Genomic DNA, 56,679 nt, shown 5'->3' on the forward strand with positions numbered 1-56,679 from the left:
TGTTTTTGTTGTTGTATGTTTGGTAAATCTTTGGTCTTGTAATGAGCGGGCTGCGTGGGCTGTTCTATTTTAATAACTACCGCTTTATAATTCCCCCCCACGGCAATATAGCCTCGGCACATGCGCGAACTCTTGGTGATCGGTATCGGTGCGGGTGATCCCGACCAGGTGACGGTTCAGGCGATCAAGGCTATGAACAGGGCCGATACGTTCTTCATCATCGGAAAGGGTGACGAGAAGCAGGCTCTGGTCGACTTGCGAACCGGCATCCTCGACGAGCACGTTCACCTCGACTACAAGGTGGTCGAGATCACGGACCCGCCGCGGGACCGAACCCCGACCGATTACGAGGGGGTTGTCGAGGACTGGCACGAGCGTCGGGCCGCGAAATTCGAAGCGGAATTCGCGGCCGAACCTGGCGTCGGAGCGATTCTCGTCTGGGGTGACCCCTCCCTCTACGACAGCACTCTGCGGATCGTCGAGCGGGTGCTCGCTCGCGGGAGAGCGACGTTCGACTACTCCGTCATCCCGGGAATCACCAGCGTGCAGTCGTTGGCCGCACAGCACCGAATCGTCCTCAACCGAATCGGCGAACCCATCCACATCACGACCGGCCGCAAACTGGCCGAGGGATTACCCGACGGCGTGGACAACGCCGTCGTCATGCTCGACGCGCATTGCACCTTCACTCAGGTGGCCGAAGACCATGCCGAAATCTGGTGGGGGGCATACCTCGGAACCGCGGACGAGGAGTTGATTTCCGGCAACCTGCGCGACGTCGAAGATCGGATCGTCGCGCGCCGGGCGGAGCTGCGCGAGAAGCACGGTTGGATCATGGACACGTACCTCGTTCGGCGCTGACACCGACCGCGGATTTGCGGCCTCGATCCTGCGCTCTTGATCCCGAACGACGGTCTGCGCACCTATGATCTGCGCATGACATCGTTCGGGCAGGACCGACTGCAGTCGATTCTGCCCGCTCCGCGTGGCCGTGAAAAATCAGCTGTGAAGTCGGCTTTCGATCTTCTCGTTCAGTGGTATCGGCGTCCTGATCAATTCGACAGTTTCAATCGATACCTCGCCACGAAGGGCCTGGAGCTAGCCGTCCGATTGCTGGTCATCGGTTCCCTGACGACGGTCATCGTTGCGATGACTCTGCTGCGCTTCAGCGACGCGGGCGTGCACAACCACGTCACCAGCGTCGTCAACGCCGTCATCATCGGAGTCACGGTCGCGGTGATCGTGCTCTTCTGCCTTCTGCCCGAAATCACGCGTCGGTGGTCGTACTTTTTTGTCGCCTACTGCGAGGTCGGCGTATTTGTCGGTGTGTTCTTGAACAGTGACCCCTTCATCGGGTTGATCCAGTGCGTGCTCTTGATACTGATCGGTGGGTACATCGCGTATTTTCACAACGCGAGACTCCAGGCGATTCACATCGCCCTGTCCATCGTGGTTCTGGCAGTGGTCGGACGAAAGGTCGCGGTCTACGCGGATCCTGCGTTGGCCACCGCACTGTGTCTGATCATCGCCACCGGGATCGTGGTCATCCCGTTCGCCTGCCAGTTCGTCCTCTCACTTCTCGGCTCCGACGCGGACAGTTCGGATGTGGATCCGTTGACCGGCCTTCTGAATCGGCGCGGGCTGCAGCGAGCTGTTGTCGAAATGGGGGCAACGGGGCATGCGTCGAGCAAGTCGTCGTATGTCGTTGCGATCGTCGATGTCGATTCGTTCAAGAGCGTCAACGACTCGCGGGGGCACGAAGAAGGCGATCTCGTACTTCGTGAGATTGCTGATCGACTGCGGTGGTGCGGCGGTGAGAAGGCGCTCTTCGCCAGATTCGGTGGGGACGAGTTCGTCTTGGTGGACACGATCGACGTCGGTGCAGCGCCCGCATTCGAGGACAATCTGCGAAGGCACCTGCGAATCGACGATCGTGATCCGGCGGTGACGACCAGCGTCGGAGTCGCGATCACCTCTGCCGAATGGTCTTCGATCATTTCCGACGAGGAGTTGACGGAACTGTTTCGAGTAGCAGACGCCTCGATGTACCGCGCGAAGGCCGCCGGCGGCGATCGAGTTGTGATGTGGGACGGCAAACAGTGAGAATTGTCTGATTGCGGGGAGTTGACTGGATTACCCTGACCCTATGGAATCTGCCGAGGGTGTGGAGCGTTCGGACGCCGTCGCGTCTCAACGGCCGCTCTCCGGTCCCGCATTCCGGCTGATCTCTTCTCAACTTGTCGATTGGTATCGGCGTCCGGACCAATTCGACACCTTCAATCGCTATCTCGCGGACAAAGGGTTGACCGTCGCCTCGCGGTTTCTTGTCGTCTGCTCGTTGGTGCTGGTCACGGTGATCATGTTCTTGACTCGCTTCAGTCCACAGGGACCGACCACTCCGCACGCGCGCACCGCGAACGCAGTCATCATCGTCATAACCGTGATGATGGCCGTCGCCCTCTCGACGAGGCGCAACCTCTCCCGTTCCTGGTCATACGCCTTTGTGCTCTATTCGGAAGTGGGAATAGCGGCCGCAATGGCGTTGTATTCCAATCCACTTGCGGCACTGGCCCATGCCGTGATGTTCTCGGTGATCGGTGGATACATCGCGTTCTTCCACAATGCTCGAATACAGAGCCTGCACATGCTGTGGGTATTCGTCGTAGTCATCGGCATTGTGACGCGCATTTCCGTTGTCGAGAACTATTCGGATGTTCCGGTTCTGGTCGCTTTGACAGTTCTCGTCGGCGCCGCGATCTACGTGATCCCCTTTGCCTGTCAGTTCATCTTCTCCATTCTCGGCACCGATGCGTTGAATTCGCAGTTGGACCCACTCACCGGACTACTCAACAGGAGGGGACTGGCCGACGAGGTGCGACTGCTACTGGAGCGGTCGTACGCGAATTCGGCGCTTGTCGTTGTCGCCGCTGTCGACATCGATCGATTCAAGACCATCAACGACGAGTACGGGCACACAGTCGGGGACGCTGTGATCGAGAAGGTCGGATCGAGACTGGTCGAATGCGCCGGCCCGGCGGCCTTGATCGCACGGATCGGCGGCGACGAGTTCATCATCGTCGATTCGGGCGATCAACGCTCGGTCGATCGACTCGAACAAGAACTTCAGCGATCAACGGTCGCTGCTCCCGACCATTCCGAGGTCGCCCTGAGCGTCGGAATCGCGAAGGTCGCAGGTCCTTTCGAATCGCCGGACGATGCACTCATCGCCTATCCCACTTTGCTGCGACGTGCAGATCGCGCGATGTACGCAGCGAAGGCGCGCGGTGGACACTCGGTGGTTCTGCTGACCGAAACGGACTGAGCACACGGTGAGTGTCCGTGGTCGGCGTTAGTCTGATGCCATGCCTGAACTACCCGAGGTGGAAGCGCTGGCAGGGTTCCTTCGTCAGCACGCGGTCGGCGCAGTAGTGGGACGCGTCGATATCGCTGCATTGAGTGTGCTCAAGACCTTCGATCCGCCGATCACGGCTTTGCAAGGGCGTGACGTCACGGGCGCCGCCCGCTTCGGGAAGCATCTGGCTCTGGATTGCGACGGGTTGTGGTTGGTCACGCATCTCTCCCGTGCCGGTTGGATGCGGTGGCTCGATAATCCGTCGCCAACGCCGCCGAAGCCGGGGAAGGGGCCGTTGGCGCTGCGCGTTCATTTCTTCACACCTGAAGGGTTGACGCCGGCGTTCGATCTCACCGAAGCCGGCACCAAGAAGCGCCTCGCCGTGTGGGTGGTGAACGATCCGCAGGAGGTTCCGGGCATCGCCCGGTTGGGGCCGGACGCGATGGCTGTGACAGAAGCTGAGTTCGCAGAGATTCTGGGCGGGACGTCGGCGCGGATCAAGAACTCGATAGTCGATCAGTCGCTGATCGCCGGCATCGGGAACGCCTACTCGGACGAGATCCTCCACACCGCGAAACTATCGCCATTCGCGACCTCGTCGCGGCTGACGCCGGAGCAGATTTCGACGCTGTATGCCGTGATGCGGTCCACGCTGGCCGACGCGATCGAGCGTTCGGAAGGTCAGGACGCGGCGCGGCTCAAAGGTGAGAAACGCTCGGGGATGCGAGTACATGCTCGCACCGGACTTCCCTGTCCGGTGTGCGGTGACGTCGTACGCGAGGTGTCGTTCGCGGAGCGTTCTTTTCAATACTGTGCGACGTGCCAGACAGGCGGTAAGCCGTTGGCGGACAGGCGAATGTCGAAACTGCTCAAGTAGCGAACTGCGCCGCGAGTAGTTCGACGAATTCGCGGGCGAGCGCCGACGAATGGGTGGGTTCGGTAATTGCGTGGACGATCCGATGCGGCGCATCGGTGATCGGAATACAGACCAGTTCGGGATGTAGGGCGCTCATGGACTGGGGGAGCAAACCGACACCCAGGCCGTTGGCGGTCAGTGAACAGATCAGGTCCACCGAGTTGGCTTCGAGCGTTTTTCCGCGTGGGACCTGTGATTCGGCGAAGGCTTGGTCGGTTTGGACACGGGCCTCGCTGCCGGAGGCGAAGTCCACGAGAGTGTGATCCCGTAGGTCTTCGAGTCTGATCGACGAGGCCTGGGCAAAGGGATGGTCGGGAGCAACAAACGCTGCGGTGGGTTCACTCCACAACGGTGCGGCGGCAAAGCTCTTGGGTAAGCGGCCTGCGGCCAATCCGACGATGCCGACGTCGATGGCGCCGGACCGGACTCCTTCGATAACTACTTCACTGCCGTACGGTCGCGCGGTGATGTTGATTGCAGGGTGGCGGCGTGTCAGATCTGCCAGCGCACGGCCGACGTCGACGCGCCCCGCCGAGGTGATGGTGCCGACCGTCAGCCGCACTTGCTCGTTGCTCCGTGCCGAGACATCACTGACCAGTCTCGACACGGCGCCGAGCACCTCACGGGAGCGGGCGACAAAAACCTCCCCGGCAGCAGTCAGGCCGACGTTTCGACTGTTGCGGTTGAACAATTCGACTCCCAGTTCCTTTTCGAGGTCTCTGATCTGGGCACTCAACGCGGACTGTGAAACGTGCAACCGCGCGGCAGCACGGCTGAAGTGTCTGTCTTCCGCGACTGCCAGGGCGTAGCGGATGTGACGTAGTTCCATCGCACCAATCTATCGCTTCTGGAGATAGATCATGCATATCTATCTATTGGACGCACGTCGGTGTTGCCGGTCATGCTTGACGACATGATTTCAAGCGACGCGCGTCCGAGGCTCGGACTACCGATAGTGCTGCTGATGGCTGCAGCGACGGGTCTGTGCGCGGGCGGTAACTACTTCAATCAGCCACTCCTCGATTCCATCTCGGACCACTTGAACGTCTCGGCCTCCGCAGCGGCCGCGACGGTGACCATCGCACAGGTCGCGTATGCACTCGGATTGATACTTCTGGTTCCGGTAGGCGACATGGTCGACCGACGCAAGCTGACGGTAGGGCTCATGCTGCTGGCGGCTACCGGTCAAGCGGTCAGCGGATTTGCGCCCAACTTTGCCACGCTTGCCGTGGGAATCGCAGTGGCAGGGGTCTTTTCGGTTGCTGCACAGGTGCTGATTCCGTTTGCCGCCTCACTGGCCGAACCTGAGCGGTCCGGCCGGGTGGTCGGAACGATCATGAGTGGACTGCTGATCGGAATCCTGTTGGCGCGCAGTGTTGCCGGCGTGCTCTCCGGACTGGGAGGTTGGTCGACGGTCTACAAGGTTGCGGCGGTTCTGATGGTGGTGATGGCCGTGGCATTGTGGCGATCTCTGCCTTCCGATTCCGCCGATCGACCGAAGGCAAGCTACGGCGCAACGCTCGTGTCGGTAGGGAAGTTGGCTGCGACCTTGCCGCGCCTGAGAACTCGATCGGCCATGGGCGGGCTGGCTTTTGCTGCCGTCAGCACAGTCTTCACGACAATGGCCTTTCTTCTCTCCGGCGAATTCGGCTACAGCGATACTCAAATCGGCCTGGTCGGACTACTCGGTGTGGCGGGAGCGTTGATGGCGACCGTGGCGGGCAGACTGGCCGATCGGGGACTGGGTCAGGTGGCGACGGGCGGAGCTATCGCGATTCTGTTGGTCTCGTGGCTTCCGTTTGCCTCCGGTGCCACGCATATAGTGTGGTTTCTTGTTGCCATCGTTCTTGCCGACCTCGCGCTGCAGGGAGTGCACGTCAGCAACCAGAACGTGATCTACGCCCTTGTCCCCGAAGCGCGTTCGCGTGTGAACTCGGTGTACATGACCACCTACTTCGTGGGTGCCGCCGTGGGCTCGGCTGTGGGGTCGATGGTGTGGAAGTCGTACGGCTGGAACGGAGTATGCATCGCCGGGTTGGTCTTCTCGGTTGCAACGGCGTTGGTGTGGATGCACGATCGCCGGCTGGAAAAGACTGAACTGCGAATCCCGGAATCCCTTGTCTCGGTGGGATAGGCACCCGCACCTTCTCGGATCCCCGCACCTGTCAGATTTCGGCGCCTGTCAGATTTCGGTACCGTCCACCAGGATCTTGCCGACGCGTTCGGGATAGAACGACACGTGGTTGTCGATCCCGGACGCTTCGGCGGTGGTGAACGGATAGAACCACGCCAGATCCTCGATCGGTGCGAGTTCGGTTGTGCCGGTGAAGGACAGATACGACGCAGTGCCCTTGTACGGGCAGGCCGTGGTGGTCGGGGACGGCACAAAGTACTCGCTGCGAACGTCGATTCTCGGAATGTAGTACCGCGTGGGCAGTCCGGTTTCGAACAGCAGTCTGGGTCGCGTCGTCTCGGCGACCAGTACGTCGCCGACAAAAACTTGGACGTGTCGGGACGAGGGGAGTGCGTCGATACGTACGTATGGATCGCGGGCGTGGACAAAGACCTGTTGATCCTCCTCGTACCAGGCGTCCATGCGATCCCAATAGAACGCGGCGTACTCACTCAGGTCCAGGGAACCGTCGAACTGTTCAGGGTAGGACCAGACGGCGTCCTCGGCCCGGCGATCCCCGATCTCGATCGTCCAATAGGTGGCGTCGCCTTTCCAGGGGCAATGGGTGGTCGTCGACGTCGGGACGAGGAATTCGGTGCGAACGTCCGCGCGAGGGATGTAGTACATCGGCAGGCGGCCGCGTTCGAAAAGGTACACCGAACGAGTGGTGTCCGCGACGGCGTGACCAGCGAAGAATGCTCGAATGCGGCGGGGGTTCGGCTCCAGTGCGATCCGCCCGTTGGAAGCTGTGATCTGTGTGTCTTCTGCGTGAGTCAGTGCTGTGGACATTCGCGAATGCTCCTGAGATCGGCAGGGTGGTCCTTCCCATCCTGCGCCCGGCAGCAGCTATTTGACAGGTTGGAGTCGAAATACGCGGATCTGGCGCCCGAATGCTCGATCGGCGTAGGTTTCGTACGGTGGCCACGTGGTGGTCGCGAGCTTCCACAACTTCTTACGCGTGGCGCCCTCCGCCAGACTCGCACCGACCGGTATTTCGACGCCCTTCACTGTCACGATTGCGGTGGGATTTGCCATCAAATTGAGTGTCCACGCTGGATGCGTATCCTGCCCCCAGTTGGATCCGACGACGACAAACGCATCGCCGTCGGGTGCGTACAGGAGTGGTGTGGTGCGAGAACGGCCGGTCTTGCGGCCAGTGGTGGTGAGCAGTAGCTGGGTCACCGTGTTCTCGCCGACGAGTGAGAGCTTGCCGCCCGACACTCTCTGCACTGCTCGATCGAGCGGAACCAGATCCTTGCCGAGATCCGAGAACCATTGTGTATGGCCGACATTGCGCATCAATGACCGGTAGATATTGCGCATAGGACCCCTCGGTTTCTCGGCACTGTTTCGAGGCTGGTGCACCTCGACTCGAAAGAGTCTGCCACGTCAGGTCACAGATACCTGAGTCCCAAGGTCCCGAAAGGAATGAAGCGGTCAGCCGAATTCGGTTATGGTGGAGTGGAATTGGGGCATACCTCCGAAACCGTTCGTGTGCGCGCGTTGGATGGCCATTGGAAGGTCAAGCCTCCGAGGTCAAGCCTCCGTGGTCAAGCCCCCGAGGTCAAGCCTCCGAGGTCAAGTCTCTGTGGTCAAGACATCGGGCTCTAGCCATTCGACGCCGAGCAGTTCGGACAGCGACCGCAGACCGGATCGATCACCGCCTTTCAGACCTGTGACCGAATTGAGATTGCGCAACATGACCGTGGCGACGTCCTCTTCCTTGGTGCCCACGCCGAAGGGTATGACCCATGGACACGTCTGGTAGTCGCGGTGTGACCGACCGAATGTCTGTTCTGCCGCGATCCCTGAGTATCGCGGTTGATGAAAGATTCCCGTCCGTGGCAACGAGGACGCGTGAGTGCCGTCGGGGAGTGCTTCGTTGGCGTGGAGCGAGATCGAGGTCGTGACATTGAAGACGATGACCGGTGCATCCCCGCGTTGAAACCGCAGACGTTGACCCTCCTTGTCCGGCACCGCGCCGAACAGTTTTGCCACCGAGATCCCGGCGTCTTCGATCATCTCGACCAGTGGATCGCCTGCCGTGGAGACGAATTCGACGGCCACCAACACCTGCTTGCCTGCCTTGACCTGCGCCTGCGCCCACTGGGCCGTCGATTCGGCGCGGATCATGCCCGCCTTCTGTCGATAGCGCAGAACAAGCGCACGGCCCCGCGCGATGTTGCGGCTCTTGCGGGCCAATCCCATTTCGTAGGCGTACTCGGCCCACTCGGTCTCGTACTCGGCGCGCTGGGCATGCGTGAGGTCGATCGGCATACCGTCGAGCGGAACGGGTCCCCACGGAGTCGGTCGATGAATCATCAAGGGCGGTTTGCTGTTCGACATCCATCCACGCACGGTCTCGAGCGCCTGGGATTGCAGGGTCGCTGATTCCTTCGCCTCTGCGCTCCACGTCCACTTCCCGTAGGACTTGTCCAGCGGAAGGCCGGACTCGACAAGCCTGGCACCCAGGTCGGACCAGTACTCCGAAGGTTCTGAATGCAGCTGCGCAAAAAGCGGCGCCAGGTAACGCTGATCTGCCGGCGTATGTCCCGGTGTTGCTGTCACGGACAGGACGAACGGCGCTTGCTCGTGTGAATTGGAAAAGCGCGCAACCTTCTCGAAGGCAGCTGTGCGCTGTGTGTCGTTGCTGTACAGCTGGGCCTCGTCCGCGATCACCACGCCGAAGGTGTACTTGGGACGGCCGTTTCGCGCGATCAGCTTCTTCAATTGGTCAGGCGACATGATCAGCCAGCGGAATCCGCCGTCGCCCACCGAGGCGATGGAATAGCGCCAATGCGGAATGGTGATCTGTGCGGGTCGATCGACGAGGACGAGGATGTTGGTTTCGCCGCGTTCCTCGGCAATCGTCTTGGCCGACATCACTGCGATCAGCGTCTTACCCAGGCCGGCATTGTCTGCCAACAGAAATCCGCGTTTGCCGGCCCGAGCAGCGTCGACGACGGCCGCAGCCCCCGAAACCTGCTCGGGCCGAGGAATTTTGGGTGCAGCAACCGGGCGTTCGCCGGTGCTGTCATTGATGTCGTCCTCGACCCACTGCTGATACGAGAAGGGGAGTGCCTTGAACGGAGCGAGTTCTACAGGCAACTCCGTGCCGACCCACGCGTAGCTCTTCCATTTCTTGACGAACTGCGCACCAGGCGCCGGCGTCCGAAAGGGTACGTCGAGAAGCCAGACTCGTTCGCCCGGAGCGGATGTCGGAACGTCGGGCATCACAGCGCGTGATCGTTTCTTTGCGACAGTCTTCTTTGCGGCGGTCTTTTTGGTTGCACTCTTCTTGGGAGCAGCCTTCTTCGGTGCAGCCTTCTTTGCGGCAGCCTTGCGTGCCGTGGTTGCTTTGCGTGGTGGCATCAGGCGGTTTCTGCTGTGAGGAATTCACGCAGCGTGAGCGCAGGCCGGCCGACAAGGTCCTCCACGGTGCTCGTGATCATCGCCAATTCACCCTGCGCGATTGCGGTGTACGTCGACACCCAAGCATCGAGCTCCCAAGCGGGTGCGTTGTACGACGCCCGCGACTCGTAGGCTTCCTCGAGCGTTTCCTCGACGTACGTGGTCCGCTTGCCGGTGACCTGGGTGATGATGCTCGCGGCCTCGGAGAGCGTCAGTGCCTCGCGTCCGGTCAGGTTGTACGTCTGTCCGACATGAGAATCCAGATCCTGCAGAACCGACACAGCGACGGCAGCAATGTCGGACCGCGCTACTGCGCCGACAAGACCGTCACCTGCGGGGCCGCGGATCACACCGTCTTCACCGGCGAGAGCGGGTAGGAAATCGAGGTAGAAGCTGTCGCGCAGGAAGGTGAATGCGAGTCCGGAAGCGCGGATATGTTCCTCGGTGACCCAGTGATCGCGAGCGAGCGTGAACGTCGCGTCCGGAGCGGCACCGAGGAAAGACGTGTAGACGATGTGCCTGACCCCGGCCTCCGCTGCGGCGTCGATGAAGGTGCGGTGCTGATCCAGACGATCTGCGCTTTCGGCCGCCGAGACCATGAAGAGGGTGTCGATTCCGGCCAGAGCCGCGAGAGCGCTCTCCTGATCCCCGTACGTAGTCTCGGCCGAATCGGCACCGGGGAGCTGCGGTAATCGGTTGACCGAACGCGCGATCAGCCGCTGCGGGACACCGGCGTCGGCCAACGACCGGGCCACCAGTCCGCCGATATGACCGGTAGCGCCGGTGACGGCGATCCTCGCAGACCGTGAATCTACGGACATGGTGCCCCTCCTTCGGTCGGTGTGCATCCCATCTTGCCGGAACCCACTCCCACGTCAGGTCACGACGCGACGATTACACCGCGAGCCACCGACAGAGCGTCGGACAAAGCTGTTCTGGTGTTGTCGTCGAGGGGCAGCAGGGGCCGGCGGGGAAGGCCGGCGTCGACGCCGAGAAATTCCATCCCGGCTTTGACCGTCGACGGCAGTCCGCGACTGACGAGGACCTTCAGTAGTGGCTCGATTTGTTCGAACACAGCGGCGGCACCCGACCGATCACCGGATTCGAGTAGACGCCAGAAGTGCACCACCTGTTCGGGGGCCAGACACGGGGCTGCCGTGCACCATCCGCTTGCACCGGCAGAGAAAGATTGCAGTGCAAGAGGATTGCTGCCGTTGAAGAAGGGAATCGTGCCACCGCTCAGTTCGTTGATGCGGTTCATGCGGGTGATGTCGCCGGTGGATTCCTTGATCATCGTGATGCCGTCGACGGTGGAGACGAGGTCGACGAGAAACTCCGGCGACATGTCGATCCCTGTGGTCGCGGGATTGTTGTAGATCATCGTGGGAATGTCGACGGAATCGGCGACCGCACTGACGTGTTCACGAATCTCCTGCTCACCCAGATGCCAGTACGACGTGGGGAGGATCATCATCGCGTCGGCGCCGGCGTGTGCCGCGATCGATGCTCGGCGGAGTGCTCCCGCCGTCGTCAGATCCGACACTCCGACGACGGTGGGGACTCGTCGGTCGACGTAGTCGACAGTTTCCCGGGCGACCGACTCCCATTCGGCGTCGTCGAGATAGGCGCTCTCGCCGGTGCTGCCGAGTGGCGCTATCGCGTCGACACCACTGCTGATCATGCTGTCGAGGAGCGTGTGTAGCGGCTTGGGATCGAATGCTCCGGTGTCCCGGTCGAACGGGGTGATGGGGTAGGCGACGATTCCCTTGATTGTGCTGCTCATGGGGTTCTCTGTTCTGTTGGTGGGAAACGAAATTCAGTTGGTCAGTGCGTCGGGATGATTGCGGAGAGCCCGACGGGCGTAGTACGCGAAGTTCGCCTCGCTGCGCCGAGGGGTCAGTGTCCAATCGTGAGCCTCCTTCGCCAGGCGAGGCGGTAGCGGCTTGATGTCGCCGGCAGCCATTGCCAGCAACTGCAGCCGCGCGGCCCGCTCGATCAGATGCCCGAGGGAGCATGCTTCTTCGACCGTGTTGCCGACGACGAGTTGGCCGTGGTGGGCGAGCAGAATTGCCCGCTTGTCGCCGAGCGCAGCCGAAATGATCTCGCCCTCTTCGTTTCCCACGGGAACTCCGGGCCAGTCGGCGAGAAATGCGCAGTCGTCGTAGAGGGGCGCGATGTCCATTTGGGAGACGACGAGGGGAATCTCGAGCATCGACAACGCCGTCGCGTGCAGTGGGTGTGTGTGGACGACGCAGTTGACGTCGGGTCGGGCGCGGTAGATCCAACTGTGGAACCTGTTGGCGGGGTTCGGCATGCCCTCCCCGTCGAGGACTTCGAGGTCCTCGTTGACGAGCAGGAGGTTGTCCTCGGTGATCTCGTCGAACCCGAGGCCGAGTCGCTGGGTGACAAACGTGCCAGGCTGCTCACCGCGGGCGGAGATCTGGCCGGCGAGACCGGAATCGTGGCCGGCGTCCGACAGTGCGCGGCAGGTCAGTGCGATCTTCTGTCGAAGTGTCCAACTGCCTGTGGTTACTTCGGTGAGCATTTTCGTCTCGGCGGTGGCCATGAGTTCTTGCTTGCTCGCATGCATTGTATCGGTCATGGGGTGTGCCTTTCTCGGGGCCCGGAATCAATGACATTCAGTCACCTATAGGACACAAAGTGTCATATAGGACGGAAATGTGCAACCCTCAGTGCGAGCGGCGGTGATCGTCGCAGGTCAATGTGTTGGTAGGGTGATGACACAAAGTCTCGTGAGGGGAATCGAATGGCAGCGTTTTTGCGAACACATCGGCGTCGCGCCGGTCTGACGCTCGAGGGCTTGGCCGAGCAGACCGGTCTGACGAAGAGCTATCTCTCGAAGGTCGAGCGGGGTATCAGTACCCCGTCGATCGCGGTGGCGCTCAAAATTGCACGGGTGCTCGATGCCGATGTGGGACAACTGTTCTCGGACAGTATGGAGGGCAATGCCATGACGATCGTGCGCGCCAAGGACCGCGTGATCGACCCGGCTTCCTCCGTGCAGTCTTCCGTCTACGATCCGATCGCGCCCTCCATGGTCGGAAAGGCCATGCAGCCGTTCGTGGTTCATCCGGCGTCGGTGATGGGTCCCAAGTTCATGGACCACACGGGAGAGGAGTTCGTGTTCGTGCACTCCGGATCCGTAGAATTCGAAATCCCCGGACAGACGATGCACCTCGACGCCGGCGACAGCCTGTATTTCGACGCGAATACGCCACACCGGATGCGATCGGTGTCGGCGGATCGTGCGGTGGTGCTGGTTGTCGTCTACGACAAGCCTTCGACTGGATCACCCAGCGGTGACTCACTGGAAGCGCACTGCGGGGTGAGCAGATGACCCTGGGGATCGACACGACACTGACGCTGCTCGCGGCCGGTCTGATCTTCCTTCTCTCCCTGTGCCTGGGAATCTGGAAGTACCGACAGATGGCCACCTCGGATAATCACCTCGCCCATCCGTATGTCGACATCGCCCACCGCGCTGCCCTGATGTACTCGTTTGCGACGCTGCTGATCGCGGTGTTCGTCGAACTCAGTGCGTGGCCGACGTGGATCAACCTGACCAGTGCCGCAGTGGTCGTGTTCTTCTTTCTCGCAGCGATTTTCAGCTACATCGCTCACGGTGCGATGAAGGACACCGACAATCAGTTCGAGTCCGCCGGTCCGCCCCTGCACCTCGGAATGTTCCTGCTGATTCTCGGTGAGGTGGGCGGATTCGCGGTCCTGCTCGCAGGTTTCGTGAAAGGTCAGTTCTTCTGACCGGGCTTCAGCGTCGGTGCTCGTAGCCGATCCAGGCGCGTCGACGCTCACCCATCGGGTCGTTCTCCACTCTGGACGTCTCGTCGAAGATCATCGTTTGCCGCTCCGGGACGGAGTAGGCGGGCCAATCCTGGTCCGGCACTCCGTGTCGGGCGAAATGGATCCAGTGGCGCTGCACGGTGGAGGTCACCGCGGCCAGTCCGCGACGTCCACCGACCGCGGTCAAGGCCGCGGTGAGTGCATCCGAACGGCCGAAGACCGCAAGCAATTCGGTGGCATGGGTAGCGCCCATGCCGATGAGTCTGAGCAGGCGAGGCGCAAAATCGTAGCGGTAACTGTAGGTAGGAGCTACCTGGCAATGGCCCTGTGCGCACAGTATTGCCGGTTCCCAGAAGGTGATGTCGCCGCCGAGATCGGCGGCAGCGAAACGATGCGGATACGTGGGATACGCCGCGAGCGCACGTGCTTTCACTTCAGGGGTGGTGTGGGAGAACATCTTCTCGATCCGAACCGGGTTGGTAGGCAAGATGTCGAGAACGCGCGGAAAGATCCGCCCCTCATGGAGATTCGAACCGACGAGCAGCGGAACGGGGTGGGCCCGTCCGGCGGCGAACACGTCGAGCGGGTGTTCGGGAAGAATGTCGTCACCCACTACAGGGGCGAATGCCCGTGTTCCGGGTTCTTCGTCCGCGCCGCGTCGCGCAAGTTCTTCGCCGGCGTCGACCAGTTCCTTCACCGAAGCGGAGCGCAGCCACGAGGCAGGATCGGTTTCCGGTGCGTCTGCGATCTCGAGGAACTCGCGCGCCCATCGCTGCGCTCGATCCTTTCCGTATGCCGAAGCAGCCGGCGGACTTTGAGCAATGGCCCGAGCGAACAACCCTCGGGCCGCGGGCGTTGCCATCAGAGTGGTGACAGCGTTGGCGCCGGACGATTCACCGAAGACGGTGACGGCGTTCGGGTCGCCACCGAAGGAGGCGATGTTGCGCTGGACCCACGTCAGCGCGGCGATCTGATCGCGCAATCCGAGGTTCGTGTCGAATGATTGTTCAGCAGTGGAATACTCACTGAAATCGAGGTAGCCCAACGCGCCGAGACGATATTGGATCGAGACGTAGACGATGTCGCCACGTTCGACCAGGCTCGTTCCGCGGTACATGGGCGTCGACGGATTCCCGCCGTTGTACGCGCCGCCGTGAATGAAGACCATGACCGGTCGCAACGAATCCGACGGTACCTGCGGGGCCACGACATTGACGAAGAGTGAGTTCTCGTCGAAGTTGCTCTTGCGCTGCGGAGACGGAGAGCCGAATGCTTCCGCCGGGCGGACACCATTCCAAGCCTCGACCGGCTGTGGTGCGCGAAATCTCCAGCGGCCGGTCGGGGCCGCTGCGTAGGGGATTGCTCGCCAGGTGCGCAGTCCTCGATCGAGGCGCCCGCGTACGACCCCGGAATCGAGAGTGATCTCGAGGGGGCTCGTCACGGTAGGGAGATGTCGGTGCCGTGGCTACGGTAACCGCTGTATCCCGACCAGGCCAAGCGTTGTTCACGTCTGGGATCGTTCTCGACGCGGACGATCTCGTCGAAGATCATGGTCCTACGCTCCTGCGCGTCGTAACGCGGCCACGACCCACGCGGCGAGCCGTGCTTGGCGAAGTGAAGCCAGTGTCCCTGAACAGATTCGGTGACTGCGCGCAGTCCGCGCCGACCGCCGGGAAGGGTGAGGCCGCGCCCGACAAGGGTGTCGCCGATACCGAAGACCGCGAACATCTCGAAACCGTGAGTGGCGTCGAGGCCGAGCCAACGCATCATGGTCGGCGCGAAGTCGAATCGGTAGGCGTACGTCGGCGCCGATTGTGCGTGAGCCTGCATCAACTCCACTGAAGGGTGCCAGAACGTGACGTCTCCACCGACATCGATCGCGGACTGCTCGTCGGGATAGCCGGGATAGGTTGCGAGGATGCGCTTTCCGGCCTCGGGATCGGTGAGAGCGAACATGGTGTCGATGCGCGACGGGTTGGTCGGGAGTGCGTCGAGCACCTTCGGGAACAGCGTTCCCTCCCGTCTGTTGGTGCCGATGATCATCGGCACCTGGTGTGCCGATCCTTCATTGAATGCGTCCAAGGGGGAGCGCGGCAGGAAGTCGCCGTCGACGACCGGACCGAAGGGATGTAGTCCAGGCGTGTTCGCCAGTACCTCGGCACCGAGTCTGCTGCCTGCTCGGCCCAATTCGACGGCAGTCGCCGAGGTCAAAGCCTTCGCGGGCGGTAGACCGGAATTGAGGATCTCGACGAAACGCGCGCCCCAGGCGTGCGATCGCTGCGTGCTCGAGACCAGATCAGGAGCCGAACTCTCGGCGATCGCACCAGCGAACAGTCCTTTGGCAGCCGGAGTAGCCATCAAGGTGGTGACGGCAGTGGCTCCGGCGGATTCACCGAAGATCGTGACTTTTTCAGGATCCCCACCGAAGGCAGCGATATTGCGCTGCACCCATTGCAGGGCCGCGACCTGATCGCGCAGTCCGAGGTTGGAATCGAATGCCCGCTCGGCCGTGGAGAAGGGTGTGAAATCGAGGTACCCCAGAGCACCGAGGCGGTAGTTGATCGAGACGTAGACGATGTCGCCGCGTTCGACGAGGGACGCACCGGAGTACAAGCCGGTAGCCGAGGTCCCGATGGTGTTTGCCCCACCGTGGATGAAGACCATGACCGGAAGCGGGGTGTTACCGGCGTTCGCTGGAGCGAGCACGTTGAGTGTCAGACAGTCCTCGCTGCTCGGCTGGTACTTCCCGGGCGAAAGCAGCAGCCCCTTCTTGTGCTGGACCGAGGCGTCGCCGAACCTGGTCGCGTCGCGTTCTCCGGTCCATGGTGTGACCGGCTGTGGCCGCGTCAGACGCAGTGTTCCGACCGGCGGCCGGGCGTAGGGAATTCCGCGCCAGGCACGAAGTTTTCCCACCCGGCGGCCGCGTAGGGTGCCGTCGGCCGTGGTCACAAGTATGTCGGACGCCATGTCGCGACTATACGTACTTCGGGATCGCGTCAGCGGCGAGCCTCCAGCAATCGAAGCCAGACCTCACTGACCGTCGGATACGAGGGCACCGCATGCCAGAGAGTTTCGAGTGGGACGGCGCCGACGACCGCGATTGTCGCCGCGTGCACCAGTTCGGATACTTCGGGCCCGGCAAAAGTAGCGCCGAGGATCACGTCGGTGGCCTTGTCGATGACCAACTTCGCGCGCCCGGAGTAGTCGTCGCGCAGCAGCGAGGATCCTGCGACGGCCAGTTCGATCTCCACGACTTCGACGTCGTAGCCGTCGTCGCGAGCTTTCTTCTCGGTGCGTCCCACCCAGGCGATCTCGGGTGAGGTGAACACCACCTGGGGGACCTGTCCGTTGTCCGCCGACGCCGTGTACCGAGGTCCCCTGAGTCCGCGGCTCTCGGCCCGCGCGGCGATGACGTCTCCGCAGACTCTCGCCTGATACTTGCCCATGTGGGTGAGGGGAGAGCGACCGTTGATGTCGCCGACGGCGTAGAGCCACTCACCTTGGGCACAGAGGTGATCGTCAGTGGTGACGTACTTGCCATCCTCGAGGCCGATGACGGACAAGCCGAGATCGGCCGATGTCGGCCCGCGGCCCGCCGCGACGATGACCTCGTCGACCTCGATCACACCGGAAGAGGTCTCGATGCTGACGGGTCCACCGTGGATGTGGCCCTCACCGGTGTCCTTGGCGTCGGGTCGCGACACCGAGTTGACGGCGGTGCTCAGTCGAACGTCGACGCCGCGGGCGCCGAGTGCTTCGGCAACCATCGTTCCGGCAAACGGTTCTGCCGATTTCAACAGAGCATCGCCTCTCACGAGCAGTGTCACGTGAGCGCCGAACGACGACAACCACGTTGCGCACTCCGTTGCGACGACTCCGCCGCCGATGACCGCCACCCGCGACGGAACCTCGTGGAGATTGGTCGCATCGCGCGACGTCCACGGGAGTGCTTCACGCAACCCCGGCGTCTTCGGGACAGTGGCAGTTGTGCCCGTGGCGAGTACAACGGCTTGGCGGGCGCGGAGCTTACGGGTCCCGTCGACGGTCACAGCGCGCTCGCCGTCGATCACCCCGTGGCCTTTGATCACGGTGATTCCCGCGGAGGTGGCCCAGTCGACCTGGGACGAATCGTCGTGGTTGTGGGTGAACGAGTCGCGGCGTTTCAGGACGGCCTCGACGTCCAGCGGTCCGGCCGGGATCCCGGGCAAAGCGTCGGCCGCCTCGAGGACCTGCCCCGGGCGCAGTAGCGCCTTGCTGGGCATACAGGCCCAATACGAGCATTCACCGCCGACCAGTTCGTGTTCCACGATTGCGGCGGTGCGATTACTTTCGGCGATGGCGTACGCGGCGGCGTTCTCGCCGGCGGGCCCACCGCCGATCACGATGACATCGAATTCGTCGGTCATGGCTCCACGGTATGTCGGATCGGTCCGAGTTCGCTCGGTTACCGCCGGGTACGAGAACTCGAAGATGGTTACAGTTGCACCCATGACGCGGCAGAAGATTTTGATCACCGGTGCCAGTTCGGGTCTGGGTGAGGAGATGGCTAGGAGATTCGCCGCGGCCGGTCGCGACCTCGCGTTGTGTGCCCGGCGGACGGATCGTCTCGACACGCTGCGTGGGGAGCTGGTGGCGCAGTACCCGTCGATCAGCGTCGCAGTGCGCGAACTCGATGTGACCGAACACGATTCCGTCGTCCGGGTTTTCGGTGAGCTGCGCGACGAGTTGGGTGGCCTGGACCGGGTGATCGTGAACGCCGGGCTCGGCAAGGGCGCCAAGATCGGCACCGGAAAAGCGCACGCGAATCTTGCAACAGCGCAGACGAATTTTGTCGGCGCGCTGTCGCAGTGTGAAGCTGCGCTCGAGATCTTCCGCGCGCAGGACGCCGGACACCTGGTTCTCGTGTCCTCGATCAGCGCGGATCGGGGGCTACCAGGGCCAAAAGCGGCCTATTCGGCAAGCAAGGCCGGGGTAGCGGCTCTGGGTGAGGCGCTCAGTATCGAGTTGGCGCGCACACCTATTCGCGTCACCACCCTGCTGCCGGGCTTCATCAAGACCGACATGTCCGCCGGCGCCGGCGACGACGCAGCGCTCATGGCCAGTTTGGACGAAGGCGTCAGTGCCATGGTCGACGCCATCGAGAAGGAAACCACCCGAGCGGCGCTACCCGGCCTCAAGTGGCAAGGGATAGATGCGGCCCTACGATTCCTGCCCAACTCCGTGACAGCGAGGTTTGTCTGATGAGCATCCACATCTCGAACGGTAAGCCCCGCGTAGTGATCGTCGGTGGCGGCTTCGGTGGACTGTACGCAGCGAGACGACTCAAGAAGGCCGACGTCGAGGTGGTTCTGATCGACCGAGGGACCAGCCACGTCTTCCAGCCCCTGCTCTACCAGTGCGCCACGGGTCTGCTCTCCGAAGGGCAGATCGCAAGTCCGCTGCGACATCTGCTCGAGGACAACAAGAACACGAACGTCGTTCTGGGCGAGGCCAAGTCGGTGGACGCCGACGCCGGGATACTGACTGCCAGTCGCTTCGACGGGTCGACCTTCGAATTGCCTTACGACTACCTGATCGTGGCGGCTGGAATGCGCCAGTCGTACCACGGCCAGGACGAGTTCATCAAATGGGCGCCCGGCATGAAAACCCTCGACGACGCTTTGGCGATCAGACGCAGTCTCATTGCTGCGTTCGAGATGGCCGAATCGCTCCCGACAGCGGAAGAACGTCGACCGTGGCTGACATTCGCCGTGGCGGGCGGCGGACCCACCGGCGTCGAATTGGCCGGACAGATCCGCGAATTGGCGATGCACGCGCTCACAAACGAGTTCAGGTCCATCGACCCGGACGAGGCAAGGGTACTGCTCTTCCACGGCGACGATCGGGTGCTCCCTTCGTTCAGTCGCAAGCTCTCGGCCGCCGCCAAACGTACTCTCGACGGGATCGGCGTCGAGACTCACCTCGGCGTGCACGTCACCGACGTGTGCGAGACCAGCATCGAGACGACGGACAAGAAGACAAAAGAGAAGCGGCAGTACGAGACCCGCACGATTCTGTGGACCGCGGGTGTCGAAGCAGTGCCGTTCGCCGAGGCACTGGCCACGGCGCTGGGTGTGAAGCAGGTCGGCGGTGGCCGCATCGAGGTGGAAGCCGATCTGACCGTTCCCGGCCACCCGAACGTCTACGTGGTGGGCGACCTCATGTCGCGGGACAAACTTGCCGGGGTGGCCGAGGTCGCGATGCAGGGTGGTCGGCACGCCGGTGCCCGGATCGCTGCAACCGTGGAAAACGGCGTGCCCAGCCGAAAACCGTTCAAGTACCGCGATCTTGGAACCGCGGCCTACATTTCGCGACGCCACGCGTTGCTTCAGGCAGGGCCGGTCCAGTTGTCCGGGTTCATCGGATGGGTGTCATGGGGAATCATCCACATCGCGTTCCTCGCGGGGTTCCGCAATCGCGCCAGCACGGTGCTGAACTGGGGCGCAACCCTGGCGTCGAAAACGCGTCGGGAACGGGCAATCACGTACGGCGACCCCGAAACCGCGCGGCAGCCGTACAACTGAGGGTTACTCAGTCTTGAACACGGGGTTTCCGGCGGCGTCGATCATCCACCACAGGCTGCCGACGCTCTGTCCGAGCATGTCTCCGGGAACCTTGTCGTCGAGGTACCGATAGACGGGCTTGCCGTTGACGGTGATCTGGAAAGATCCTTCCGGCCCGTCGACAGTGTCGATGACGGCGTCGATTCCTTCGACGATCGGCGAATCCGTGACCGAGGTGACCGCCGGCCAGTAACGCAGGCACGCTTCGTCGCACGACCCGGCTTGTGAGTTCTCCTCGTCCGGGTTGTAGACGTAGACGGTCATGCCCTCGCCGTCGACGGCGATCGTCCCGAGTGGGGAGTCGGCGGTCTTCAGCAGGGGTGCATCAGCGGCGGCGGGTGGCGACAGCGACGTCGAAATGGCACTGACGTTGTCTGCGCTGTCCCCGGAATCGAGGGCGTCGGGCGAGCAACCGGTGAGGATCAGGGCGCTACTCGCAACCGTCGCGAACAACCACTGTCTGCGCATGACGTCTCCGTTCTGGGCGGGAGTGCTCGGGACAAGCAATCGGGGATACCCGTTGCGGACGAGCTGAAAACGCCGGGCGTCCTGACTCCTCGACAATAGCTCTGTTACAGAGCTATTGTGAGGTGTGGATGAAATCGGAGCAGATCACAGGCTTTCGGATGATGTCCTGGAGACGCTCGGGCAATTGCGCCGGGGCACGAGGAAGGCATCGGGGCGACCATTTGCAGAACGACCGCTCGGCGGCGCCCAAATCGAACTCGTCAGGCTGCTACGGCGCAACCCGGGTCTGTCGGTGGCTGAGGCTGCCGGGCGATTGGGTGTCGCGGCAAACACGGTGTCCACCCTGGTTCGGCAGCTCGTCGACGATGGAGTGATCGAACGGGTTGCCGACGAGGCTGATCGACGCGTCGCGCGATTGGTCCTCTCGGACGAGGCGCGCGCCCGCGTCGAAGTGTGGCGTGATCGCCGGAGTGTGATTGTCGGTCAGGCATTGTCGAGTCTGACGGGAGAAGACAGGGCGAGGATCGAGGCTGCGCTACCAGCCCTGTCGCGATTGGCGAGCGCTCTGGCAGCAGCCGGATCAGAAGGTGAGGGGCAGTGAGATGCTGACACAGTGGTGGAAGAGCCGAGCGGCAGGTTCACCCGACCCCGGCGCACACGCGGTCGAGATCGACTCGGTTACATACAAGTTCGGCGACCACCGCGCGGTGGACAAGCTGAGTCTGGTCATCAATGCGGGGGAGTGTTTCGGCCTGCTCGGTCCCAACGGTGCAGGAAAGACTACGACGATCAGATTGCTCAACACGTTACTTCCTCTGCAAGACGGTGATATTCGGATTCTCGGTCGCTCAGTTCGTACCGAGGCGATGACCATTCGGCGCTACCTCGGATACGTGCCACAACAGCTCTCGATCGAAAGCGCATTGACCGCGCGCGAGAACGTGACCTGGTTCGCGCGACTGTACGACGTTCCGCGGTCCGAACGACGCGAGCGCGTCGACCAGGCGCTCGAGATGGTGGACCTGCTCGATTCAGGCGATCGCCTGGCGTCGAGTTTCTCCGGCGGTATGGTGCGACGGCTCGAACTTGCGCAGGCGCTGGTGAACCGACCGTCGCTGCTGGTACTCGACGAACCGACGGTGGGGCTGGATCCCATTGCCCGCGAATCCGTCTGGCAGCGAGTGGCGGAGATGCAGAAGCAGTACGGCATGACTGTGCTGCTGACGACGCACTACATGGAAGAAGCCGAGGAGCTGTGTGATCGTGTTGCGTTGATGCATCACGGTGAACTTCGGGCGGTGGGCGAGCCGAGCGAGTTGGCCGCCGAACTGGGGCCGGAGGCCACTCTCGAAGACGTGTTCCGTCACTACACCGGCGACGATCTCACCGGCGACAAGTCAGGAGGTCTCCGCGATGTCCGCAGTGCCCGTCGCACAGCGCGCCGCTTGGGCTGATCCCACTACCAACGGTTTCGCTCGATTGCTCTCGAGAATTTACACATTCTGCCTCGTGGAAGTTCAGAAGTTGCGGCACGACCGATCTGAATTGGTCACGCGCGCAATCCAGCCGATCCTCTGGTTGGTGATCTTCGGCCAGACGTTCAGTCATATCCGAGCGATCCCCACTGGCGACGTACCGTATCTCGACTTTCTCGCGCCCGGCATCATTGCGCAGTCCGCTCTTTTTGTTGCGATCTTCTACGGAATCCAGATCATCTGGGAGCGTGACGCGGGAGTCCTCACCAAATTGATGGTCACGCCGACGCCGCGCGCAGCATTGGTGACAGGTAAGGCATTCGCCGCCGGGATCCGCGCAGTCGCCCAGGCAATGGTGGTCGTCATCGTGGCGGCGCTGTTGGGCGTGAGTATGACGTGGAACCCGCTCAAACTGCTCGGGGTCGTATTGGTCGTTGTCCTGGGTTCCGCGTTCTTTGCCTGCTTGTCGGTTGCGATCGCGGGAATCGTGCTCAAACGAGATCGATTGATGGGCATCGGGCAGGCAATCACCATGCCATTGTTCTTTGCGTCCAACGCGCTGTACCCGGTCGAACTCATGCCGACGTGGGTTCAGTGGCTCAGCCGCATCAACCCGCTGAGCTACGAGGTGTCAGCACTGCGCGGTCTACTCATCGGAATGCCGACCAACTATGTCGTCGACTTCGGCGTGCTGATCGGGGCAGCGCTGCTCGGAATCGTCACCGCCTCGGCACTATTGGGCCGCTTGACTCGCTGATCTTCGCGCTGGATCAGTCACGAGTGAACGGTGGGGCGTACGTGCTGCAATCCGGAGGTACGGCCGGGAGTCCTTCGGACGAGCGAAGTTTCTCCGCAATCGACGAGAGTAGGTCCTGCGATTCAGGGGAGAGATCGACCGCTTTCATAGCCAGAGAACGCAATTCGCTGTCGTGGAACTCTTCGACAACCGAACGGTCTTCTTCCGGAATCAGTTCGGGATCTTGGCGAGGCGTCGGGCCGAAGAAGTACTCTGCTGCTACGCCGAAGTAATCGGCCAATGCCAAAACGACTTGCTCTGACGGATTTGTGCGCACACCGCTCCGGAGCTGAGAGAGGTACGGTGTCGAAATCTTGCATCCGCGTTGTGAAAGGGCTTCCACAACTTGTGCGTTGGTGAGTCTCGGGGCTGTGGCCGGGTACAAGGCGTTCAAGCGGTCCTTGAATGAATCGGTCACAATTCCTCCCTCGAGCGTGACCCAGCGTCACAGCTACTTCGCAGTTTTCACATAGTAGACGACACGGTTATTCTGGACTCCGGTCGAAAGTCCTTTCACCTGCGGATATTTGGCGCGGAGAGATTCCAAAGACTTTGTAAAGTATGTGATTTACGCCGCGTACTGACCGTTCGTTTTGCCAACGGCGTGCGGGTGGCGTATAAGCAAAATGTCGGTGGTTACGCCGTTGTGCTGCAGGTTCTTTCGGCCGGTCCTATGTAGCTGCGTCGATGCATTGTGGCCCTGTCTGTAACGTGCGAGCGCTGCCGCCGGGCGCCGGGCGTCACTCTCTCCGGCGGTTGGCGCGCCGCGTGTTCGGAACTCTTTCTCGGTGCTCTGCTCGACGCTCGCACGTAGTGAAGGGCGCGTATTTTCTCGGCAGTCGAGAGTGAGCGGGCAGGTGTGTCGACCTGTCGAAAGTGGCGCGCGTCGAAAGCGGCCGATTGGTATGTCATCGACGTTGGAACACAGTGCTTCTCGTCAGTCGCCGCTATCTCCTGCGGTGATATCAGCGTCGCCCGGACGTGTTTTGCGGCAGACCGAGCTCGAGGCGCAGCGTCCCGGCACGACATGTCGAGCGTCGCCTCTGCGTCTTTCGGATCGGAATAGCCCGCTGCGCCGGTAGTAGTCGACGTCCGTCGACATCGGGTGCGTGTCAGGACCCTTCGAAGGACTACGCGGCTTGCACAGGGAGGGCGGCAATTCTGTCGCACAGATCTACCATCAGCCCCTGCCGTGCGCTGCTCCTCCTGCAGGATGCGTGCCTCGGCCTCGGAAGCGGCTTATGGCACGGGGCTTGCTGACCGGCGCATACTGGTTACAACGCGGTGTGTTCGAAGGGCAGGACTGACATGGTCAGTGTCGAGAAGTGGGCGATGTGGGATTCCGCCGTGGAGGTGGATGTCACCGAAGGCGCTGCGCTGCCCACTGCGCACGCGTTGATCGCAGCTGCCATCGACGAGACCGAGGCGGTGTGCGACCTTCGCCGGGGCGACGCCGAGATTCACGCCGTCAACCTCGCTCAGGGAACTCCGGTCAAAGTGACTCGGCGTATGTCTGCTCTCTTGCGGTCGGCGCTGTGGGCGGCTCGTATGACCGGCGGCGCAGTCAATCCGCTTGCCGACAACTACTCCGAGGACGAGTCCATCCCTCCGGTCCACCCGACCCCGACGTTCGAGGACGTACAGCTCGACGGCGACGTGGTGTACGCGCCCTGGGGTGCGTCGTTCGACATCACCGGAGTTGCCAAGGCAGACACCGTCGATCGCGCCGCGCAGATCGTGGCTGCCGAACTGCAATGTGGTGTTGCCGTACGGATCGGCGACGTGATCGCCACGGCCGGCCATGCACCGGCCGGTGGCTGGCAGATTCCGGTGCCGGGCAGCGAGGAAGTCGAACTGATCAACGGAACCGCGATGGCGACGGCGCGGGCGGTAGAGCTGCCCTCCTGGGAGCCGAACCAGGAGCGTCCCTCCACGGAATGGGCGCAAGTCTCGGTGATAGCGGACGACGCGGTGTGGGCGTACGCAGCGAGCGAAGCAGCGTTGATCCGGGGTATCAGCGCCATCAAATGGGTTGAACAGCAAGAGCTTCGCGCTCGGCTCGTCGACCGATCCGGACGTGTGTACGCGACGGAGAGTTGGTTCGGCCCTGCTGCCGCGTGAATCAGGCCCGTCCGCGCTCCTTGCGGTACCAGTGCACGAGTGCGTCGGTGGACGTGTCGCCGAGGTCGCCGGGTGCCTCTTCGGAGGAGAGTGCAGGTCCCAGTTCCAGTGCCTGCGTCTTGCCGAGTTCGACGCCCCATTGATCGAACGGATTGACACCCCACACAGCACCTTCGACAAATACCTGGTGCTCGTAGAGTGCGATCAACTGACCGACGACCGAGGGCGTCAATTCCTTGGCCAGGATGGTGCTCGAAGGCCGGTTGCCTGGCATCACCTTGTGCGGCACCAACTCCGGTGCAGTGCCCTCTGAAGCGATTTCTTCGGCGGTCTTGCCGAACGCGAGAACCTTTGTCTGAGCGAAGAAGTTACTCATGAGCAGATCGTGCATGGATCCGGTGCCGTCCGCCGTCGGCAGATCGTCGGTGGATTCCGCGAAGCCGATGAAATCGGCGGGCACGAGCCACGTGCCCTGATGCAGGAGCTGATAGAACGCGTGTTGGCCGTTGGTTCCCGGCTCGCCCCAGAAGATTTCACCGGTGGACGTGGTCACCGGTGAGCCGTCGGCGCGAACCGACTTGCCGTTGGACTCCATGGTCAGCTGCTGCAGGTACGCGGGAAAGCGCAACAGGTCGTTGGAGTAGGGCAGCACTGCGCGGGACTGAGCGCCGAAGAAGTTGGAGTACCAGAGCCCGATGAGCCCGAGGAGTACCGGCGCGTTCTGCTCGAGCGGTTGGTTTCGGAAGTGCGTGTCGATCTGGTGGAAACCGTCGAGGAATTCGGCAAAACGAACGGGTCCGACGGCGCACATGACCGACAGTCCGATCGCCGAGTCGACGGAGTAGCGCCCGCCGACCCAATCCCAGAATCCGAACATGTTCGCGGTGTCGATGCCGAACTCCGCCACGCGATCACCATGGGTGGAGACTGCGACGAAATGCTTGGCTACGGCCGAGACGTCTTCGCTGCCCAGACCGGCGAACAGCCAACGCTTTGCCGCCGTCGCGTTGGTGAGCGTCTCGAGGGTGGAAAACGTCTTGGACGCGACGATGAAGAGCGTCGTCTCCGGATCGAGGTCGTCGAGCTGCCCGACCAGGTCGACCGGGTCGATGTTGGAGACGAACCGAACGCTGATTCCGGCGTCGGCGTAGTGCCGTAGCGCGCGATAGACCATCACGGGCCCGAGGTCGGAACCGCCGATGCCGATGTTGACGATGGTGCGGATGCGCTTGCCGGTGGCGCCCGTCCACTCGCCACTGCGCACCCGATCCGCGAAAGCGCCCATCGCGTCCAGAACTTCGTGAACGTCCGCGACGACGTCCTGACCGTCGACGGTCAGAGCAGAATCCTTCGGCAGACGCAGTGCTGTGTGCAGCACGGCTCGGTCTTCCGAGCTGTTGATGTGATCGCCCGCGAACATCGCGTCGCGTCGTGCCTCGACGCCGGCCTCGCGGGCCAGCTCGACGAGTAGCGCGAGAGTCTCGCGGCTGACGCGATGCTTGCTGTAGTCGATGTGAAGATCACCGGCGTCGATCGTCAGCTCTCGTCCGCGGGCTGGATCGTCCTGGAAGAGTTCTCGCAGGTGAACGCCTTCGATGTCGGCGTAATGAGCGCGCAGTTTCTGCCAGGCTGAGGTTCCGGTGATGTCAGTGCTCACGATCATCGACTTTAGTGGCACAAGCTGGAAACTTCCGCGTGAGTCTCGCTGGCGGGCAGACGGACGCGGCTCCGACGAGCATCATGGAACCCATGGACACATTCGAATTCATTCGATCAGTTCCCACCCAGTTGTTCGTCGGCGGCCGGTTCGTGCCCGCGGAGAACAACGCGACCTTCCCGGTGGCGGATCCGGCGACCGGAAAATCGTTGACCGACGTCGCCGATGCGAGCCCCGCGGATGCGCTGCGCGCTCTCGACGAAGCCGTGGCCGTCTCGTCGAAGTGGGCGAGCACACCTGCGCGCGAGCGTGGTGAAATTCTGCGAGCCGTCTTCGAGAAGATCACCGAGCGCGCCGAGGACGTGGCGCTGCTGATGACCCTCGAAATGGGCAAGGCACTCGCCGAGAGCCGTGCCGAGGTCAAGTACGGCGCCGAGTTCTTCCGGTGGTTCAGCGAGGAGGCCGTTCGCATCGGCGGGCGCTACACGCCGGCGCCGGCGGGCAACGGCCGGATCCTCGTCACGAAGGCGCCGGTCGGACCGTGTCTGGCCATCACTCCCTGGAATTTTCCGTTGGCGATGGGCACCCGCAAGATCGGACCGGCGTTGGCCGCCGGCTGCACGATCATCGTCAAGCCCGCCTCGGAGACCCCGTTGACGATGCTGCTGCTCGCTCAGCTCATGGCCGAAGCAGGGCTGCCCGACGGAGTCCTCTCGGTGTTGCCGACATCGAAATCCGGTGAAGTGACCGGCCCTCTCATCGACGACCCTCGACTGCGCAAGCTCACCTTCACCGGGTCCACCGGCGTCGGCAAGATGCTGGTGGAGAAGTCCGCGAAGCGATTGCTCCGCACGTCGATGGAATTGGGTGGCAACGCGCCCTTCGTCGTGTTCGACGACGCGGACGTCGACAAGGCAGTCGAGGGTGCGGTACTGGCCAAGCTTCGCAACGGAGGCGAAGCCTGCACCGCCGCCAACCGGTTCCATGTCGCCAACGCCGTGCGTGAGGAGTTCACGACCAAGCTGACCGAGAAGATGGCGGCGTTCACGATGGGACCGGGTACCGACCCGGAGACGAAGCTCGGCCCGCTGATCAACCAGAACCAGCTCGACACGGTCGCAGAGTTGGTTGCAGATGCGGTGGATGCCGGGGCGAAGGTTCGACTGGGCGGTAAAGCGCCAGGTGGTGAGGGTTACTTCTATCCGGCCACGGTGTTGGCCGACGTTCCGGCGAGCGCGCGGATACTGAAGGAAGAGGTGTTCGGACCCGTTGCCGCGATCACCGGCTTCGACACCGAAGCCGAAGGCATCGCGGCCGCCAACGACACCGAGTTCGGATTGGCTGCGTACATCTTCACGAGGGATCTCGACCGTGCGCTTCGGGTCTCCGACGCACTGGAATCAGGAATGATCGGCGTCAACCGCGGAGTGATCTCGGACGCGGCAGCGCCGTTCGGTGGTGTGAAGGAATCCGGATTCGGCCGCGAGGGCGGGACCGAGGGGATCGAGGAATACCTGAACACGAAGTACATCGCGCTCGAGAACTGATACACACACGAACGGCTACATCGGGACTGCCAGAGGCATCCGATGTAGCCGTTCGCAAGTGATCTGGGTGTGCGCTAGTGGCCCAGGCGTCCGCGGCCCAGGCGCAGGAGCAGCATCGCGAGGGTGTGGCCTTCCTGGCCCAGCTCGTTGAACCGTTCGAGGACCTTCATCTCTCGGCTGTGCACCAGACGCGGACCACCCGATGCCATCCGGGTACGGCCGATGATTTGGGAGACCTCGGAGCGGCGTTTGATGGCCGCGAGGATCTCGGCGTCGAGACGGTCGATTTCTTTCCGTAGTTCGTCGATCTCCGCCTCACTCTGGGGGATCTCGACGTCTGTCGGAGCAGTGTTTACAGTATTTACAGTATTTCCATTGGGGGCTGCAGCCTGGGTGCTCATTGCTATTCGTCTCCTCTTCCTACTGCGTGGATCGTGGTCTCGGCTCGGGTCGTTACCGATCCAGGCACACTGACGAAAATGCCCCGGATCCGATTCGGACCAGGGGCGGGTGAGCTGTTCAGATCACGTGCACCGAGGTCCGGGGCACGTAAAGTAACGCCACAGCGGGCCGACGGGGTCGGCCGTGTTGTCGCGAACGGAAATGCTGAACATAGCGTCCAGTTTGCCATGCTCGACACAGGTAATCCAAGTGCCTCTACCAGCAGGTGGACGCACTGACGACCGTGTCGGTGGACGCCGGTAGCGTGGACAGGCGATGAACACGTACCCAGCACTCGGTGAGCACGACGGACATTCCCAGCACGACGGGGGCGGCGCGCGAGGACATGGCGCGGGTTCGGACGCCCTCCTCGAGGGTCTCAACCCGCAACAGCGCGAGGCCGTGGTCCATGCCGGTTCGCCGTTGCTGATCGTCGCGGGCGCCGGCTCGGGCAAGACGGCAGTACTGACGCGTCGCATCGCCTATCTGCTGGCCGAACGGGGTGTCACCCCCGGTCAGATCCTGGCCATCACGTTCACCAACAAGGCTGCGGCCGAGATGCGCGAGCGTGTGGCAGCCCTTGTCGGACCGCGTGCCAACGCCATGTGGGTATCGACGTTCCACTCCAGTTGCGTGCGCATCCTGCGAGCACAGGCGGCGCTCCTGCCCGGTTTGAGCTCGAATTTCTCGATCTACGATTCCGACGATTCGCGTCGACTGCTGACGATGATCTCGAAGGACCTCGAGCTCGACACCAAACGATTCTCCGCGCGGCTTCTCGCCACTCACATCTCCAACCTGAAGAACGAACTCGTCGGACCGGAAGAGGCGGTTGTCGCAGCCGATCAGGATCCGGCCGAACTGCCGCGACTGATCGCCAAGGTCTACGGCCATTACCAACAGCGGTTGCGTGCGGCGAACGCACTCGACTTCGACGATCTCATCGGTGAGACCGTTGCGCTTCTCCAGGCGTTTCCCCAGATTGCCGAGTACTACCGCCGCCGCTTCCGTCACGTGCTCGTCGACGAGTACCAGGACACCAACCACGCGCAGTACATGCTGGTGCGTGAACTGGTCGGCGGTGCCGGAGAGTCCGACCATGCCGTTGCCCCGGCCGAATTGTGCGTCGTCGGTGACGCCGATCAGTCGATCTATGCATTCCGCGGAGCCACTATCCGCAACATCGAAGAGTTCGAACGCGACTACCCGGACGCTCGGACCATCCTTCTCGAACAGAACTACCGTTCGACGCAGAACATTCTGTCTGCGGCCAATTCCGTGATTTCCAAGAACACCGGCCGACGTGAAAAGCGTCTGTGGACCGATTCGGGTGAAGGTGAACTGATCGTCGGCTACGTTGCAGACAACGAGCACGACGAAGCATCTTTTGTCGCCTCGGAGATCGATCGGCTGGTGGACCAGGGCGAGACCAAGTTCGCCGACATCGCGGTGTTCTACCGGACCAACAACTCCTCACGCGCGCTCGAGGAGATCTTCATTCGACTCGGAGTGCCGTACAAGGTGGTCGGCGGCGTTCGCTTCTACGAGCGCAAGGAAGTTCGGGACATCGTCGCGTATCTGCGCGTCCTCGCCAACGAAGACGACACCGTGAGCCTGCGACGCATTCTCAACACGCCACGACGCGGTATCGGTGATCGAGCCGAAGCCTGCGTCGCCGTGCACTCCGAGCATCGCAACATCAGCTTCGCCGCCGCACTGCGCGACGGCGCGGAAGGCAAAGTGGCGCTGCTCAATACGCGGTCACAGAAGGCCATCGCGTCGTTCCTCGAGATGATGGACGGGCTGCGGGCCCTGCTGCCGACACCGGCCGCCGACGAGGACGAACCCTTCGAACTCGGTGACATCGGTGAGGTCGCCGAGGCGGTGCTCGAGCGCACCGGCTACCGCGCCGAGCTTGCGGCCAGCAGCGATCCACAGGACGGCGCGCGGCTCGACAACTTGAACGAACTCGTCAGCGTGGCAAGAGAATTCAGCTCCGACGCACGAAACGCGGCCGGACTGATCGATCCGGACGACGAGGAAACCGCAGCAATGCGTGAAGGCGAACCCGATCCGGGTTCGCTTGCCGCCTTCCTCGAACGGGTATCGCTTGTCGCCGACGCCGATCAACTGCCGGACTCCGACGACGGCGTCGTCACGATGATGACGCTTCACACCGCCAAGGGCCTCGAGTTCCCGGTCGTCTTCGTCACCGGTTGGGAGGACGGGCAGTTCCCGCACATGCGCGCCCTCGGTGATCCGGCAGAGCTGTCCGAAGAGCGTCGACTCGCTTACGTCGGCATCACCCGTGCCAGGCAGCGCCTGTACCTGACGCGCGCGATCATGCGTTCGGCTTGGGGACAACCGATCCAGAACCCGGCGTCGCGGTTCATCCAGGAGATCCCGGAGGACCTGATCAATTGGCGCCGTGAGGATCCGGGCACCGGTGGTGGATTCGGAAGCGGCAGGCCGGGTTACGGCAGCGGAAGCCGATACGGCAGCCAGGGCGGCCAGGGATACGGTGGCGGGCAGAACTACGGGGGAGGGTCCGGCAAGGCTGCGTCGACTCCCAGTTTCGGTGCCGCGCGTGGCCGCAACAACGTTCTGGTCCTTGCCACGGGTGACCGCGTCAGTCACGACAAGTACGGTCTGGGCACCGTGTTGGAAACCAAGGGCACCGGACCCACCGCGACGGTCACCATCGACTTCGGTAGCGCGGGCAAGGTGCGGTTGATGCTCATCGGCGGTGTGCCGATGGTCAAGCTGTAGAAGACAGACAAAAAATTTCCGGCCCGTACCTGGAAAGGTGCGGGCCGGAAATTTTTGTCAGAAGCGTTGGGCTTGCGGTCAGTCCTGCTCGATACCGAGGCTGATGCCGCGTGATGCGAGCCAAGGGAGGGGGTCGATCTTGTTCTCGCCGGCGAGGTGAACCTCGAAGTGAAGGTGGGGGCCGGTGGAGAAGCCGCGGTTGCCGACAGTGGCGATCTGGTCGCCGGCCATGACCTGCTGACCGACGGTGACGGTGGACGTGTCGATGTGGCCGTAGACGGTGATCGTTCCGTCTGCGTGCTGTAGGCGTACCCACATGCCGAATCCGGAAGCCGGACCTGAATCGATGACCTTGCCGTCGGCGACTGCGACGATGGGCGTCCCGATCGGGGCGGCGATGTCGACGCCGGCGTGCAGGGTGCCCCAGCGGGTGCCGAAGTTGGACGTGAACGTGCCGACTGCCGGCAGGACGAACAGCGGGCGACGGGCAGCTGCTTCGCGTGCTGCGCGCTCGTCACTGAAACGCTGGCCCTTGGCAAGCAGGTTGCTGAACTGGGAGAGGTCGGTCGGTGCTGCGACGTTGAGGACCTGGGGAGCGTCGGCCTCGGTGGTGGCTGCCGTGGAGGTGGCCGGAGCGAACTGAGCGGCCTGCGGTTCTGCGGTGGTGCCGATCGCGGAGGACTCGTTGGCGAGTGCAACTTCCGAGTGGTCGGCGGCGGAAGAGGAACCGTCGTTGACAACTGCCTGGCCCGCGGCGACAACTGCGCCGGCTGCAACTGCCAGAACGGCGGCGCGGCCCTTGAGAGCAGAGGGAGGGGTGGGGAGTCGGTGAGCACCGCTGCGGCGAACCGGAGATTCGACATCGACTGTCGGTGCGGAAGAGGCGTAAGTGGGGGTGCTGATCACGTCGGACTCGACGAACTCGTGAGAGTCGGAATCTGACGACGTGGAGGATGAATTTCGAGTGAACATATCGGTAGAGATCTCAGAACTTTTGGTCTCGGTGTAACGCCTGGCCGAGTGCGTTGGATAAGTGGTCGTGACCTCGTCTGGAGCTGAGTTCGAGAACCTACTAGCGGTGAACTGGCTGCGGTGATGCATATGCCGGTTCTCTCCTCGAGTTCGTGATCAGCCCGTGACTTAGACCGACTGACGGTAACGAAATGATTGCGATGGGCGCAAGCCGTAGCGGAAACCTGTCCGATTATGTGACGTGCCTCACAGCTTGACCTGGGAATATGTCGATACGGGCAAAACGGACGAATCATCTCGTTTCGTGATCACGCGTGTCACAACCGGATCACCGGTCCATTCAGGCACTACCGTCGATCGAGTGTCCACAACACCTGGAACTACGTCGCAGGCGCGTTTCGACGACCCCGGAGTGAAGTCCGGGGCGCCACTTGCGGCGGTAATCGGACTGCTCGGTGCCGTCGGAGTGGCAGCCAGTCCCGTCGTCGGAGTCGGGAGTGGCCGCGGGGTCGACACGACGGGGGCTCTTGCTTCTGCCGCTCTCTTCGCGGCCGTCTGCACGATCATCGTGCCGTTGGTTGCAGTGCTCACCTCGGGCCGCAGGCCCGCCTTGGCCGGTGGACTCCTGGCCGGTATCGGGGCGGTGTCGCTCGGAGCGGCAATTCTCGACGTCCAGTTGTTCGTCGACGCAATCGATGCAAACCGCTTGGACCTTTTCCGTCCGATTTCGGCGGGTTCGATCGATGCGGGTCCTGGCGCTTATCTCGCGCTCGCGGGACACTGCCTTCTTGTCCTGTCCGGGGTGCTCGGACTTGTCGCCGTCCATCGTGAATCGGAACGGGACGGATACGGCAGCGCTCGCGCCGCGGAATTCGACGGGCGATCGGTTGGCGGACGGATCGGCGCGTGGCCGACAGCGCTGCTGATTCTGGCTGCTGTGGTGTTCGTGCTCTCCCTGTTCGGGCCGTCCTTCAGTTCGCAGGATCCGATCTTTCTGGTCAAACCGCTCGTCGACTCGGCGTCGGCCACCGCCGTCGGTACAGGATTGCTCGGCGTCGCGGTGCTCGTTGCGGTCGCGGCGGCGTTGACGTCCATCTCGCTGCCGGTGGGCTGCGGCGCCCTGATCGGTGTCGGCCTCGGCGCACTCGCAGTCAGTGGAACCAGGGTGATGGCTGGGTTCGCGGCCGGCGATCGGATCGGCGTCGGTTCGGGATCCGTGGTCGGGGCACTGGCCGCCGTGGTCATCGTCGTGATCGGAGTTTCAGCGCCTTACCTCGCATCCAGGCGTGAAACGGATGCGATTCCCGCTGAAAGTGTGGTCCGCGCGCCTGCGAAGACAACAAAGGGTGCGCTCAAAGCAGCGATGGTGGCTCAGTCCCGGGCGGCGCAAGCGCGGGTCGACAGACTTCACCGCGTCGCCGGTACCGCCGCAATCATCACTGCGGCTGTTGCGGGCGTCGGCTCGGCTTTGCCTGTCCTGTCGTTGCCGGACGGAATCCCGGAGCCGTCGATGCTGTCGTCTCGAGTTGTCCTGCTCGCCGCTGCCGTATTGCTCCTCGCCGCGCTGGGCCTGTTTGCCCCGGGCCGCGCCGCCGTGGTGCGTCCGGCCGTCGGAGTGCTGTGGACCACCGTCGTGATGGGCGTCGCGGCTGTCATGCAGTCGGCGGTCATCGCGACGGACGTACCAGGCGTCGGGTTAGGTGCCGGCGCCTTCGTGCTTTGTGGCGCGGCTCTCCTCGCTGCGGCGACGGGACTGCTCGTCTGGCTGGCGGGAAGCGCAGAACGTGAAGACGTCGACACGTCGGTAGACGGCGGTTCGAGAGGGCTGGTGCTTCTCGTCGGTGGGATCGGCGCAGTCGCAGTCCTGATCGGGACCGCGCTTCCCCTCTATCGGGGTGACGCCTACACAGCGGCGTCAGTTCTGGAGTGGCCGTGGGGAATTGACGTCTGGGGGCAACTGCTCGTCGGCGTCACCGTCGTGATCGCCGCTGTGATCGCAGCGTCTGCGCGGCCGGCTCGAGGCGCGGCAATGCTGATCGGATCTGCCGTGGCAGCTCTGGTGTACGTCAGTGAGTGGCCGCTGACGTCATCGCGCATATCGGACGCAACCGTGGGGGTGGGTGCGATCACAGCGGCCACGGGCATAGTGTTGCTTCTCGTTGCAGCGTTCTCGAGCGCAAGAATCAGTGAGACTGATGCTTGACAAATTCGGTGTGGCCACCTTGCTCGATCGGTGAGGCGTGCCTCATTGCGCATTTGCGCGTGACTTGGGCCACATAGCATCAGTGCGGGCGCAAACCGAACGCGGCAACTGGTTAAAGTCCAGAACAGACCCGCTCCTACCCCTCGAGCGGGTGACAACGCAGACGAGACGGTGAGCAGATGGATCTCTTCGAATACCAGGCGAAGGAACTCTTCGCCAAGCACGGAGTGCCGACTTCGGCTGGACGTGTTACAGACACAGTCGCCGGCGCACGCGAGATTGCCGAAGAAATCGGTAAGCCCGTGATGGTGAAGGCACAGGTCAAGGTAGGCGGCCGCGGCAAGGCCGGTGGCGTCAAGTACTCGCCCGACGTGGATGCCGCAGTGGCAAACGCCGAGGCAATCCTGGGCCTGGACATCAAGGGCCATGTCGTCAAGAAGCTGCTGGTCGCAGAGGCAAGTGACATTGCCGAGGAGTACTACATCTCCTTCCTGCTCGACCGCACCAACCGCACCTACCTGGCCATGTGCTCGGTAGAGGGTGGCGTCGAGATCGAGGTCACCGCCGAGGAGAACCCCGACGCTCTCGCCAAGATCCCCGTCGACGCAGTCAAGGGCGTCGACCTCGCGTTCGCGCGCAGCATCGCCGAGGCAGGAAAGCTGCCCGCAGAGGTGCTCGACGCAGCGGCCGTCACGATCCAGAAGCTGTGGGAGGTCTTCATCAACGAGGACGCACTCCTCGTCGAGGTCAACCCCCTCGTTCGCACGCCTGACGATCAGATCCTCGCCCTCGACGGCAAGGTCACCCTCGATGAGAACGCGGCGTTCCGTCAGCCCGGCCACGAGGCATTCGAGGATCGCGACGCTACCGATCCCCTCGAGCTCAAGGCCAAGGAAAACGACCTCAACTACGTCAAGCTCGACGGTGAGGTCGGAATCATCGGCAACGGCGCAGGCCTGGTCATGTCCACCCTGGACGTCGTCGCATACGCCGGCGAGAACCACGGTGGCGTCAAGCCCGCCAACTTCCTCGACATCGGCGGCGGAGCTTCCGCTGCAGTCATGGCTGCCGGCCTCGACGTCATCCTGAACGACGCACAGGTCAAGAGCGTGTTCGTCAACGTCTTCGGCGGCATCACCGCGTGTGACGCAGTTGCCAACGGCATCGTCGGCGCACTGAAGACCCTGGGCGACGAGGCCAACAAGCCGCTCGTCGTTCGCCTGGACGGAAACAACGTCGAAGAGGGTCGTCGCATCCTCGCCGAGGCCAACCACCCGCTGGTCACGGTCGTCGCAACCATGGACGAGGCCGCCGACAAGGCCGCCGAACTCGCTCACGCAGCGAAGTAAGGGACTCACAGAACAATGGCAATCTTCCTCACCAAGGATTCAAAGGTCATCGTCCAGGGCATCACCGGCGGCGAGGGCACCAAGCACACCGCTCTGATGCTCAAGGCCGGCACCCAGGTCGTCGGCGGCGTCAACGCTCGCAAGGCCGGCACCACGGTCTCGCACGTTGCTGCTGACGGTTCCCCTGTCGAGCTCCCCGTCTTCGCGACGGTCGAAGAGGCAATCAAGGAGACCGGCGCAGACGTCTCCATCGCATTCGTTCCCCCGGCCTTCTCGAAGGACGCCATCGTCGAGGCCATCGACGCGGAGATCCCGCTCCTCGTGGTCATCACCGAGGGCATCCCGGTTCAGGACTCCGCTTACGCTTGGGCGTACAACGAGTCCAAGGGCAAGAAGACGCGCATCATCGGACCGAACTGCCCCGGCATCATCACCCCGGGTGAGGCCCTCGTCGGCATCACGCCCTCCAACATTGCAGGCACCGGCCCCATCGGCCTGGTCTCCAAGTCGGGCACCCTGACCTACCAGATGATGTACGAACTCCGTGACTTCGGCTTCTCCACCGCCATCGGCATCGGCGGCGACCCGGTCATCGGAACCACCCACATCGACGCCATCGAGGCGTTCGAGAAGGATCCCGAGACCAAGGTCATCGTGATGATCGGTGAAATCGGTGGCGACGCGGAAGAGCGTGCAGCCGATTACATCAAGGCCAACGTCACCAAGCCGGTCGTCGGCTACGTGGCTGGCTTCACCGCTCCCGAAGGCAAGACCATGGGCCACGCAGGCGCCATCGTCTCCGGTTCCTCGGGAACGGCTCAGGCAAAGCAGGAAGCTCTCGAAGCTGCAGGCGTGAAGGTCGGCAAGACGCCGTCCGCCACTGCTGCTCTCGCTCGCGAGATTCTTCAGTCCCTGTAAGGGGCTTCGCCCCCGTGCGTGGTTAGGGAGTCTCCGGACTCCTTAACCACGCACAGTGGTATCGACCCACATCGACCCGGCAGGTTCCAACTGCCCGGCACCGGATGTGATGGATGCGACGATCGAGTCGAGATCGTCGGCGTCACCGGCGGCGAGCGTCATCACCGCCTTCGATCCATACGCAGTTCCGAGCACCGAGACGCCCCGCGCTCTCAGCTCCGCTTCCACCCGACCGGCCTCTGAGTGCCGGATCGCCAAAGTGCGCAGGATCCTCCTCTCCCTGGCCACAAGCTCGGCCGAATCGAGAGCAACCGAGACGGCTCCCGAATGCGCGCGGACCAACCCACCGGCGCCGAGCTTGATTCCGCCGAAGTAGCGCGTGACGACAACAATCACATCGACCAGATCTCGAGACTTGAGAACCTGAAGCATCGGCACCCCAGCTGTCCCGCCTGGTTCGCCGTCGTCGTGTGCACGCTCGACGCGTGAGTTCGCTTCGTATCCGATCACGAAAGCCGAACAATGATGGCGCGCATCGGGATACAGCGACTTCTGCTCCGCGACGAACTCCGTGGCGGCCTCGGCGTCGTCGATCCGGCGAAGCGCGGCGATGAATCGTGAGTGCTTCACCTCGGTTTCGACGACATGGTCGGCGCCGGGCGCGAGGGTGAAGGGCATCTGCCCATTGTCTCCTGTCGGTGTTAGCGTGCGAAGTCGAGACACATACGCTGGTAACCATCGAAGACCGTCTACGAGGAGAAGTCATGACGTTCACGCCGCAAGGGCCCAGCTTCGGGCCACCGAATCAGCCGGCAGCGGGCGGTGGAACCAAGAATCTCGGATTCATCCTGCTCATCGCCGTCGCGGCACTCGGCCTGATCAATTTCCTACTCGGTTTTGCGCCTTTCACGTCGATCAGTGGAAGCAGCAGCGGCATTGGTAGCGATCTGGACACCAGTTCGAGCTTCTTCGAGTCGAGCATCTACGGCCTCGGATTCGTTTTCGCCGGCGGTGTGGTCGCAGGCGTATCGCTCCTCCCGAAGCAGTCGTATGCAGGCATTGCCGCAGCGCTCACCCTCACGGGTTTCTTCGCTTTGGTGTTCGCCGCGTTCTCCGTAGGTACCAGCGACTACGTCGACATCAGCCTCGGTTGGGGTCTGATCATCGTGCTGATCCTCTCGTTCGTGCAGACGGTCGTCGCAGTCGCCGCGTTGTTGTTCGAGATCGGAATCCTGAAGGCTCCCGCGCCGCGTCCGGTAGCTCAGCAGTACGGTCAGCCGCAGGGCTATGGCCAGCCCCAGGGCCAGGCGCCGGGGCAGGCGCCAGGTCAGCCACAGGGATACGGACAGGCTCAGTACGGCCAGCCGCAGCAGGCTCAGCAGCCGGGCCAGTACCAGCAGAACCCGCAGTACGGGCAGGCGCAGCAGCAGGGATACGGGGGAGCGCACGCCGCCCCCGCCGACCCGACTGCTTCGCAGCCGCCTTACGGCCAGACTGCGTCTCCCTACGGTCAGAACCCGGTGCAGAATCCCGCACAGACCGACTCGGCCGCGACGACGTCGTCTTACTATCCGCTGACCTCGCAGCCCGCGAGTCAGCCGAACCCGAGTTACTCGTCGGATCAGTTCACCGCTCCGCGCGGTTACGGCCAGCCGTACAACCAGCAGCAGACTGGCTCGACCGAGCAGCCGACGGGCTTCGAGCCGCCCACTTTCGAAGCGCCGACGCCGTCTGCTGAGCCTGACCAGGGCAGCAGCGATTCCGCGGCCGAGACCAAGGTCTTCGGGTCGCAGAACCCCGACGAGCGTCAGCAGTAGTACTACTTCGTTTCACGAACATGAATGTGGCCTCCGACCCGCTGCGGGTGGAGGCCACATTCCGTGAGCCCGACGGCGCGCCTGAGTGCGCGGCGCACTATCGAGTGAAACCCTCGAGGGGATGAGTTCTTTGATTGATGGCACCCGGTCCCGTCCCGCGTCCTCACGACCCGGACGTGGTCGTACTGGCGGCGGCCGCGTCGGCGGCGGTCGCCCGGCACCGAACCCGGACCTGGCGCGCAAGCTGCTGACGGTCGCCTTCCGGCCGTCGGGTCTGACGATGCTGCTGATCGCGGCTGTCGTTGTGGTCACCTTGGTATCGGCGAGCAGCGACCTGACCGGAACCTTCGGCGCCATTGCCACCACATGGTTGGTCATCCACCAGGTGCCGGCGACTATCAGCGGCGTCCAACTCGGTGTACTGCCATTGCTTCCGACGGCCGTCATGATGTGGGTGGTTGCACGCCGATGCGCGTCGACTGCGGTGCACACCGACTCCCGTGACGACACCCTCCGCCTGGTGGGGGCCGCGGTAGCCGGACCGTTGACTATCACGGCAATCGCTCTCGCCGTGGTTGCCGACGCCTCCGCAGCCATTCCGCTGTCTAGCCCCAACACGTTGGCTGCTTTCGGCTGGGTCGCCGGGATTCACCTGATCGCCGCGTCCGTCGGTGTTGCTGCTGCGCACTGGGATCGGGTCGTCGCCGAGATTCCGCCGTGGGCATCTGCTGCTGTTCGACCGGCAACGGCTGCGTCGGCAGCGCTGTTGGCTGCGGGCGCCGTGGCCGTCGTGGTGTCACTACTCGTGTCGTGGTCGACGGTCGGTGACCTACTCGCGCGCGGCAACGGGTTTGTCGGCGTACTGGGATTAACGGTGTTGTCGCTGCTCTATCTGCCGAACCTCGTGGTCGGCGCAGCCGCGGTGATGACGGGATCGACGGCCGATTTCGGCAATGTCTCCATCAGCGTGTTCGGCAACATCGGCGGTGACCTGCCACCCTTGCCCCTTCTCGGAGCGATTCCGGAAGGCGTCGCCGGTGGAATCTGGCCCGTGTTGTTGATCGTTCCGGCAGCGGTGGGCATGATGCTCGGCCGTGATTGCGCTCGACGCATCGCCGGGCAGGACAGTGTGCTCGCAGTGTTGACGGCAGCTGCCGGAGCCGGCGTCGTCATGGCGCTGCTCGCTCTTGCTGCCGGGGGAGACCTCGGGCAGTTCGGCACCGTCGAGGTCCTGTGGTGGGGCTTCGGTCTTCTGACCTTTGCGTGGCTGGGATTGTTCGGAACGGTCTCGGCGCTGTTCGCGATGTGGTTCTCACACCGCGGACACATGAAGGACGAGGTTGCGCCCCCGACGGCTGAACCGGCTCGAACAGTCGAGCCCGAACTTGCGATCACGGCTGCGGCCACACCGGAAGACGAGGACGACGAGAACACGGGCGAAGTGCTGGCCCAGGAATCTGCGGTCGTTGTCACCAAGGTCGTCGAAGCGGAAATCGTCGAGGAATCAGGCGAACCCGTGCAGGTAGTGACAGAGGAAACCGTCGAGATCGAAGTAGTCGACGCCGAGGTTGTCGCGGCACCCGAGGCGGACCCCACAGCCGACTCCGCAGCCGGGGCCGAGCCGGAGACCGACCTGCCCTCGAAGCCGCAGAAGTCCAGCGACTAGGCTGTCATGCGGCCGATACTCCGGCCGCATCATCTTCCAGTTCTCAGGAGTAGTGCGCTGACTGCCTCGGCCGACAATCCGCAGCCGACAATGCCCGACGGGGTCCAATTTCGCGACTCGATCGCGCGGGTAGTCGTACTCGCTTCCGGCGCGGGAACCCTGCTGACTTCGCTGATCGAGGCTTCGCACGCCGAGGGATACCCGGCCGAGATCGTTGCCGTCGGGGTAGATCGTGACTGCCTCGCCGCCGAGCACGCTGCGGATTCGAAGATCCCGTCCTTCAAAGTCTCGATCAAGACTTATGAAAATCGTGCCGCCTGGGACGAGGCGCTGACAGCAGCGGTGGCCGAGCACGAACCCGATCTCGTGGTCAGTGCAGGCTTCATGAAAATCCTCGGCCCCAGCTTTCTCGCGCGTTTCGGCGGCCGAATCATCAACACTCATCCCGCGTTGCTGCCTGCCTTTCCCGGCGCGCACGCGGTTCCCGACGCTCTGGCGTACGGCGTGAAGGTCACCGGTTCCACGGTGCATCTCGTCGACGGCGGAGTTGATACCGGGCCGATCTTGGCGCAGGAAGCTGTGCCGGTGCATGACGACGACACCGAGTCTTCGTTGCATGAACGCATCAAAATTGTGGAGCGACGGTTGTTGGCGGACGTCATCGCCGCTGTTGCTACGCGCGGAGTGGTTTCCGATGGACGAAAGGCCGTGATCCCCAGTGAGTGAACGCAAGGCTGTGCGCCGTGCACTTGTCAGCGTCTACGACAAGAGTGGTCTGATCGAGCTGGCCACGGGCCTGCACGAGGCCGGTGTCGAGTTGGTCTCGACCGGTTCGACCGCGTCGAAGATCGCCGACGCCGGAATCCCCGTGACCCCGGTCGAGGCTCTGACCGGATTCCCGGAATGCCTCGAAGGCCGCGTGAAGACGCTGCATCCGCGCGTCCATGCCGGCGTCCTCGCCGATACCCGCAAGCCGGATCACCTCGCTCAGCTCGAGGAACTCGGCATCGCGACCTTCGAATTGGTCGTCGTGAACCTGTACCCCTTCACCGAGACGGTTGCCTCGGGCGCTAGCCCGGACGAGTGCGTCGAGCAGATCGACATCGGCGGCCCGTCGATGGTGCGTGCTGCAGCCAAGAACCATCCGTCGGTTGCCGTCGTGGTCGATCCGGCTCGGTACGCCGATGTCCTGACTGCCGTTGCCGGTGGCGGATTCACCTTGCGTGAGCGCACTGTGCTTGCGGCGCAGGCGTTCCAGCACACTGCGTCGTACGACGTCGCTGTTGCAAGCTGGATGACGAGCACGATCGCAGCTGACGAGGACGGTTCGCTGTTCCCCGCCTGGGTCGGTGCTACCTGGAACCGCAGCGCTGTCCTTCGCTACGGCGAGAACCCGCACCAGGACGCCGCGCTGTACGAAAACCCGGCTGCGCCTGCAGGTTTGGCTCAGGCGGAGCAGTTGCACGGCAAGGAGATGTCGTACAACAACTACACGGACTCCGACGCAGCGTGGCGTGCAGCGTACGACTTCACTGATCCGGCCGTCGCAATCATCAAGCACGCCAACCCGTGTGGCATCGCCATCGGGACCGACATTGCCGACGCCCACCGCAAGGCGCATGCTTGCGATCCGGTCAGTGCATTCGGTGGTGTCATCGCAGCCAACCGTGAGGTCACCGTCGAACTGGCAGAGCAGATCGCCGATATCTTCACCGAGGTTGTCATCGCGCCCTCGTACGAAGACGGGGCTGTCGAGGTTCTGCAGCGTAAGAAGAACATTCGTGTTCTGAAGGCTGCGGCTCCGACCGCTACCGGAATCGAACTGCGTCCGATCTCTGGCGGTACCTTGCTCCAGCAGCGCGACGTTCTGGACGCTGACGGCGACAACCCGGCCAACTGGACTCTCGCCAACGGTGAGGCTGCAGATGCCGAGACTCTCGCAGACCTCGAATTTGCTTGGCGCGCCAGCCGATCGGTGAAGTCAAACGCGATCCTGCTGGCCTCCGGCGGCGCGTCCGTCGGCGTCGGTATGGGCCAGGTCAACCGCGTCGATGCAGCGCATCTTGCTGTTCAGCGAGCCGGTGACCGCGTCGTAGGGTCGGTTGCGGCCTCGGACGCGTTCTTCCCGTTCCCCGACGGTCTGCAGGTTCTTCTCAACGCCGGCGTCAAGGCTGTTGTGCAGCCGGGTGGTTCGGTTCGCGACAACGAGGTGATTGCCGCGGCCAAGGAAGCCGGTGTCACTCTTTATCTGACCGGTGCGCGCCACTTCGCGCACTGACTTTCTGCTTCGGTAGCGGGCCTCGACTCCTCAACGGGAGTTCGGGGCCCGTTCTGCTTTCAGGCCGGCCCGGTTCTTTCAGGCTGCGCTGCTGTGGGTGCCCTGGAGTTCGCGGGGTGAGCCGGTGATGACCACGCGTGAGGCTCCGCGACTGCGGATCTCGCTGATCAGTGCGCCGAGGGTGGCTTCGTGGGCAGCATCGGAGTGCGAAAGATCCAGGGTGACGGCGTATCCGGTGAGGTCACCGGGCAGATCGACATACGGCGGCGCGATGGACAGTTGGTTGACTCGAAGTTTCATCTGGTGCTCCTGCGTGTGAAAGGTAAAAGAAAAGGCACCCGAGGCGTTTGCCCTGGGTGCCCGAGAACGAATCCGGTGAAACTGGGGATCATTCTCGGGGTACACCGCGCTTGTTGCCCATGTGCTTGGCCGACATTGCGGCCGAAAAAATGTGCTTGCCTGCGGTGCAGCTGCGCCACGAAGGTACGGATGCAAAGTTCGGGTGTAGCGACATGACGTCCGTTCCTTTCTGTGTGGCGTTGCTGGTTAATGGATGACCGTACAGCACGGATCGAGGGTTCGCACCAATAAAAAGCGCCGCGAACGTAAACTCCGGGTGACTTCTGTCCCCGGGTTCGCTGGATTGAGAGAGCCTTTGTTGCAGGTCAGGCGTAGAAAGCAGAAGTCCCTCCGCGATGGTTCGCGGAGGGAACTTTCTACCCGGAAAAGAGGACGTTCGGTCTGTACGTGATCAGGAGAACGAGCGGACCCACGCTGTGAAGGGCTCCGCGAACTCTGCCGAGTACGGAAGCGGAGCGACGTAGTCGGCCCCGGTGGACTGTTCTTCGCCGATGTCCTTGAGTACGAAGTTGGCGTTGCGCATCCGCACTGAAGTCAGCGCGGTATGTGAGAGCGCGGCGTCGAGTGCCGCGACGTCGGAGGGAATTACTTGGATGTCCTTGTCCGAGCAGCTGGTGAGAACGGGCATGCCTGCCGGCAGCGCCGTTACGAGCGCAACCGGGTCCAGTGCGTCTTCCTCGGCGAGTGCCTTGGCATTGGCGTGAACGAGTCCCGCGTTCTGCAGCGGTTCGGGTAGATCATCCGGAACCGTGCCCTCGGTCCGAAGAGACTCGACGGCGTCGGCGAGCGCTACGCGCAGTTCGTCAGCCAGTTCGACCGGCAACTGTCCGGCGCCGACGACGGCGTCGAGCTGGCGGTGAATCTGCGTCGTGAGTAGATCGAGAAGCCGGACACTCAGTGGCTCGAGCAGTGCGAGGGCGCTGACTCTTGTGCCCTCTTTCGCCGTGGCAAGTGCCAGCGCGACGACGGCGCCGTCGCTGTGTCCGACGACGAACAGTCGCTCGGGATCGACGCCGGGTTGTCCGGCGAGGTAGTCAAGTCCGTCGGAGGCGGCGTCGACGAATGTGTTGAAGCCGAGATCGGCGATGTCCTCGATCTCGTAGTCGCCGAGGGCGGTTTCGCCGCTGCCGAGCTTGTCGTAACGCAGGCTTGAAATGCCTTGATTTTCAAGAAGATCCGCGATGAACCGCAGAGTTCCGATGTCGCCTTCGAGGAGTGCGCTGTCGCCGTTTCGGTCGGTGGGGCCGCTGCCGGCCAGAATCAGCGCGGCCGGCGCCGGGGAGTCGGGTGAGGCTGCCAGGCGAAGACTCCCGTACAGGGTGACGTCGCCGGATTGGAACGAGATCTCGGTGTCGGACATGACGACTTGTCTACCAGGTCCGCAGGTTCAGGCGGTGCGCAGACTCCGGACACGTCGCCATCCGCGCCAGCTGAACCACAAGAGTGCGGCGAGCAGCGGAATGATCAGGAGCGGCAAGATCATCGCGATCAAGGAGGTGAAGAAAGTCAGCACATCCTCGATGACGGAGACGACGGGATTCGCCAGTCCACCGGTAGTGGCCGTACTGACCGCGCGAGTGCCGGTCTGGGCGGCGCTGAATGTCAGCGCCGTCGGCGCTCCGACGATGATGCCCGCCAACGCGGCCATCGCGGGGTCGAGATGGCTGAAGGCCGCCCAAGCCGCGATCACTCCGGCGATAGGTCCGGTGACGTTCCCGATCACCGAGAGTGCGTTGTCCACGAAGGGAATGAGGTCGGCACCCAGTTCGACCACCGCGGCGATTCCCAATGCCACCAGCGCGCCGGTGGATCCGATCCACCGCATCGACTCGCCGACGGTGATTCCGAACAGTTCGAAGTGGACGGCAGCGCTGAGCATCAGCAGCGGCAGGAAGGTTCGCATTCCGGACGCTGCGGCGAGTCCGAGCCCGAGCATGGCGGGCAACACCCAGGTATCCATGGGTGGAGTTTAGGTCTACTGTGCGCCTTTATTAACCGCCGGCGGTTAATAAAGGCGCACAGCAAAGTCTCGGAAAGGACCTTTCATGGCGACAAACCCGCAGCCGATGTTCTTCCTCAACCTGCCCGTCAAGGACCTCGGCAAGGCCACCACCTTCTACGAGGGCCTCGGATACTCCAAGAACACGCAGTTCTCCGACGAGAATGCGTCGTCGATGGTCATCAGTGACACCATCGTCGTGATGCTGTTGGCCGAGCCCTTCTTCAAGACCTTCACCACCAAGGGCATTGCCGACACCTCGACGTCGACGGAAGCGCTGCTCGGTCTCTCGGCCGAGACCCGTGAGGCCGTCGACACCCTCGTCGACAAGGCACTCGCGACCGGCGGTTCCGAAGGAAACGCGACGCAGGATCACGGCTTCATGTACAGCCGCAGCTTCCAGGATCCCGACGGCCACATCTGGGAAATCATCTGGATGAATCCCGAGAACATCGAGGGCTGAGCGACCGAACTTCCTCGGCGAGAGGCGAAACCCCGCAAACACTCGTAGCGTGGAGTGGTGACTGTCGCAAAAACCCTCGGAGAGCTACGCGCCTCCGGACACGTACAGCGAAGTGTCAAGGAAGAACTACGAGAGAACCTTCTCGCCGCGTTGCGGGACGGCCGTGACCCCTGGCCCGGGATAGTCGGGTTCGAGGACACGGTCGCCCCGCAACTCGAGCGGGCGCTGATCGCCGGCCACGACGTGGTTCTGCTCGGCGAACGCGGTCAAGGAAAGACGAGGTTGCTTCGCACTCTCGGGCTCCTGCTCGACGAGTGGACGCCCGTCATCGAAGGCTCGGAACTGGGGGAGCACCCGTACGAGCCGATCACACCGGCTTCGATACGTCGAGCCAAGGAACTGGGTGACGACCTCCCGATCGCCTGGCGACACCGCGGCGAGCGGTACTCCGAGAAACTGGCAACGCCGGACACCTCGGTCGCCGACCTGATCGGCGACGTCGACCCGGTCAAGGTGGCCGAGGGTAGGAGCCTCGGCGATCCGGAGACCATTCACTTCGGTCTCGTGCCCCGCGCGCATCGCGGAATCGTGGCCATCAACGAGCTTCCCGACCTCGCCGAGCGCATCCAGGTCTCGTTGCTCAACGTGATGGAAGAGCGGGACATCCAGGTCCGCGGGTACACGCTTCGGCTTCCATTGGACGTCCTTCTGGTCGCGAGCGCAAATCCTGAGGACTACACCAACCGCGGGCGCATCATCACACCGCTCAAGGACCGCTTCGGCGCCGAAATCCGCACTCACTACCCCGTCGAGTTGGCGGGTGAGATCGCGGTGATCGAGCAGGAGGCGCACCTGGCCGCGGAGGTGCCTGACTACCTTCTCGAAATTCTTGCCAGGTTCACGCGCTTGCTACGCGAATCCACCTCGGTGGATCAGCGATCGGGTGTGTCGGCACGATTTGCCGTCGCCGGCGCGGAAACCGTCAGTGCAGCGGCGGTACGACGCGCGGCGGTGCTCGGCGAGGCCGATCCTGTTGCACGGCCCGTCGATCTCGAGTCCGTGGTCGAGGTTCTTCGCGGCAAGGTCGAGTTCGAATCCGGTGAAGAGGGACGGGAACTGGAGGTGCTCGAGCACCTGCTGCGTCGCGCGACCGCCGATACGGTTCGGGTACGACTCGGCGGAATCGACCTCGGGATGTTGGTTGCTGCTGTGGAGACGGGCAATACGATCGTCACCGGTGAATCTGTCACGGCCAAGGCGTTTCTCGACGAGCTTCCGGATCTCGAGGTCCTGGATGAAGTAGCCGAACGCCTCGGCGCGCAATCCGACGGCGAGCGTGCCGCCGGTGCCGAACTTGCCCTCGAAGGGCTTTACCTCGCGCGCCGGATCTCCAAAGATCAAGGCCCGGGCGGCCGCTCGGTGTATTCGTAAGGGGCAGTGATGATCCACAATCCGCGGTACGGGCCGTACGACGGTGGTCCCGATCCGCTGGCGCCTCCGGTAGATCTGCGCGAGGCCTTGGCAGCAATCGGCGACGACGTGTTGTCAGGCACGTCGCCGCGCCATGCCCTCCGGGAGCTCCTGCGCCGCGGAAACCGAGACATGCGCGGGCTCGACGACCTTGCTGCCCAGGCGAACCGGCGTCGACGTGAGTTGCTGCGCCGCAACAATCTCGACGGAACGCTCGACGAGGTTCGTAAGCTTCTCGACAAGGCGGTGCTCGAAGAGCGCAAAGAACTGGCACGTGCTCTCGACGACGACGCACGATTCAACGAAATGCGGATCGAGGAGTTGCCACCGTCGACAGCTCAGGCCGTGCAAGATCTGGCCGACTACAACTGGCGCAGCGAACAGGCTCGCGCGGATTACGAGAAGATTCGTGATCTGCTCGGACGTGAGGTCCTCGATCAACGCTTCTCGGGAATGAAGCAGGCACTCGAGGACGCTACCGACGAGGATCGTGAGCAGATTCGCCAGATGCTGGCAGATCTGAATCAACTGCTCGATGCGCACTCTCGGGGCGTCGACACTCCGGAGCAGTTTGCGGAGTTCATGGACAAGCACGGGCAGTATTTCCCGGACAACCCGCGCAACGTCGACGAACTTCTGGATTCGTTGGCGCAGCGCGCGGCGGCCGCACAACGATTGCGTAACTCGCTCTCGCAGGAGCAGCGTGACGAGTTGGATGCGTTGGCGCAGCAGGCGTTCGGTGATCCGAGTCTGATGAGTGAGCTGAGTCAACTCGACCAGTTCCTTCAGGCGGCTCGGCCGGGTGAGGACTGGGAAGGTTCGCAACAGTTCCGCGGCGACAACGGAATGGGGTTGGGTGAGGGGACCGGTGCCCTGCAGGATATCGCCGAGCTGGAATCGCTGGCAGATCAACTGTCGCAGCAGTATGCAGGCGCAGCGCTCGACGACATCGACCCCGAGCTACTCGCGCGGCAACTCGGCGGCGAAGCGGCCGCTGATGCTCGCACCCTGGCCGATCTCGAAAAGGCTTTGCAGGAACAGGGTTTCTTCGATCGCGCACCAGACGGTCAATGGCGCTTGTCGCCCAAAGCCATGCGACAGCTCGGACAGACCGCTCTGCGTGACGTCGCCGGGCAACTGTCGTCGCGAACCGGTCAACGCGATACGCGTCGGGCAGGTGCGATGGGCGAACCGACCGGAGCTTCCCGCGAATGGGAGTTCGGGGACACCGAACCCTGGGACGTCACGAGAACCATCACCAACGCCGTCCTACGTGACCCTGGCCGAATGCCGGTGCGGCTGAGCGTCGTCGATGTCGAGGTGGCCGAAACCGAGCAGCGTAGTCAGGCTGCGGTGGCTCTGTTGGTGGACACGTCGTTCTCGATGGTGATGGAGGATCGCTGGGTGCCGATGAAGCGCACCGCTCTGGCACTCAATCATCTGGTGAGCACGAGGTTTCGCAGCGACGAGCTGCAGTTGATCGCCTTCGGACGCCACGCGCACGTACTGAGCCCGTCGGAGCTCGCCGGTTTGGACGGCGCGTGGGACCAGGGAACCAACCTGCACCACGCACTGTTGTTGGCGGCCAGACACCTTCGACGCCATTCCAATGCGCAGCCGGTGGTACTGATCGTCACCGACGGTGAGCCGACGGCTCATCTCGAAGCGGACGGAGAAGCCAGGTTCGACTACCCGCCGAGTGCGCGAACCCTCGGTTTGACGGTTCGAGCACTCGACGCCGTGGCCAGGCTGGGCGCCAAGGTCACGTTCTTCCGCCTCGGTGAGGATCCAGGTCTGGCCAGGGTGGTCGACCGGATGGCGCACCGGGTGGGTGGACGCGTCATCGCACCGGACCTGGACGGCCTCGGCGCCGCCGTCGTGAGCGACTACATGCGAGGTCGCCGCTAATTCTGCCGCCGTCAGTCTTGTTCAGCGGGCTGGTGCTGGGTGATGCAGTGGATGCCGCCGCCACGTTCGAACAGCGGTCTGGCGTCGACGGTGACGACAGTGCGTCCGGGGTAAGCGGCTGACAGGATCCGGGCCGCTTCGGCGTCGGCCGGATCGTCGAAGCTGCAGGCGATCACTCCACGGTTGACCACGAGATGGTTGATGTAGCTGTAGTCGACGAATCCCTCGTCGTCGCGCAGGATTTCGGGTGCAGGCACCCGAATGACCTTCCACGGCCGGCCGCCGACGTCCGTCGAGCTTTCGAACAACTCGATGATCGTCTTGCTGACGGCGTAGTCGGGGTGCACCGGATTGCGTTGGTCATGGACGAGTACCACTCCGGGGGAAGAGATGGCAGCGACGATGTCGACGTGTCCGCGCGTTCCGTACATCTCCTGATCGCGAGTCAACCCGCGGGGAAGCCAGATCACGTGCTTGGCGCCGATGGTGCGGGCGAGTTCGGCCTCGATGTCGGCCTTCGTCAGGTCGGGGTTTCGTCCCGGATCGAGTTGGACGGTTTCGGTGACCAAGACGGTGCCGAGACCGTCGACCTGAATACCGCCGCCCTCGTTGACGATTGGTGAGTCGATCAACTGGGCACCGGATTGTTCGACGACAAATGCGCCGATCTTCGAGTCCTTGTCCCACTGCGCCCACCCCTGTGCGCCCCAGCCGTTGAACACCCAGTCGACTCCGCCGAGACGGCCTTCGTCGGACAGGACGAACGTCGGCCCGATGTCGCGCATCCACGCGTCGTTGAGAGGCGCCTCGACGATGTCGACCTTCTCGGACAGATACTTTCGTGCTTCTTCGACTTCGGCGGGATCGACGACGACGGTGACCGGCTCGAATTCTGCGACGGCGTGGGCGACGGCCGCCCACGTCGAGCGCGCTTCGTGCTGTTCCTCGGCGGTGTCGCCGAGGGAGTACCCGGCGCTGGGGTACGCCATCCAGGTGCGTTCGTGCGGTTCACTTTCCGCGGGCATTCGCCAGGTCATCGGTTGGCTCCCACAGTGTTCACCGGTGCGGTCAGAGCCGAGTAGGTGTCGGGTCGGCGAGTGGCCAGGAACGGGAACAGTGCAAGCCAGTCTTCACGTTGCCGAAGATCGAGATCGGCGACCAGCACTGCTGATTCGTCGCGGGGAGCCTGAACGAGGATGCGTCCGTACGGATCCGAGATGAAGGAAGAACCGTAGAAGGTGATGAGACCTTCACTGCCGTGGCGATTGGGAACAACCATGAAGGTGCCGTTTGCGATACCGTTTCCGACGATCACCTGCTGCCACAGCGGTTGGGTGTCGAAGTTCGGGTGATCGGGCTCGGAGCCGATCGCCGTCGGGTACACCAGAACCTGGGCGCCGGCGAGGGAGTATGCACGTGCGACCTCCGGGAACCACTCGTCCCAGCATGTCGGGAGGCCGAACTTCGCGCCGAGTGCCTCGTGGACGGGGTATGCGTCCTGCGCCGGACCGCCGCGGAAGTACGTGTCCTCGTAGTATCCGGCCGTCACCGGAATGTGGAGCTTGCGGGTTCTGGCGAGAAGCTCACCTTCGGGCGAGACGAGGATCGCGGTGTTGAATCCCAGTCCGTCCTCGGCCTCACTGCGCTCGTACAGCGATGCGTGGACGAGGACCTGGTTCGCGGCGGCGGCTTTGGCGGCGAAGGCGAGAGTGGGTCCGGTGAGCAGGTCTTCCGCTTCGCGTCCGGGATTGTCGCCGGCCGGGGTGGAGGCGGGGTAGCGGCTGAGCGTCAGCTCCGGAAGAAAGACCACGGAAGCGCCCAGCTTCGCTGCGGACGCAATGCCCTCGCTCAATTCGGTGTAGAGGTCGTCTTGGTCCTCGTGCCAGCGATGTTGCACGAGACCTACACGCAGAGGTGTGGACGTGGACGGCGTAGTCGCGGCCAGAGACTCGGGTGGGGTGAGGGCGGTGATCGTCAGCATGGGGTTTCCTCGGTGCTCGGGTATTCGACGTTCAACGTAAAACGAATGTGATTCGTTAAGTATGGTGGGTGAGCGCTGATTGATCAAGGACTTTCGAGGAATTGTTTTTTGCGGCGCCCCGAACGGTGTGAATCACTACAGGAGGACATATGCCGCGGCCATCGCAACGACTGCTCTCACCGGCGATCATCACCGAGGCAGCGATCGAGTCGGTGGACGAATCCGGCGACTTCACCATGCCGGGACTCGCCGCACGACTGAAGGTGCGACCGTCGTCGCTCTACAACCACGTTTCCGGACGGGCCGAGATCGTCGAACTGATGAGGGCTCAGCTGATGGCGGGAATCGACGTGGAGTCGGCCTCGGGATCCTGGAGCGAGACCGTCTCTGCGCTGGCAGCCGAGTACCGGCGAAGCTACGCAGCACATCCTCGCCTGATTCCGCTCTTCACCGCCCAGACGGTGCAGGCCGGTGTGGCGTTCACCCTGTACAACGCGTTGGCGCAGGCATTCGCCGATGGTGGCTTCGACCCGGCTCAAACGCTGCACGCAATCACAACCGTCGACAGTTTTGTTCTCGGTTCGGCGTTGGATCTGGCGGCGCCGGATGTCCAGTGGGCATCGGGGCCCGAGGCCAACGACGCGATGAAGGCGGCGTTGGCAACATCCGGGAAAAATCCCGAACGTGCCGACGCCGCCTTCGAATTCGGCTTGCGCGTATTGATGGCGGGCCTGATCGCTCAGGCCCCCGAACCTACTGTCTCCTAAGACACGCTGAGGTCGTTCTCGTCGCGCAGAGCCTCTGTGTCGCGGTTGAGGGTTTTGCCCTCGAAGAACTCGGGATTGCGCACTCGCATGACCATCATCAGTACCGCGCCGAGGATGAGGATTCCGAAGCCGAGGAAGAAGACCAGGCCGATTCCGCCGATGGATGCTCCGCTGGCGTTGTCCGGATTCATACTCTCCTGAACCGAAATGACGAACACCGCAAGCAGCATGAGACCACCGATGAGTGGGAACGCGAGCCGGAAGACGAAGTTTCGTACGCTTTCGAAGAGCGTCTTGCGGAAGTACCACACGCACGCGAATGCCGTGATGCCGTAGTACCAGCAGATCATGATACCGAGGGCGGCGATTGTGTCGAGCAGCGCACTTTCGGAGAGGAACGTGACGACGCTGTAGAACACTGCCGTCACCGCGCCGGCCACGACGGTGGCGTACGACGGCACCAGGAACCGAGGCGAGACCTCGGCGAGCTTCTTGGGGAAAGCTCCGTATGCGCCCATGGCGAGCATGGTTCGGGCGGCGGGCAGGAACGTGGTCTGCAGGCTCGCAACGGAAGACACGAAGACAGCGAGGAAGAGGAGCATTCCGCCCCAGTTGCCCAGGACCGGGTCGGCCAGAGCGCCGAAGACGTTCTCGGAGTTGTCGGGATTGCCGAGGCCGAGGCCTTCCTCACCGACGCCGGCGTACATCATCGCGGCAACGGCGACCAGCAGGTAGGTCAGGAGAATGGTTGCGACACAGAGCAAACCGGCGCGGCCCGGGGTCTTCTTGGGGTTCTTCGACTCCTCGCCCAGCGTGAGACAGGTATCCCAGCCCCAGAACGCGAAGATCGATCCGGTGAGTCCGATGACAAACGCACCGATGGCGAGTCCGCTGAACGGGTTGAACCAACTCAGGTCGAAGGACAATCCGGCCGGGGCATCGCCGGCGCCAACGTGAACCAGTGCAACGACGGCGAAGACGACCAGCAGCACCATCTGGAAGCCGACGAGCGCGAACTGTACCCGCTCGCTGGTAGTGATTCCTCTACTCGCTATCCAGGTGGCCAGGGCGATGAAGACGAGTGTGGTGCCGACATTGACAAATTTGTTGCCCGGCAGATCGGCGATCGACGGATTGTCGACCACTCGCGCGATGAACAGATAGAAGAAGTCGACGGCAATGGCAGCAAGGTTCGAGAGCACGATGATGGTGGCGATGACCATGCCCCAGCCGCACATCCAACCGACGTACGGCCCGAATGCCTTGGTGGACCACGTGAATGACGCGCCGCAGTCAGGTGTGTCGGAGTTCAATTCGCGGTACGCGTACGCGGTGAGGAACATCGGGATGAAGCCGGCGATGAAGATGGCGGGCATCTTGAGGCCGACCGCGGCGACGATCAATCCGATACTGGCAGTCAGGGTGTAACCCGGTGCCACGGAGGAGATTCCGAGTACGGCGCCTGAGATCATGCCGATCTTGCCGGTAGCGAGTCCTTTGGAACTCAGTTCGGTGCTGGTCATGACAGTGCCTCCGGCTGGGTGAATTCGTGCTTGGGCACTACGACCATGGGAACGGGCAGCACGCGCAGCATCTTGGCGGCGGTGGAGCCCAGGAAAAGTTTGCGGGGCTGCGCGAGACGGCTGGAACCGACCATCACGAGGTCGCCGTCCTGCCAGTCCAGTTGACGCACTGCGGATTCCACCGTTGAACCGTCGGCGATGATGACCTCGATGGGGAACTCGGCGGGGAGCGCCGCTCTTGCGATGTCAAGCGTGTCCTGAGCGTGGTTTCGTGCACGTTCCCTGGCGGACTCGGCGGTGTCGCGGTGATCGCGCAGATCGTTCTGGGGGTCGAGTGCCACGAGCGAGACCAGTCGCAGCGGAACCTGCATCAGTTCGCTGGTACGTACGGCGGTGTTCAAGACGACGTCGGCGCCGACGCGGGTGCCGAGCGCGCAGGTGACCTCTCGTATTGCGGTAGCCGACGAGTGCCGCGTTCCGCGAGGAGCCAGTGCTACCGGGACGTGGGCGGAGTGCAGTAGTTCGGTCGAGACCGAACCTATCGCGTGACGGCCGAGCAGACCGTCGCCGGAAGCTCCCACCACGATCGCCAGCGCGCTCAATCGGTCAACCTCGTCGAGCAGGCCCTGAGCAAACGACTCGTGGAAGCTCAGGTGTACTTCCACCTGGATGTCCTCGGGCACCGATGCTTTCGCCTCGGCGAGCCAGTCGTGTGCACGTGCGGCGAGAATGTCGTCGTAGCCGGCTTCCGAGGGAACCTTGGCCGGCAGTGTCCGATCCGGCGGGAGGACCATGCAGATGTCGAGTTGCGCGCCGAGACTGCGCGCGAGCTGGGCCCCGAGGACCAGCCCGTCTTTACCGCTGGGTGTGGCGAGGTATCCGACGATAAGGCGCATGGTGGCTCTCTTCCGGATTGGAGGAATCTGCTGTGCGCCGTTATTAAACCCGGGGGGGTTATAAAGGCGCACCGCACGTGGGGTGGGGACACAATCGTTCGTACACATGACGTGCTTGAGGCGGGGGTTTCCCTACTATATGGCGGTGGGGGGCGCTCTGGGTGTTTGGTGGATTCTGGTGGGCGCTTTTTTTACCGGGGGGGTGTTAAAAAGGGCGCACAGCAGGAGGGGTGGCGACTCAGTCGTGCGAACTCATGACGTGCTTGAGGCGGGTGTAGTCCTCGACTCCGTATGCCGAGAGATCTTTGCCGTAGCCGGAGTACTTGAAGCCGCCGTGCGGCATCTCGGCAACGAGCGGGATGTGGCAGTTGATCCACACCGCACCGAAGTCGAGAGCGGCGGAGACGCGTTGCGTGACACCGTGATCCTTGGTCCAGATGCTCGAGGCCAGGCCGAACCGAACGTCGTTGGCAAGCGTGATCGCCTCCTTCTCGTCGGAGAAGCTCTGGACGGTGAGGATGGGACCGAAAGTCTCTTCCTGCACGATGTCGTCCGATTGCGCGACGCCGGTGATGACGGTCGGCTCGAAGAAGAATCCGGTTTCGCCCGAACGCTTTCCGCCGGTAACGATCTTGGCCGACGCCGGCAGGTTCGCGATCTTGTCGCTCACGGCGTTGAAGTGGTTGATGTTGTTGAGCGGGCCGTAGAAGGCATCAGGATCGGAAGGAGCGCCGGGGCGCAGCTTCTCGGCGTTCCGGACGAGGGCTTCGACGAGCTGATCGTGGATGGACTCGTGAACGATCACGCGAGTGGCCGCGGTGCAATCCTGGCCACCGTTGAAGAACGCTGCCTCTGCGATGCCGGTGGCGGTCTTCTCGATGTCGACGTCGCCGAAGACGATCGCCGGCGCTTTGCCGCCCAGTTCGAGGTGCGCGCGCTTGAGTTGCTGCGCTGCGGACACGGCGACAGCGATGCCCGCCCGCACCGAACCGGTGATCGAGACGAGACCGAGGGCCGGGTTCTCCACCAACGTCGCGCCGGTTCCGCCGTTGCCGAGCACGACGTTGAACACGCCGTCCGGCAGGATGCCCTTCGAGAGCTTCGCCAGGACCAGCGTGCTGCCCGGTGTGGTGTCGCTGGGCTTGAGGACGATCGTGTTGCCGGCTGCAAGGGCGGGCCCGATCTTCCACAGCGCCATCATGAACGGGTAGTTCCACGGAGTGACCTGACCGACGACGCCGATCGGCTCACGACGGACGTAGGAGGTGAAACCCTCCATGTACTCTCCGGCCGCCTTGCCCTCGAGAAGTCGTGCGGCTCCGGCGAAGAACCGCATCTGATCGGCTCCGACCTTGACCTCTTCGTCGGCGATCATCTGGTGGGCCTGGCCGGTGTTGGCGCTTTCGGCTGCGACGATTTCGTCGCTGTGCGCTTCGATGGCGTCGGCGAGTTTGAGGAGTGCGGCCTGCCGCACGCTTGGTGTCGTCTTACCCCAGGTCTCGAATGCGCGCTGTGCTGCTGCGACGGCGGCGTCGACGTCTTCCTTGGTGGAGACCGGCGTACGCCCGACCACACTCTCGTCCACGGGGTTGATCAGGTCGAGTGTTTCCGTCGCGGCCGAGGCGACGAATTCACCGTTGATGTAGTTCTCGAGTACGACGATCGACATCGGTACCGGTTCCTCTCGAGGTCGAACGAGTTCCGGCCGAGGTGATCAGCACGGAACTCGCACTTTGTGGGGCGTGTGTGAGCAAGTGTGCGCTGACTCACAAGTAAAGGCAGCTGCCAAAAAGGGTGAAATCTTTGATCCCCGACGCGCCGAGTTGTACAGTCCTGCCCATGACGATCGCTGTGCGGTGGATGTTGGCGCAGCCGGATCTCGCGCTGGAACTCAAAGGTGGGGCGCAGGGTGTCGGTCGCGAAATCACATTTGCGCACGCCACGGAGCTGCTCGACCCGTTTCGATGGTTGACCGGCGGCGAATTCATCCTCACCACCGGCATCCGATTGCCGTCCACTCAGCAAAAGCGCGGCCGCTATCTCCGGATGCTCGATGCGGCGGGTGTGGCCGCGGTGGGATTCGGAACCGGGCTGTCGTACCCCGAGGTCCCGGCCGATCTGGTGGCCGTCGCCGACGAGATCGGACTCCCGCTGATCGAGGTGCCGCTGCCGACGCCGTTTGCTGCCGTCGTCAAGCGCGTTATGAGCCGGTTGGCAGAGCAGGAATATGAAGCTGTCCTCCGGGCGTCGCGGGCGCAACCGCGGATGACGCGTGCCGTCATTTCCGGCGGAACTGCCGCAACCGTGCGTGAACTGGCGATCGCAACCTCGGCGACGGTGCTTCTTCTCGACGTCGCCGGACGAGTTCTCGAGAGCTCACCTCAACTGCCGACGGACGACGTGATCGACGAACTGCGAGCAACTCTCGGGGGCGGCGCATCCAGCAGCGTGACGCTTGCAAGGTCTGGAGCGTCGATCGCGGTGCAGCAGATCAGCGTCGGGCGAACGCCGTACGGATACCTGGCGGTGATCAGCGCTTCGGCGCTGAGCTACGTCGATCAG

Annotated in this window: 51 protein-coding genes (1 of these 51 running past the window's edge); 27 read left to right on the plus strand and 24 right to left on the minus strand. The window is 63.0% G+C overall.

All coding sequences use genetic code 11. From position 1 onward, the window contains the following. Positions 1-120 precede the first annotated feature (120 nt). From cobF to R4P70_RS07675, 4 genes are all read left to right on the plus strand, one after another. Positions 121-861 carry a precorrin-6A synthase (deacetylating) gene (gene cobF, locus R4P70_RS07660; protein WP_019744783.1) on the plus strand — a complete coding sequence of 247 codons (741 nt, stop codon included), beginning with the start codon at positions 121-123 and terminating at the stop codon, positions 859-861. Between the two features lie 75 nt (positions 862-936). Next, positions 937-2,103 carry a GGDEF domain-containing protein gene (locus R4P70_RS07665; protein WP_024487188.1) on the plus strand — a complete coding sequence of 389 codons (1,167 nt, stop codon included), beginning with the start codon at positions 937-939 and terminating at the stop codon, positions 2,101-2,103. 43 nt (positions 2,104-2,146) lie between these two features. Further along, positions 2,147-3,322: a GGDEF domain-containing protein gene (locus R4P70_RS07670; RefSeq protein ID WP_317830625.1), complete on the plus strand. Its 1,176-nt coding sequence runs from the start codon at positions 2,147-2,149 to the stop codon at positions 3,320-3,322. A gap of 40 nt (positions 3,323-3,362) precedes the next feature. Continuing rightward, positions 3,363-4,229: an Fpg/Nei family DNA glycosylase gene (locus tag R4P70_RS07675; protein WP_019744780.1), complete on the plus strand. Its 867-nt coding sequence runs from the start codon at positions 3,363-3,365 to the stop codon at positions 4,227-4,229. On the opposite strand, the gene R4P70_RS07680 is transcribed toward R4P70_RS07675, so the two are convergent. Beyond that, positions 4,222-5,097 (minus strand): LysR family transcriptional regulator, encoded by an 876-nt coding sequence (locus R4P70_RS07680; RefSeq protein ID WP_019744779.1) that lies wholly within the window; start codon positions 5,095-5,097, stop codon positions 4,222-4,224. The genes R4P70_RS07675 and R4P70_RS07680 overlap by 8 nt on opposite strands. A 72-nt stretch (positions 5,098-5,169) precedes the next feature. On the opposite strand from R4P70_RS07680, the gene R4P70_RS07685 reads away from it, so the two are divergent. Further along, positions 5,170-6,402, plus strand: a complete 1,233-nt coding sequence (locus R4P70_RS07685; RefSeq protein ID WP_021332286.1) for an MFS transporter — start codon at positions 5,170-5,172, stop codon at positions 6,400-6,402. Between the two features lie 48 nt (positions 6,403-6,450). Here R4P70_RS07685 and R4P70_RS07690 read toward each other — a convergent pair whose 3' ends face one another. The 6 genes from R4P70_RS07690 to R4P70_RS07715 form a co-directional block, all read right to left on the minus strand. After that, complete coding sequence (locus R4P70_RS07690) at positions 6,451-7,230, minus strand: DUF427 domain-containing protein (RefSeq protein ID WP_019744777.1); 780 nt, start codon at positions 7,228-7,230, stop codon at positions 6,451-6,453. 57 nt (positions 7,231-7,287) lie between these two features. Next, positions 7,288-7,764 carry a nitroreductase/quinone reductase family protein gene (locus R4P70_RS07695; RefSeq protein ID WP_019744776.1) on the minus strand — a complete coding sequence of 159 codons (477 nt, stop codon included), beginning with the start codon at positions 7,762-7,764 and terminating at the stop codon, positions 7,288-7,290. A 255-nt stretch (positions 7,765-8,019) separates the two neighbouring features. After that, positions 8,020-9,813 carry a DEAD/DEAH box helicase family protein gene (locus R4P70_RS07700; RefSeq protein ID WP_020970369.1) on the minus strand — a complete coding sequence of 598 codons (1,794 nt, stop codon included), beginning with the start codon at positions 9,811-9,813 and terminating at the stop codon, positions 8,020-8,022. Next, positions 9,813-10,673: an SDR family oxidoreductase gene (locus tag R4P70_RS07705; protein ID WP_317830626.1), complete on the minus strand. Its 861-nt coding sequence runs from the start codon at positions 10,671-10,673 to the stop codon at positions 9,813-9,815. The genes R4P70_RS07700 and R4P70_RS07705 overlap by 1 nt, the downstream gene beginning before the upstream one ends. Before the next feature lie 59 nt (positions 10,674-10,732). Continuing rightward, positions 10,733-11,635 carry a dihydrodipicolinate synthase family protein gene (locus tag R4P70_RS07710; RefSeq protein ID WP_317830627.1) on the minus strand — a complete coding sequence of 301 codons (903 nt, stop codon included), beginning with the start codon at positions 11,633-11,635 and terminating at the stop codon, positions 10,733-10,735. Between the two features lie 33 nt (positions 11,636-11,668). Continuing rightward, positions 11,669-12,454, minus strand: a complete 786-nt coding sequence (locus R4P70_RS07715; protein ID WP_317830628.1) for an aldolase — start codon at positions 12,452-12,454, stop codon at positions 11,669-11,671. A 165-nt stretch (positions 12,455-12,619) separates the two neighbouring features. On the opposite strand from R4P70_RS07715, the gene R4P70_RS07720 reads away from it, so the two are divergent. Together R4P70_RS07720 and R4P70_RS07725 are read left to right on the plus strand one after the other, a co-directional pair. Then, on the plus strand, positions 12,620-13,210 hold the full coding sequence (locus tag R4P70_RS07720) for a helix-turn-helix domain-containing protein (protein ID WP_019744771.1): 591 nt from the start codon (positions 12,620-12,622) through the stop codon (positions 13,208-13,210). Next, positions 13,207-13,632 (plus strand): hypothetical protein, encoded by a 426-nt coding sequence (locus R4P70_RS07725; protein ID WP_003946354.1) that lies wholly within the window; start codon positions 13,207-13,209, stop codon positions 13,630-13,632. Before R4P70_RS07720 ends, R4P70_RS07725 begins: the two co-directional genes overlap by 4 nt. A 7-nt stretch (positions 13,633-13,639) precedes the next feature. Here the strand turns inward: R4P70_RS07725 and R4P70_RS07730 are convergent, their stop codons facing one another. The 3 genes from R4P70_RS07730 to R4P70_RS07740 are packed head-to-tail and all read right to left on the minus strand — an operon-like array spanning position 13,640 to position 18,077. Beyond that, positions 13,640-15,112 carry a carboxylesterase/lipase family protein gene (locus tag R4P70_RS07730; RefSeq protein WP_020908661.1) on the minus strand — a complete coding sequence of 491 codons (1,473 nt, stop codon included), beginning with the start codon at positions 15,110-15,112 and terminating at the stop codon, positions 13,640-13,642. Beyond that, positions 15,109-16,638 carry a carboxylesterase/lipase family protein gene (locus R4P70_RS07735; protein WP_113683233.1) on the minus strand — a complete coding sequence of 510 codons (1,530 nt, stop codon included), beginning with the start codon at positions 16,636-16,638 and terminating at the stop codon, positions 15,109-15,111. The genes R4P70_RS07730 and R4P70_RS07735 overlap by 4 nt, the downstream gene beginning before the upstream one ends. 29 nt (positions 16,639-16,667) lie before the next feature. Further along, positions 16,668-18,077, minus strand: coding sequence for an NAD(P)/FAD-dependent oxidoreductase (locus R4P70_RS07740; RefSeq protein ID WP_317830629.1), 1,410 nt, complete (start codon positions 18,075-18,077; stop codon positions 16,668-16,670). A gap of 82 nt (positions 18,078-18,159) precedes the next feature. Between R4P70_RS07740 and R4P70_RS07745 the strand changes: the two genes are divergently transcribed. Together R4P70_RS07745 and R4P70_RS07750 are read left to right on the plus strand one after the other, a co-directional pair. Then, complete coding sequence (locus R4P70_RS07745) at positions 18,160-18,912, plus strand: SDR family oxidoreductase (RefSeq protein WP_019744767.1); 753 nt, start codon at positions 18,160-18,162, stop codon at positions 18,910-18,912. Next, a complete protein-coding gene (locus R4P70_RS07750; protein WP_003946361.1) occupies positions 18,912-20,234 on the plus strand; it encodes an NAD(P)/FAD-dependent oxidoreductase in 1,323 nt (440 codons plus the stop codon). Before R4P70_RS07745 ends, R4P70_RS07750 begins: the two co-directional genes overlap by 1 nt. A gap of 3 nt (positions 20,235-20,237) precedes the next feature. Here R4P70_RS07750 and R4P70_RS07755 read toward each other — a convergent pair whose 3' ends face one another. Further along, positions 20,238-20,741, minus strand: a complete 504-nt coding sequence (locus R4P70_RS07755; RefSeq protein ID WP_020908656.1) for a hypothetical protein — start codon at positions 20,739-20,741, stop codon at positions 20,238-20,240. Between the two features lie 124 nt (positions 20,742-20,865). Here R4P70_RS07755 and R4P70_RS07760 point away from each other — a divergent pair, with 124 nt between their 5' ends. Genes R4P70_RS07760 through R4P70_RS07770 form a run of 3 tightly spaced genes read left to right on the plus strand, consistent with a single transcriptional unit; the run spans position 20,866 to position 22,973 of the window. Next, on the plus strand, positions 20,866-21,342 hold the full coding sequence (locus tag R4P70_RS07760) for a MarR family winged helix-turn-helix transcriptional regulator (protein ID WP_020908655.1): 477 nt from the start codon (positions 20,866-20,868) through the stop codon (positions 21,340-21,342). A 1-nt stretch (position 21,343) separates the two neighbouring features. Further along, entirely contained in the window at positions 21,344-22,195 is an 852-nt protein-coding gene (locus R4P70_RS07765) for an ABC transporter ATP-binding protein (RefSeq protein ID WP_080909164.1), read from the plus strand. Continuing rightward, a complete protein-coding gene (locus R4P70_RS07770) occupies positions 22,155-22,973 on the plus strand; it encodes an ABC transporter permease (RefSeq protein ID WP_019744762.1) in 819 nt (272 codons plus the stop codon). The genes R4P70_RS07765 and R4P70_RS07770 overlap by 41 nt, the downstream gene beginning before the upstream one ends. A gap of 13 nt (positions 22,974-22,986) precedes the next feature. On the opposite strand, the gene R4P70_RS07775 is transcribed toward R4P70_RS07770, so the two are convergent. Beyond that, positions 22,987-23,430: a helix-turn-helix domain-containing protein gene (locus tag R4P70_RS07775; RefSeq protein WP_019744761.1), complete on the minus strand. Its 444-nt coding sequence runs from the start codon at positions 23,428-23,430 to the stop codon at positions 22,987-22,989. An 890-nt stretch (positions 23,431-24,320) separates the two neighbouring features. Here R4P70_RS07775 and R4P70_RS07780 point away from each other — a divergent pair. After that, complete coding sequence (locus tag R4P70_RS07780; RefSeq protein ID WP_020970361.1) at positions 24,321-25,133, plus strand: FAD:protein FMN transferase; 813 nt, start codon at positions 24,321-24,323, stop codon at positions 25,131-25,133. A gap of 1 nt (position 25,134) precedes the next feature. Here R4P70_RS07780 and pgi read toward each other — a convergent pair whose 3' ends face one another. After that, positions 25,135-26,790, minus strand: coding sequence for a glucose-6-phosphate isomerase (gene pgi, locus R4P70_RS07785; RefSeq protein WP_021345178.1), 1,656 nt, complete (start codon positions 26,788-26,790; stop codon positions 25,135-25,137). A gap of 92 nt (positions 26,791-26,882) precedes the next feature. Between pgi and R4P70_RS07790 the strand changes: the two genes are divergently transcribed. Beyond that, positions 26,883-28,337, plus strand: coding sequence for an NAD-dependent succinate-semialdehyde dehydrogenase (locus R4P70_RS07790; RefSeq protein ID WP_024487185.1), 1,455 nt, complete (start codon positions 26,883-26,885; stop codon positions 28,335-28,337). Positions 28,338-28,411: 74 nt separating this feature from the next. Here the strand turns inward: R4P70_RS07790 and R4P70_RS07795 are convergent, their stop codons facing one another. Then, on the minus strand, positions 28,412-28,738 hold the full coding sequence (locus tag R4P70_RS07795) for a chorismate mutase (protein ID WP_019744757.1): 327 nt from the start codon (positions 28,736-28,738) through the stop codon (positions 28,412-28,414). A gap of 316 nt (positions 28,739-29,054) precedes the next feature. Here R4P70_RS07795 and pcrA point away from each other — a divergent pair, with 316 nt between their 5' ends. Further along, entirely contained in the window at positions 29,055-31,547 is a 2,493-nt protein-coding gene (gene pcrA, locus R4P70_RS07800) for a DNA helicase PcrA (protein WP_019744756.1), read from the plus strand. A gap of 78 nt (positions 31,548-31,625) precedes the next feature. Here the strand turns inward: pcrA and R4P70_RS07805 are convergent, their stop codons facing one another. Further along, entirely contained in the window at positions 31,626-32,648 is a 1,023-nt protein-coding gene (locus R4P70_RS07805; protein ID WP_020970357.1) for a M23 family metallopeptidase, read from the minus strand. A 232-nt stretch (positions 32,649-32,880) separates the two neighbouring features. Between R4P70_RS07805 and R4P70_RS07810 the strand changes: the two genes are divergently transcribed. The 3 genes from R4P70_RS07810 (at position 32,881) to sucD (ending at position 36,989) form a co-directional block, all read left to right on the plus strand. Next, positions 32,881-34,722: a hypothetical protein gene (locus R4P70_RS07810; RefSeq protein WP_317830630.1), complete on the plus strand. Its 1,842-nt coding sequence runs from the start codon at positions 32,881-32,883 to the stop codon at positions 34,720-34,722. A 179-nt stretch (positions 34,723-34,901) separates the two neighbouring features. Next, a complete protein-coding gene (gene sucC, locus R4P70_RS07815) occupies positions 34,902-36,071 on the plus strand; it encodes an ADP-forming succinate--CoA ligase subunit beta (protein ID WP_019744753.1) in 1,170 nt (389 codons plus the stop codon). 15 nt (positions 36,072-36,086) lie between these two features. Further along, the gene (sucD, locus tag R4P70_RS07820) at positions 36,087-36,989 is read left to right on the plus strand and encodes a succinate--CoA ligase subunit alpha (protein WP_317830631.1); all 903 of its coding nucleotides are present in this window, start codon (positions 36,087-36,089) and stop codon (positions 36,987-36,989) included. A 42-nt stretch (positions 36,990-37,031) separates the two neighbouring features. Here sucD and R4P70_RS07825 read toward each other — a convergent pair whose 3' ends face one another. Then, the gene (locus tag R4P70_RS07825) at positions 37,032-37,667 is read right to left on the minus strand and encodes a YigZ family protein (protein ID WP_317830632.1); all 636 of its coding nucleotides are present in this window, start codon (positions 37,665-37,667) and stop codon (positions 37,032-37,034) included. Positions 37,668-37,753: 86 nt separating this feature from the next. On the opposite strand from R4P70_RS07825, the gene R4P70_RS07830 reads away from it, so the two are divergent. The 4 genes from R4P70_RS07830 (at position 37,754) to purH (ending at position 42,750) form a co-directional block, all read left to right on the plus strand. Then, positions 37,754-38,806, plus strand: a complete 1,053-nt coding sequence (locus R4P70_RS07830; protein WP_317830633.1) for a DUF5336 domain-containing protein — start codon at positions 37,754-37,756, stop codon at positions 38,804-38,806. Positions 38,807-38,927: 121 nt separating this feature from the next. Beyond that, positions 38,928-40,472, plus strand: a complete 1,545-nt coding sequence (locus R4P70_RS07835; RefSeq protein ID WP_020908646.1) for a DUF6350 family protein — start codon at positions 38,928-38,930, stop codon at positions 40,470-40,472. 6 nt (positions 40,473-40,478) lie between these two features. Continuing rightward, positions 40,479-41,198, plus strand: coding sequence for a phosphoribosylglycinamide formyltransferase (gene purN / locus R4P70_RS07840; RefSeq protein WP_019744749.1), 720 nt, complete (start codon positions 40,479-40,481; stop codon positions 41,196-41,198). Beyond that, positions 41,191-42,750, plus strand: coding sequence for a bifunctional phosphoribosylaminoimidazolecarboxamide formyltransferase/IMP cyclohydrolase (gene purH / locus R4P70_RS07845; protein WP_003946407.1), 1,560 nt, complete (start codon positions 41,191-41,193; stop codon positions 42,748-42,750). Before purN ends, purH begins: the two co-directional genes overlap by 8 nt. Positions 42,751-42,828: 78 nt before the next feature. On the opposite strand, the gene R4P70_RS07850 is transcribed toward purH, so the two are convergent. The 3 genes from R4P70_RS07850 to R4P70_RS07860 form a co-directional block, all read right to left on the minus strand. Continuing rightward, positions 42,829-43,050, minus strand: a complete 222-nt coding sequence (locus tag R4P70_RS07850; protein WP_003946391.1) for a hypothetical protein — start codon at positions 43,048-43,050, stop codon at positions 42,829-42,831. Between the two features lie 451 nt (positions 43,051-43,501). After that, positions 43,502-44,470, minus strand: coding sequence for an alpha/beta hydrolase family protein (locus R4P70_RS07855; protein ID WP_020908642.1), 969 nt, complete (start codon positions 44,468-44,470; stop codon positions 43,502-43,504). Positions 44,471-44,497: 27 nt separating this feature from the next. Beyond that, positions 44,498-45,070 carry a DUF4126 domain-containing protein gene (locus R4P70_RS07860; protein WP_317830634.1) on the minus strand — a complete coding sequence of 191 codons (573 nt, stop codon included), beginning with the start codon at positions 45,068-45,070 and terminating at the stop codon, positions 44,498-44,500. An 85-nt stretch (positions 45,071-45,155) separates the two neighbouring features. Between R4P70_RS07860 and R4P70_RS07865 the strand changes: the two genes are divergently transcribed. Genes R4P70_RS07865 through R4P70_RS07875 form a run of 3 tightly spaced genes read left to right on the plus strand, consistent with a single transcriptional unit; the run spans position 45,156 to position 48,950 of the window. After that, positions 45,156-45,572, plus strand: coding sequence for a VOC family protein (locus R4P70_RS07865; protein WP_019744746.1), 417 nt, complete (start codon positions 45,156-45,158; stop codon positions 45,570-45,572). A 54-nt stretch (positions 45,573-45,626) separates the two neighbouring features. Beyond that, on the plus strand, positions 45,627-47,003 hold the full coding sequence (locus tag R4P70_RS07870) for an ATP-binding protein (RefSeq protein WP_135000458.1): 1,377 nt from the start codon (positions 45,627-45,629) through the stop codon (positions 47,001-47,003). Positions 47,004-47,012: 9 nt separating this feature from the next. After that, positions 47,013-48,950, plus strand: coding sequence for a VWA domain-containing protein (locus R4P70_RS07875; RefSeq protein ID WP_317830635.1), 1,938 nt, complete (start codon positions 47,013-47,015; stop codon positions 48,948-48,950). Between the two features lie 11 nt (positions 48,951-48,961). Here R4P70_RS07875 and R4P70_RS07880 read toward each other — a convergent pair whose 3' ends face one another. Together R4P70_RS07880 and R4P70_RS07885 are read right to left on the minus strand one after the other, a co-directional pair. Further along, positions 48,962-49,987 (minus strand): agmatine deiminase family protein, encoded by a 1,026-nt coding sequence (locus R4P70_RS07880; protein ID WP_317830636.1) that lies wholly within the window; start codon positions 49,985-49,987, stop codon positions 48,962-48,964. Then, positions 49,984-50,931, minus strand: a complete 948-nt coding sequence (locus tag R4P70_RS07885; protein WP_029255930.1) for a nitrilase-related carbon-nitrogen hydrolase — start codon at positions 50,929-50,931, stop codon at positions 49,984-49,986. The genes R4P70_RS07880 and R4P70_RS07885 overlap by 4 nt, the downstream gene beginning before the upstream one ends. A 149-nt stretch (positions 50,932-51,080) precedes the next feature. Between R4P70_RS07885 and R4P70_RS07890 the strand changes: the two genes are divergently transcribed. Further along, positions 51,081-51,698 carry a TetR/AcrR family transcriptional regulator C-terminal domain-containing protein gene (locus R4P70_RS07890; RefSeq protein WP_019744741.1) on the plus strand — a complete coding sequence of 206 codons (618 nt, stop codon included), beginning with the start codon at positions 51,081-51,083 and terminating at the stop codon, positions 51,696-51,698. Here the strand turns inward: R4P70_RS07890 and R4P70_RS07895 are convergent. The 3 genes from R4P70_RS07895 to R4P70_RS07905 all read right to left on the minus strand — a co-directional run bounded on the left by R4P70_RS07895 (position 51,695) and on the right by R4P70_RS07905 (position 55,786). Continuing rightward, positions 51,695-53,221: an APC family permease gene (locus R4P70_RS07895; RefSeq protein WP_007727566.1), complete on the minus strand. Its 1,527-nt coding sequence runs from the start codon at positions 53,219-53,221 to the stop codon at positions 51,695-51,697. The genes R4P70_RS07890 and R4P70_RS07895 overlap by 4 nt on opposite strands. After that, on the minus strand, positions 53,218-54,117 hold the full coding sequence (locus R4P70_RS07900; protein WP_019744740.1) for a universal stress protein: 900 nt from the start codon (positions 54,115-54,117) through the stop codon (positions 53,218-53,220). The genes R4P70_RS07895 and R4P70_RS07900 overlap by 4 nt, the downstream gene beginning before the upstream one ends. 238 nt (positions 54,118-54,355) lie before the next feature. Then, complete coding sequence (locus tag R4P70_RS07905) at positions 54,356-55,786, minus strand: gamma-aminobutyraldehyde dehydrogenase (protein WP_134999531.1); 1,431 nt, start codon at positions 55,784-55,786, stop codon at positions 54,356-54,358. A gap of 170 nt (positions 55,787-55,956) precedes the next feature. Here R4P70_RS07905 and R4P70_RS07910 point away from each other — a divergent pair, with 170 nt between their 5' ends. Beyond that, positions 55,957-56,679, plus strand: the start of a protein-coding gene (locus R4P70_RS07910) for a PucR family transcriptional regulator (RefSeq protein WP_317830637.1). Its footprint extends 795 nt past the window's final position; 723 of the gene's 1,518 nt are visible here — the first part of the coding sequence; the start codon lies at positions 55,957-55,959; its stop codon lies beyond the right edge, outside the window.

Origin of the sequence: Rhodococcus sp. IEGM 1241 (assembly GCF_033142365.1) — a bacterium.
In the GTDB taxonomy this organism is placed as follows: Bacteria; Actinomycetota; Actinomycetes; order Mycobacteriales; family Mycobacteriaceae; genus Rhodococcus_F; species Rhodococcus_F erythropolis.

Excerpts from the sequence above, each read along its gene's own strand:
- cobF (WP_019744783.1), top strand. The coding sequence starts at position 121 with ATGCGCGAACTCTTGGTGATCGGTATCGGTGCGGGTGATCCCGACCAG.
- R4P70_RS07665 (WP_024487188.1), top strand. The coding sequence starts at position 937 with ATGACATCGTTCGGGCAGGACCGACTGCAGTCGATTCTGCCCGCTCCG.
- R4P70_RS07670 (WP_317830625.1), top strand. The coding sequence starts at position 2,147 with ATGGAATCTGCCGAGGGTGTGGAGCGTTCGGACGCCGTCGCGTCTCAA.
- R4P70_RS07675 (WP_019744780.1), top strand. The coding sequence starts at position 3,363 with ATGCCTGAACTACCCGAGGTGGAAGCGCTGGCAGGGTTCCTTCGTCAG.
- R4P70_RS07680 (WP_019744779.1), bottom strand. The coding sequence starts at position 5,097 with ATGGAACTACGTCACATCCGCTACGCCCTGGCAGTCGCGGAAGACAGA.
- R4P70_RS07685 (WP_021332286.1), top strand. The coding sequence starts at position 5,170 with ATGCTTGACGACATGATTTCAAGCGACGCGCGTCCGAGGCTCGGACTA.
- R4P70_RS07690 (WP_019744777.1), bottom strand. The coding sequence starts at position 7,230 with ATGTCCACAGCACTGACTCACGCAGAAGACACACAGATCACAGCTTCC.
- R4P70_RS07695 (WP_019744776.1), bottom strand. The coding sequence starts at position 7,764 with ATGCGCAATATCTACCGGTCATTGATGCGCAATGTCGGCCATACACAA.
- R4P70_RS07700 (WP_020970369.1), bottom strand. The coding sequence starts at position 9,813 with ATGCCACCACGCAAAGCAACCACGGCACGCAAGGCTGCCGCAAAGAAG.
- R4P70_RS07705 (WP_317830626.1), bottom strand. The coding sequence starts at position 10,673 with ATGTCCGTAGATTCACGGTCTGCGAGGATCGCCGTCACCGGCGCTACC.
- R4P70_RS07710 (WP_317830627.1), bottom strand. The coding sequence starts at position 11,635 with ATGAGCAGCACAATCAAGGGAATCGTCGCCTACCCCATCACCCCGTTC.
- R4P70_RS07715 (WP_317830628.1), bottom strand. The coding sequence starts at position 12,454 with ATGACCGATACAATGCATGCGAGCAAGCAAGAACTCATGGCCACCGCC.
- R4P70_RS07720 (WP_019744771.1), top strand. The coding sequence starts at position 12,620 with ATGGCAGCGTTTTTGCGAACACATCGGCGTCGCGCCGGTCTGACGCTC.
- R4P70_RS07725 (WP_003946354.1), top strand. The coding sequence starts at position 13,207 with ATGACCCTGGGGATCGACACGACACTGACGCTGCTCGCGGCCGGTCTG.
- R4P70_RS07735 (WP_113683233.1), bottom strand. The coding sequence starts at position 16,638 with ATGGCGTCCGACATACTTGTGACCACGGCCGACGGCACCCTACGCGGC.
- R4P70_RS07740 (WP_317830629.1), bottom strand. The coding sequence starts at position 18,077 with ATGACCGACGAATTCGATGTCATCGTGATCGGCGGTGGGCCCGCCGGC.
- R4P70_RS07745 (WP_019744767.1), top strand. The coding sequence starts at position 18,160 with ATGACGCGGCAGAAGATTTTGATCACCGGTGCCAGTTCGGGTCTGGGT.
- R4P70_RS07750 (WP_003946361.1), top strand. The coding sequence starts at position 18,912 with ATGAGCATCCACATCTCGAACGGTAAGCCCCGCGTAGTGATCGTCGGT.
- R4P70_RS07755 (WP_020908656.1), bottom strand. The coding sequence starts at position 20,741 with ATGCGCAGACAGTGGTTGTTCGCGACGGTTGCGAGTAGCGCCCTGATC.
- R4P70_RS07765 (WP_080909164.1), top strand. The coding sequence starts at position 21,344 with ATGCTGACACAGTGGTGGAAGAGCCGAGCGGCAGGTTCACCCGACCCC.
- R4P70_RS07770 (WP_019744762.1), top strand. The coding sequence starts at position 22,155 with ATGTCCGCAGTGCCCGTCGCACAGCGCGCCGCTTGGGCTGATCCCACT.
- R4P70_RS07780 (WP_020970361.1), top strand. The coding sequence starts at position 24,321 with ATGGTCAGTGTCGAGAAGTGGGCGATGTGGGATTCCGCCGTGGAGGTG.
- R4P70_RS07790 (WP_024487185.1), top strand. The coding sequence starts at position 26,883 with ATGGACACATTCGAATTCATTCGATCAGTTCCCACCCAGTTGTTCGTC.
- R4P70_RS07795 (WP_019744757.1), bottom strand. The coding sequence starts at position 28,738 with ATGAGCACCCAGGCTGCAGCCCCCAATGGAAATACTGTAAATACTGTA.
- pcrA (WP_019744756.1), top strand. The coding sequence starts at position 29,055 with ATGAACACGTACCCAGCACTCGGTGAGCACGACGGACATTCCCAGCAC.
- R4P70_RS07805 (WP_020970357.1), bottom strand. The coding sequence starts at position 32,648 with ATGCATCACCGCAGCCAGTTCACCGCTAGTAGGTTCTCGAACTCAGCT.
- sucC (WP_019744753.1), top strand. The coding sequence starts at position 34,902 with ATGGATCTCTTCGAATACCAGGCGAAGGAACTCTTCGCCAAGCACGGA.
- sucD (WP_317830631.1), top strand. The coding sequence starts at position 36,087 with ATGGCAATCTTCCTCACCAAGGATTCAAAGGTCATCGTCCAGGGCATC.
- R4P70_RS07825 (WP_317830632.1), bottom strand. The coding sequence starts at position 37,667 with ATGCCCTTCACCCTCGCGCCCGGCGCCGACCATGTCGTCGAAACCGAG.
- R4P70_RS07830 (WP_317830633.1), top strand. The coding sequence starts at position 37,754 with ATGACGTTCACGCCGCAAGGGCCCAGCTTCGGGCCACCGAATCAGCCG.
- R4P70_RS07835 (WP_020908646.1), top strand. The coding sequence starts at position 38,928 with ATGAGTTCTTTGATTGATGGCACCCGGTCCCGTCCCGCGTCCTCACGA.
- purN (WP_019744749.1), top strand. The coding sequence starts at position 40,479 with ATGCGGCCGATACTCCGGCCGCATCATCTTCCAGTTCTCAGGAGTAGT.
- R4P70_RS07850 (WP_003946391.1), bottom strand. The coding sequence starts at position 43,050 with ATGAAACTTCGAGTCAACCAACTGTCCATCGCGCCGCCGTATGTCGAT.
- R4P70_RS07855 (WP_020908642.1), bottom strand. The coding sequence starts at position 44,470 with ATGTCCGACACCGAGATCTCGTTCCAATCCGGCGACGTCACCCTGTAC.
- R4P70_RS07860 (WP_317830634.1), bottom strand. The coding sequence starts at position 45,070 with ATGGATACCTGGGTGTTGCCCGCCATGCTCGGGCTCGGACTCGCCGCA.
- R4P70_RS07865 (WP_019744746.1), top strand. The coding sequence starts at position 45,156 with ATGGCGACAAACCCGCAGCCGATGTTCTTCCTCAACCTGCCCGTCAAG.
- R4P70_RS07875 (WP_317830635.1), top strand. The coding sequence starts at position 47,013 with ATGATCCACAATCCGCGGTACGGGCCGTACGACGGTGGTCCCGATCCG.
- R4P70_RS07880 (WP_317830636.1), bottom strand. The coding sequence starts at position 49,987 with ATGACCTGGCGAATGCCCGCGGAAAGTGAACCGCACGAACGCACCTGG.
- R4P70_RS07885 (WP_029255930.1), bottom strand. The coding sequence starts at position 50,931 with ATGCTGACGATCACCGCCCTCACCCCACCCGAGTCTCTGGCCGCGACT.
- R4P70_RS07890 (WP_019744741.1), top strand. The coding sequence starts at position 51,081 with ATGCCGCGGCCATCGCAACGACTGCTCTCACCGGCGATCATCACCGAG.
- R4P70_RS07895 (WP_007727566.1), bottom strand. The coding sequence starts at position 53,221 with ATGACCAGCACCGAACTGAGTTCCAAAGGACTCGCTACCGGCAAGATC.
- R4P70_RS07900 (WP_019744740.1), bottom strand. The coding sequence starts at position 54,117 with ATGCGCCTTATCGTCGGATACCTCGCCACACCCAGCGGTAAAGACGGG.
- R4P70_RS07905 (WP_134999531.1), bottom strand. The coding sequence starts at position 55,786 with ATGTCGATCGTCGTACTCGAGAACTACATCAACGGTGAATTCGTCGCC.